Annotated in this window: 46 protein-coding genes, 1 tRNA gene and 1 pseudogene (1 of these 48 cut by a window edge); 14 read left to right on the top strand and 34 right to left on the bottom strand. The window is 71.4% G+C overall.

The features are described 5' to 3' along the window. The 6 genes in view from PV734_RS43810 to PV734_RS43785 are tightly spaced (each overlapping or abutting the next) and all read right to left on the bottom strand, a layout consistent with a single transcriptional unit that may run on beyond the window. Positions 1-266, bottom strand: partial view of an alpha/beta hydrolase gene (locus tag PV734_RS43810; protein ID WP_319098149.1) — the 5' end (the start) only. Its footprint begins 553 nt before the window's first position; the window shows 266 of its 819 coding nt (coding positions 1-266); the start codon lies at positions 264-266; its stop codon lies off the left edge, out of view. Next, on the bottom strand, positions 248-1,747 hold the full coding sequence (locus tag PV734_RS43805) for an amino acid adenylation domain-containing protein (RefSeq protein WP_319294844.1): 1,500 nt from the start codon (positions 1,745-1,747) through the stop codon (positions 248-250). The genes PV734_RS43810 and PV734_RS43805 overlap by 19 nt, the downstream gene beginning before the upstream one ends. After that, entirely contained in the window at positions 1,744-2,928 is a 1,185-nt protein-coding gene (locus tag PV734_RS43800; RefSeq protein ID WP_319098152.1) for an acyl-CoA dehydrogenase family protein, read from the bottom strand. Before PV734_RS43800 ends, PV734_RS43805 begins: the two co-directional genes overlap by 4 nt. Further along, positions 2,925-4,313, bottom strand: a complete 1,389-nt coding sequence (locus tag PV734_RS43795) for a TrpB-like pyridoxal phosphate-dependent enzyme (RefSeq protein WP_319098153.1) — start codon at positions 4,311-4,313, stop codon at positions 2,925-2,927. The genes PV734_RS43800 and PV734_RS43795 overlap by 4 nt, the downstream gene beginning before the upstream one ends. Further along, entirely contained in the window at positions 4,310-4,600 is a 291-nt protein-coding gene (locus tag PV734_RS43790; protein ID WP_319098154.1) for a phosphopantetheine-binding protein, read from the bottom strand. The genes PV734_RS43795 and PV734_RS43790 overlap by 4 nt, the downstream gene beginning before the upstream one ends. Further along, a complete protein-coding gene (locus PV734_RS43785) occupies positions 4,597-5,373 on the bottom strand; it encodes a thioesterase II family protein (protein WP_319098155.1) in 777 nt (258 codons plus the stop codon). The genes PV734_RS43790 and PV734_RS43785 overlap by 4 nt, the downstream gene beginning before the upstream one ends. A gap of 201 nt (positions 5,374-5,574) precedes the next feature. Between PV734_RS43785 and PV734_RS43780 the strand changes: the two are divergent. The 5 genes and pseudogenes from PV734_RS43780 to PV734_RS43760 all read left to right on the top strand — a co-directional run bounded on the left by PV734_RS43780 (position 5,575) and on the right by PV734_RS43760 (position 11,118). Then, a pseudogene (locus PV734_RS43780) lies at positions 5,575-6,999 on the top strand (aldehyde dehydrogenase family protein). 111 nt (positions 7,000-7,110) lie between these two features. Then, positions 7,111-8,121, top strand: a complete 1,011-nt coding sequence (locus tag PV734_RS43775; RefSeq protein WP_319294843.1) for a terpene synthase family protein — start codon at positions 7,111-7,113, stop codon at positions 8,119-8,121. A gap of 41 nt (positions 8,122-8,162) precedes the next feature. Further along, positions 8,163-9,059 carry an oxygenase MpaB family protein gene (locus PV734_RS43770; protein ID WP_319098162.1) on the top strand — a complete coding sequence of 299 codons (897 nt, stop codon included), beginning with the start codon at positions 8,163-8,165 and terminating at the stop codon, positions 9,057-9,059. Then, positions 9,059-10,090: a cysteine synthase family protein gene (locus PV734_RS43765; RefSeq protein ID WP_319098164.1), complete on the top strand. Its 1,032-nt coding sequence runs from the start codon at positions 9,059-9,061 to the stop codon at positions 10,088-10,090. The genes PV734_RS43770 and PV734_RS43765 overlap by 1 nt, the downstream gene beginning before the upstream one ends. Then, positions 10,087-11,118, top strand: coding sequence for an ornithine cyclodeaminase (locus PV734_RS43760; RefSeq protein WP_319294842.1), 1,032 nt, complete (start codon positions 10,087-10,089; stop codon positions 11,116-11,118). Before PV734_RS43765 ends, PV734_RS43760 begins: the two co-directional genes overlap by 4 nt. A 122-nt stretch (positions 11,119-11,240) precedes the next feature. On the opposite strand, the gene PV734_RS43755 is transcribed toward PV734_RS43760, so the two are convergent. Continuing rightward, positions 11,241-12,377 carry a CaiB/BaiF CoA-transferase family protein gene (locus PV734_RS43755; protein ID WP_319294841.1) on the bottom strand — a complete coding sequence of 379 codons (1,137 nt, stop codon included), beginning with the start codon at positions 12,375-12,377 and terminating at the stop codon, positions 11,241-11,243. 199 nt (positions 12,378-12,576) lie between these two features. On the opposite strand from PV734_RS43755, the gene PV734_RS43750 reads away from it, so the two are divergent. After that, positions 12,577-14,214 carry an AMP-binding protein gene (locus tag PV734_RS43750; RefSeq protein WP_319294840.1) on the top strand — a complete coding sequence of 546 codons (1,638 nt, stop codon included), beginning with the start codon at positions 12,577-12,579 and terminating at the stop codon, positions 14,212-14,214. Positions 14,215-14,230: 16 nt separating this feature from the next. Then, the gene (locus PV734_RS43745) at positions 14,231-15,262 is read left to right on the top strand and encodes an LLM class F420-dependent oxidoreductase (protein ID WP_319294839.1); all 1,032 of its coding nucleotides are present in this window, start codon (positions 14,231-14,233) and stop codon (positions 15,260-15,262) included. Between the two features lie 88 nt (positions 15,263-15,350). Here the strand turns inward: PV734_RS43745 and PV734_RS43740 are convergent, their stop codons facing one another. From PV734_RS43740 to PV734_RS43730, 3 genes are all read right to left on the bottom strand, one after another. After that, positions 15,351-17,417, bottom strand: coding sequence for a BTAD domain-containing putative transcriptional regulator (locus PV734_RS43740; protein WP_319294837.1), 2,067 nt, complete (start codon positions 17,415-17,417; stop codon positions 15,351-15,353). Positions 17,418-17,508: 91 nt separating this feature from the next. Continuing rightward, complete coding sequence (locus tag PV734_RS43735; RefSeq protein ID WP_319098171.1) at positions 17,509-17,682, bottom strand: hypothetical protein; 174 nt, start codon at positions 17,680-17,682, stop codon at positions 17,509-17,511. A gap of 60 nt (positions 17,683-17,742) precedes the next feature. Further along, positions 17,743-18,111, bottom strand: coding sequence for a hypothetical protein (locus PV734_RS43730; protein WP_319098172.1), 369 nt, complete (start codon positions 18,109-18,111; stop codon positions 17,743-17,745). 156 nt (positions 18,112-18,267) lie between these two features. On the opposite strand from PV734_RS43730, the gene PV734_RS43725 reads away from it, so the two are divergent. Next, a complete protein-coding gene (locus PV734_RS43725; protein WP_319098173.1) occupies positions 18,268-19,263 on the top strand; it encodes a helix-turn-helix transcriptional regulator in 996 nt (331 codons plus the stop codon). Positions 19,264-19,352: 89 nt separating this feature from the next. Here PV734_RS43725 and PV734_RS43720 read toward each other — a convergent pair whose 3' ends face one another. From PV734_RS43720 to PV734_RS43645, 16 genes are all read right to left on the bottom strand, one after another. Further along, positions 19,353-20,654 carry an MraY family glycosyltransferase gene (locus tag PV734_RS43720; RefSeq protein ID WP_319098175.1) on the bottom strand — a complete coding sequence of 434 codons (1,302 nt, stop codon included), beginning with the start codon at positions 20,652-20,654 and terminating at the stop codon, positions 19,353-19,355. 126 nt (positions 20,655-20,780) lie between these two features. Further along, complete coding sequence (glyA, locus tag PV734_RS43715; protein ID WP_319098176.1) at positions 20,781-22,034, bottom strand: serine hydroxymethyltransferase; 1,254 nt, start codon at positions 22,032-22,034, stop codon at positions 20,781-20,783. 140 nt (positions 22,035-22,174) lie between these two features. Then, the gene (locus PV734_RS43710) at positions 22,175-22,855 is read right to left on the bottom strand and encodes a protein-tyrosine-phosphatase (protein WP_319098177.1); all 681 of its coding nucleotides are present in this window, start codon (positions 22,853-22,855) and stop codon (positions 22,175-22,177) included. Further along, the gene (locus PV734_RS43705) at positions 22,852-23,499 is read right to left on the bottom strand and encodes an L-threonylcarbamoyladenylate synthase (RefSeq protein WP_319098178.1); all 648 of its coding nucleotides are present in this window, start codon (positions 23,497-23,499) and stop codon (positions 22,852-22,854) included. The genes PV734_RS43710 and PV734_RS43705 overlap by 4 nt, the downstream gene beginning before the upstream one ends. A gap of 53 nt (positions 23,500-23,552) precedes the next feature. After that, on the bottom strand, positions 23,553-24,392 hold the full coding sequence (gene prmC, locus PV734_RS43700; RefSeq protein WP_319098235.1) for a peptide chain release factor N(5)-glutamine methyltransferase: 840 nt from the start codon (positions 24,390-24,392) through the stop codon (positions 23,553-23,555). A gap of 110 nt (positions 24,393-24,502) precedes the next feature. Next, positions 24,503-25,579 (bottom strand): peptide chain release factor 1, encoded by a 1,077-nt coding sequence (gene prfA, locus PV734_RS43695; protein WP_319098179.1) that lies wholly within the window; start codon positions 25,577-25,579, stop codon positions 24,503-24,505. Between the two features lie 111 nt (positions 25,580-25,690). Continuing rightward, positions 25,691-25,915, bottom strand: coding sequence for a 50S ribosomal protein L31 (rpmE, locus tag PV734_RS43690; RefSeq protein ID WP_006381676.1), 225 nt, complete (start codon positions 25,913-25,915; stop codon positions 25,691-25,693). A 202-nt stretch (positions 25,916-26,117) separates the two neighbouring features. Then, positions 26,118-27,224, bottom strand: coding sequence for an LCP family protein (locus PV734_RS43685; protein WP_319098180.1), 1,107 nt, complete (start codon positions 27,222-27,224; stop codon positions 26,118-26,120). A 208-nt stretch (positions 27,225-27,432) separates the two neighbouring features. Beyond that, positions 27,433-29,244, bottom strand: coding sequence for a trypsin-like serine protease (locus tag PV734_RS43680; RefSeq protein ID WP_319294836.1), 1,812 nt, complete (start codon positions 29,242-29,244; stop codon positions 27,433-27,435). Positions 29,245-29,401: 157 nt separating this feature from the next. Continuing rightward, positions 29,402-31,492, bottom strand: coding sequence for a transcription termination factor Rho (gene rho / locus PV734_RS43675; RefSeq protein ID WP_319294835.1), 2,091 nt, complete (start codon positions 31,490-31,492; stop codon positions 29,402-29,404). A 511-nt stretch (positions 31,493-32,003) separates the two neighbouring features. After that, positions 32,004-32,933 (bottom strand): homoserine kinase, encoded by a 930-nt coding sequence (gene thrB / locus PV734_RS43670; protein ID WP_319098183.1) that lies wholly within the window; start codon positions 32,931-32,933, stop codon positions 32,004-32,006. Between the two features lie 302 nt (positions 32,934-33,235). After that, a complete protein-coding gene (thrC, locus tag PV734_RS43665; protein ID WP_006381663.1) occupies positions 33,236-34,294 on the bottom strand; it encodes a threonine synthase in 1,059 nt (352 codons plus the stop codon). 6 nt (positions 34,295-34,300) lie between these two features. Then, a complete protein-coding gene (locus PV734_RS43660; protein ID WP_319098184.1) occupies positions 34,301-35,593 on the bottom strand; it encodes a homoserine dehydrogenase in 1,293 nt (430 codons plus the stop codon). A gap of 179 nt (positions 35,594-35,772) precedes the next feature. Further along, positions 35,773-37,164: a diaminopimelate decarboxylase gene (gene lysA, locus PV734_RS43655; RefSeq protein WP_319098186.1), complete on the bottom strand. Its 1,392-nt coding sequence runs from the start codon at positions 37,162-37,164 to the stop codon at positions 35,773-35,775. A 34-nt stretch (positions 37,165-37,198) separates the two neighbouring features. Then, positions 37,199-38,248 (bottom strand): ArgS-related anticodon-binding protein NrtL, encoded by a 1,050-nt coding sequence (gene nrtL / locus PV734_RS43650; RefSeq protein ID WP_319098187.1) that lies wholly within the window; start codon positions 38,246-38,248, stop codon positions 37,199-37,201. A 129-nt stretch (positions 38,249-38,377) separates the two neighbouring features. Then, positions 38,378-38,938, bottom strand: coding sequence for a response regulator (locus PV734_RS43645; protein ID WP_415924376.1), 561 nt, complete (start codon positions 38,936-38,938; stop codon positions 38,378-38,380). A gap of 111 nt (positions 38,939-39,049) precedes the next feature. On the opposite strand from PV734_RS43645, the gene PV734_RS43640 reads away from it, so the two are divergent. Beyond that, a tRNA-Arg gene (locus PV734_RS43640) sits at positions 39,050-39,121 on the top strand. 255 nt (positions 39,122-39,376) lie between these two features. On the opposite strand, the gene PV734_RS43635 is transcribed toward PV734_RS43640, so the two are convergent. Next, positions 39,377-39,631, bottom strand: a complete 255-nt coding sequence (locus PV734_RS43635) for a hypothetical protein (RefSeq protein WP_319294833.1) — start codon at positions 39,629-39,631, stop codon at positions 39,377-39,379. A 335-nt stretch (positions 39,632-39,966) separates the two neighbouring features. On the opposite strand from PV734_RS43635, the gene PV734_RS43630 reads away from it, so the two are divergent. The 3 genes from PV734_RS43630 to PV734_RS43620 all read left to right on the top strand — a co-directional run bounded on the left by PV734_RS43630 (position 39,967) and on the right by PV734_RS43620 (position 42,504). Next, positions 39,967-40,230, top strand: a complete 264-nt coding sequence (locus tag PV734_RS43630; protein WP_319294832.1) for a CopG family transcriptional regulator — start codon at positions 39,967-39,969, stop codon at positions 40,228-40,230. Then, entirely contained in the window at positions 40,227-40,640 is a 414-nt protein-coding gene (locus PV734_RS43625) for a PIN domain-containing protein (protein WP_319294831.1), read from the top strand. The genes PV734_RS43630 and PV734_RS43625 overlap by 4 nt, the downstream gene beginning before the upstream one ends. 295 nt (positions 40,641-40,935) lie before the next feature. Then, positions 40,936-42,504: an SDR family oxidoreductase gene (locus PV734_RS43620; protein ID WP_415924375.1), complete on the top strand. Its 1,569-nt coding sequence runs from the start codon at positions 40,936-40,938 to the stop codon at positions 42,502-42,504. Between the two features lie 108 nt (positions 42,505-42,612). On the opposite strand, the gene PV734_RS43615 is transcribed toward PV734_RS43620, so the two are convergent. After that, positions 42,613-44,169 (bottom strand): serine/threonine-protein kinase, encoded by a 1,557-nt coding sequence (locus PV734_RS43615; protein ID WP_319294830.1) that lies wholly within the window; start codon positions 44,167-44,169, stop codon positions 42,613-42,615. A 131-nt stretch (positions 44,170-44,300) separates the two neighbouring features. On the opposite strand from PV734_RS43615, the gene PV734_RS43610 reads away from it, so the two are divergent. Next, complete coding sequence (locus tag PV734_RS43610) at positions 44,301-45,038, top strand: Mut7-C RNAse domain-containing protein (protein WP_319098191.1); 738 nt, start codon at positions 44,301-44,303, stop codon at positions 45,036-45,038. A gap of 278 nt (positions 45,039-45,316) precedes the next feature. Beyond that, the gene (locus PV734_RS43605; RefSeq protein ID WP_415924374.1) at positions 45,317-46,360 is read left to right on the top strand and encodes a lysylphosphatidylglycerol synthase transmembrane domain-containing protein; all 1,044 of its coding nucleotides are present in this window, start codon (positions 45,317-45,319) and stop codon (positions 46,358-46,360) included. Positions 46,361-46,820: 460 nt separating this feature from the next. Here the strand turns inward: PV734_RS43605 and PV734_RS43600 are convergent, their stop codons facing one another. The 6 genes from PV734_RS43600 to PV734_RS43575 all read right to left on the bottom strand — a co-directional run. After that, positions 46,821-47,948, bottom strand: a complete 1,128-nt coding sequence (locus tag PV734_RS43600) for a class I SAM-dependent methyltransferase (protein WP_319294829.1) — start codon at positions 47,946-47,948, stop codon at positions 46,821-46,823. After that, on the bottom strand, positions 47,945-49,156 hold the full coding sequence (locus tag PV734_RS43595) for a glycosyltransferase (RefSeq protein WP_319294828.1): 1,212 nt from the start codon (positions 49,154-49,156) through the stop codon (positions 47,945-47,947). Before PV734_RS43595 ends, PV734_RS43600 begins: the two co-directional genes overlap by 4 nt. After that, positions 49,153-49,980, bottom strand: a complete 828-nt coding sequence (locus PV734_RS43590; RefSeq protein ID WP_319098195.1) for an alpha/beta hydrolase — start codon at positions 49,978-49,980, stop codon at positions 49,153-49,155. The genes PV734_RS43595 and PV734_RS43590 overlap by 4 nt, the downstream gene beginning before the upstream one ends. Before the next feature lie 2 nt (positions 49,981-49,982). Next, positions 49,983-50,312 carry an acyl carrier protein gene (locus tag PV734_RS43585; protein ID WP_319098196.1) on the bottom strand — a complete coding sequence of 110 codons (330 nt, stop codon included), beginning with the start codon at positions 50,310-50,312 and terminating at the stop codon, positions 49,983-49,985. Next, on the bottom strand, positions 50,309-55,546 hold the full coding sequence (locus PV734_RS43580; protein ID WP_319294827.1) for a polyketide synthase: 5,238 nt from the start codon (positions 55,544-55,546) through the stop codon (positions 50,309-50,311). Before PV734_RS43580 ends, PV734_RS43585 begins: the two co-directional genes overlap by 4 nt. A 5-nt stretch (positions 55,547-55,551) precedes the next feature. Continuing rightward, the coding region (locus tag PV734_RS43575) for an SDR family NAD(P)-dependent oxidoreductase (RefSeq protein WP_319294826.1) at positions 55,552-57,671 on the bottom strand (2,120 nt) is incomplete at its 5' end.

Here is a 57,671-nt window from a genome sequence, read left to right as displayed (position 1 = left end):
TCGTAGCGCAGTCCGGCGTGGTCGTTGACGAACCAGCGGCGCCCGCTCTCGGGCATGACCACGATCAGCCTGCTGCCGTCCAGGTGCTCGCCGAGCCGGGTGCGCTCCAGCCAGGTGCCGCGCCCTCCGCCGTAACCGTGCAACAGGTAGAGGACCGGGTGGGCGGGGCCGGCCTCCCCGTAGTCCGCGGGCAGCAGGACGGTGGCGCGCTTGGTTCGGCCGAGGACGGCGCTGGGGACGTCCAGGGTCAGGACTGTGCCGGGCACGGCGCCTCCCCGGCAGCGAGCGCCCGACGGTCGGCCTTGCCGGTCGAGGTGCGCGGGAGGGCCTCCAGGAGATGGAAGGCGGACGGCACCATGTAGTTGGGCAGGGTCTTCAGGCAGTGCCGGCGCAGGTCGGCCGGGTCGGGGCGGACCCCGGCGGCGGGCACGAGGTGGACCTCCAGGGTGGTGGCGTCGGAGCCGCCGGACGGGTCCGGTACGGCGACGCACACAGCCTCGTGGACCTCGGGCAGTTCCAGCAGCCGGGCCTCGATCTCCTCGGGCTCGATGCGGTAGCCGCGGACCTTCACCATGTGGTCGCGGCGGCCGAGGAAGACGTACCCGTGGCCTGCCTCGTGGCGGACCAGGTCGCCGGTGCGGTGGATGCCCGGGGAGTCCTGCGGCAGGCCCCAGTAGCCGAGCATCACCGAGTCACCGGCGATGCACAGCTCGCCCTCCGCGCCCGGCACATCGGGGACCGGCCCGCCGGCCGCGTCCAGCAGCACGGCCTTGGCGTAGGGGCAGGGCAGGCCGATGGGCGGCGGGGCGGTGCGGCCGGGGGCGAGGTCCTCGTCGGTGACGCGGTGGAAGGTGCACACGTTCGTCTCGGTGGGCCCGTACAGGTTGTACAGCTCCGCACGGGGCAGGGCCGCGCGCAGCCGCCGCAGGTGCTTGAGCGGGAACCTCTCGCCCGCGAACAGCACTCGGCGCAGCGGCCCGGACTCCAGCAGCTCGCGGTTCTTCGCGTCGAGCATGCGGATCAGAGCGCCCGGCACGGAGTACCAGACGGTGATCCCCTCCTCCGCGACCAGCCGGTTGAGGGCGACGCCGAGCCCGCGCCGGTTCTCCGGCACGAGTACGAGACAGGCCCCGGCGCGTACGGTGGCGAACAGGTCGAAGACGGAGAGGTCGAAATGGAGCGGGGCGTGCGAGGCCACCCGGTCATCCCCGCCGAGCCCCACCTCGGCCGCCGCCCAGTCGACGAACGCCAGGGCGTTGCGGTGCGACAGCATCACGCCCTTGGGGTTGCCGGTGGAGCCGGAGGTGTACAGGACGTAGGCGAGGTCGTCGGGGCCGGGCCGGACGGGCGGCACCGGCTCGTGCCCGGTGTCCGTCGCGAGGACGACCGGGTACGGCTCCTCACCCTCCAGCAGCTCACGCCGCCCCTCGTCGGTCACCAGGGCGGTGACCCGGCAGTCGCCGAGGATGTACGCCGCCCTGGCCGGCGGCGCCGCCGGATCCACCGGCACGTACGCCGCCCCCAGCCGCAGCACCGCGTGCACGGCTACGACGGTCTCGGCGGACTTGGCCAGCCACAGCCCGACGCGGTCGCCGGGGCCGACACCGGCCGCACGCAGCGCCCCCGCCAGGGAACCGGCGGCCCGGTCGAGTTCGGCATACGACAGGGTCCGCCCGTGGTCGCGAAGCGCGGGCGCGGCGGGCCGCTCGGCGGCGGCGCGCGTGAGCAGGTCGGCAAGGGTCGTCACGGTGTGTGTCTCCCGTCCGCGGTGTGCCGCGCCCGGACGGTGAGGCCGAACTTGTCGGCCATCACCTTGCGCTGCATGTCGGAGGTCCCGGAGGAGATCCGGGTGCCGAGGGCGTCCCGGAGGTTGCGTTCGGCGTCGGTGCCGGTGGTGTAACCGAGGCCGCCGAAGAGCTGGACGGCGTCCAGGAAGGTCTGCACGGCGGACTCGCTGGTCTCCAGCTGGGCGGCCTCGGCGAACACCGAGGCGGTGATGCCCTGGCCGAGGTCCCAGGCGGCCCGGTAGGTGAGCAGCTTGGCGGCCTCCAGCCGGACCTGCATGCCGACGACGCTGTGCGCGACGGAGGGATGGCGGCCGATGATGCTGCCGAACTGCTCACGGCTGCGGGCGTAGTGGCCGCACTCGTCGATCTGCCGCTGCATGGTGCCGAGCAGCGGGGCGAGGATGAGAGACCGTTCCCAGGCCATGGCGGTGGCCAGGATCTTCGAGCCCTGCTTCTCCGCGCCCAGCCGGTTGGCGACGGGGACACGGCAGTCGCGCAGGACGACCTCGCCCCACGGCGCGGTGCGCAGCCCCATCTTCTCGAAGCCTGTCTCGACGGTGAGTCCGGGGGTGTCGCGGTCGACGAGGAAGGCGGTGACGCCGGTGAAGCCGAGCTCGGGGTTGACAGTCGCGTAGACGATGAACACGTCGGCGACGGGTGCGTTGGTGACGAACCGCTTGGTGCCGTCAAGGACGTAGTGGTCGCCCTCGCGGCGGGCCGTCGCGGACAGCGACAGCGCGTCGGAGCCGGAGCCGGCCTCGGTGATGGCGTGCGCGCCGATGCTGCTGCCGTCGACGAGGGCGGGCAGATAACGGCGCTTGTGCTCCTCGCTGCCGAAGTGCAGCAACGGCAGCTCCATCGCCCACACATGGGCTCCTACGGCGATCAGCAGCCCGTTGTCCCGGCAGCCCCGCCCCAGCCCCTCCAGGGCCAGGGCGCAGGTCAGCGGATCCAGGCCGAGGCCGCCGGACTCCGCGGGGACGGGCAGCGCGAACACCCCGGCGTCCGCGCAGCGCTGCCAGTCGCCCGGCTGGAGGGAGCAGGTGCGTTCCCGCTCCGCCAGGTCCGCGCCGAGCGTGGTGCCGAGCGCGCGCAGCCGCTCGGCCAGCGCGCTCTGCTCGTCGGTGGGGCTGAGGATCATGACACCGCACCGACGGGTTCGACGTCCGGGAGGTCCGCCAAGGAGGCGTCGATGGCCTCGTCGGAGACGACGTGGTCGGCCAGCTCGCCCGCCAGGTACTGCTGGTAGGCGGCCATGTCGAGCAAGCCGTGGCCGCTGACGTTGAGCAGGATGACCTTCTCGGTGCGCTCCTCGCGAGCCTTGACCGCCTCGTCGACGGCAGCCCGGACGGCGTGCGCGGACTCGGGGGCGGGCACCAGGCCCTCGGCGCGGGCGAACAGCACGCCCGCCTCGAAGACGTCGTTCTGACCGTAGGCGACGGCCTCCATCAGGCCCTGGTCGTACAGCGCGCTGACCAGCGGAGCGGCGCCGTGGTAGCGCAGCCCGCCGGCGTGCACGTCCGGGGCGACGAAGGTATGGCCGAGGGTGTACATCTTCGTCATCGGGGTGGTTCCGGAGACGTCGTTGTAGTCCCAGGCGTACCGGCCGCGGGTGAGCTTGGGGCAGGCCTCGGGCTCGACCGCGACCAGGCGGGTGGCGGCGCCGGTGCGCAGCCGCTCCCGGTGGAAGGGGAAGGCGAGCCCGGCGAAGTTGCTGCCGGCGCCCATGGAGGCGACGACGACGTCCGGGAACTCGCCGACGGCTTCGAGCTGTTTGAGCGCCTCCTCGCCGATGACCGTCTGGTGCAGCAGGACGTGGTTCTCCCCGCTGCCCACGCAGAACCGGCCGCCCGAGACGGACTTCGCGTACTCCAGTGCCTCGGCGTTGGCGATGGACACACTGCCCGCGCTCCCGGGCTTCTCGGCGAGGATCCGCCGCCCGGTCTCGGTCAGCCCGCCGGGGCTCGGTACGACCCGGGCGCCGTGCAGCTCCATCAGGACCCGGCGGTAGGGCTTCTGGTCGTGGCTGACCCGGACCATGAACACGGTGCACTCAAGGTCCATGGCCCGGCAGGCCTGAGCCAGGGCGCTGCCCCACTGCCCGGCGCCCGTGCCGGTGGTGAGGTGCGCGACACCGGACTTCTTGTAGTAATAAGCCTGCGCCAGGGCCGTGTTGAGCTTGTGGCTGCCGACCCCGTTGGCGCCCTCGTACTTGTAGTAGATGCGGGCCGGGGTGTCGAGCTCGCGCTCCAGGGCGCGGGCGCGGATCAGCGGGGTGGGCCGCCAGCGCTGGTACTCGGCCCGGACTTCGGCGGGGATCTCCACGAAGCGCTCGCGGCCCACGCTGGTCCGGTACATCGACAGCGGGATGTTGGGGGCGAGCCCTGCTCCGCCGCCGCCCGGTTCGGTGCGCGGGCGGGCCCGGCGAACGTCGGCCGTGGGCACGTCCAGGTCGGCCAGGATGTTGTACCAGTGGGTGGGGACGTCGTCCTCGTGCAGCAGAACCTGGTTGCGGGTCACCTTCATACGGCGCCGTCCCGTACGGCGGCGGTCTGCATTTTGCGGCTGATCAGCGTGATGAGGTCGCCGACGTTCTCCAGGTCCGCCTCCATGATGTCCTCGTCCTCGATATGGCCGCCGAATTCCGCCTCGACCGCCATCAGTAGTTGCAGCAGATTGAGCGAGTCGAGGCGGATCGTCGGCGAGTAGAGCGAGATGTCATCACGTATTTCCGCCGGGCTCAGCCGCAGATCGAGTACGTCGACCATGATTTCTCGGACGCGGCGGGCGATTTCTTCGTTGTGACCGATCATTTCCAGTTTCCTCCCAGCCGTTCGGCGATGTCGGCCAGAAGCACGTCTTCGTGGTCCGACAGATAGAAATGCCCTCCGGGAAAGACACGGGACGAGAACTCGGCGGAGGTGAGCTCCCGCCAGGCGAGCGCGTCGTCCGGGTCGACGCTGGGATCGGCGTCACCGACGTAGGCGGTGACCGGAGCGGTCAGCGTGCGGCCCGCCGCGGGCCGGTAGGTCTCTATGAGCCGCAGATCCGCACGCATCGCAGGCAGCACCAGCGGACGGAGTTCAGGGTCCGCCAGCACCACCCGGTCCATCGCGCCGAGTTCACCGAACCACTCCACCATCTCGTCGTCGTCCCTGAGATGTACGTCCGTGTGGGTCCTCGGGCGCCGCGGGGAGGCCGCGCCGGACACGAACACCCGCTGCGGCCTGGCCCGGTAGCGGTGTTCCAGACGCAGCGCCACCTCGTAGGCGACAGCGGCGCCCATGCTGTGCCCAAAGAGGGCGAAGGGCCGGTCAAGCAGCGGGACCAGGGCCGCGGCGACGCCGTCGGCGAGCGACTCCATGTCCTGGAGGCACTCCTCCGCCAGCCGGTCCTGACGGCCCGGGTACTGCACGGCGACCGTCTCGACGCCCGCCAGGGGGGCCTGGGCCCAGCCGTGGAACGCGCCGGCGTTGCCGCCCGCGTGCGGCAGGCAGAAAAGCCGCAGAGAGGGTGACTCCAGCGGTCGGTATCTCTTGATCCAGGCGCTGTCGCCATGCGGTGGGCGAATGTGAGTCAGGGTCACTGATGGCCTCTCCATCGGAAGACGAACACGACCGGCCAATTACGGTTCGACACCCTAGTCACAAAATTCTTCGGACGGCCGCCGAGTCACGTCCGGGGGCAGTTGTCCATTCAGGTTGCCTCCAGTCGTCTGTACGCCGGTTGGGCGAGGGTTTGACTTACCTGATGCACCACCCGACGCCTGAAGGGTTTTTCACCGGACATGGATTCATTGCCACTTGGCTCGGTTTATCTGGACGGCCGTTGGGCCGCTCCGGAAACCGGGGAGACGCTCCCCGTCGAGAATCCGGCCACCGAGACGGAGTTCGCCCGGGTGCCGGCGTGCGGCGCGGCGGACGTACGGCGGGCCGTGGCGGCGGCGCGGGCGGCGGGACCGGTCTGGGCCGCCACGGACCGCGCCGCCCGCGCGCAGGTGCTGCTGTCGCTTCGCGACGGGCTCGCCGAGCACCACTAGGACATGGCGCGGCTGATCACCCGCGAGATGGGCTCGCCCCTCTCCTTCTCCCGCAAGGTGCAGGCGGGACTTCCCCTGAAGGTCCTGGAGGGCTTCGCCGAGGCCCTGAAGGCCGACCCGGGCGAGGAACGGATCGGCCACTCCCTGGTGCTGCGCGAGCCGGCCGGGGTGGTGGCCGCGATCACGCCGTGGAACTACCCCCTGCACCAGGTGATCGCCAAGGTGGGCGCGGCGCTGGCCGCAGGCTGCACGGTGGTGCTGAAGCCGAGCGAACTGTCCCCGTTGTCGGCGTACTTGCTCACCACGCTGATGGACGGCCTGGGCCTCCCCCCGGGCGTCTTCAACCTCGTCCCCGGCCGGGGCACGGAGGCGGGCCGCGCGCTGGCGTCGGCCGACGGCGTGGACGTGGTGTCCTTCACGGGCTCGCTACGGGCGGGCCGGGAGGTAGGCGCGGCGGCGGGCGCGGGCATCAAACGGATCTGCCTGGAGCTGGGCGGCAAGTCGGCGACGCTGGTCCTCCCGGACGCGGACCTCCCCACGGCCGTCACGGACGCGGTCCACGCGGCCCTGCACAACGCGGGCCAGACCTGTTCGGCCCGCAGCAGACTGCTGGTCCCGCGCGCTTGTCTGTCGGAAGCGACGGACGTCATCCGCGCCGCGCTGTCGGCCTACGTCCCGACCGACCCGACGGACCCGGCGTGCCGCCTGGGCCCCCTGGTCTCACGGACCCAGCGCGACAGGGTCCAGGAGTACATACGGGCGGCGGAGACGGCGGGCGCCCGACGCATCTCGGAGACGCCGCCCGAACTCCCGCCCCTCGGCCACTACATGGCCCCCACGGCCTGGGCGGACGTACCGCCGGACGCCCCCCTGGCCCAGGAGGAGATCTTCGGCCCGGTCCTGACCGTCCTCCCCTACGACGACGAACGGCAAGCGATCGACCTGGCCAACGCCACACCGTACGGCCTGGCGGCGACAGTCTGGTCGTCGGACCAGGCCCACGCCGAGCAGGTGGCCCGCCACCTCAGAGCAGGCCAGATCGACATCAACGACGCCCGCTTCAACCCCTCGGCCCCCTTCGGCGGCTACGGCGCGTCCGGGGTGGGCCGAGAACTGGGCGCGGAGGGCATCCGCGAGTTCGAGCAGACGAAGTCGCTCCAACTACCGGCCTGAGCAAGCAGAGAGCCGCAGCTACCGGCCAGATCCCGCCGAAGGACGAAGCCGAGGCGGGCGTATCACCCACCGACCCCAACCTCACGACGGTGCCCCATGACAACCCTCCGCATGCCACCCCTCCGTTCCGACTTCTCCGCCCGCATCAGCCCTTTCACCGACCGCGTCGAAGACAGCACGCGCGCGTTCGTGGCCCGCTTCGACCTCGTCCCCGACCAGCCCTCCCAGGACCACCACGCCCGCTCCCTCCTCGGCACCCTCATGTCCCGCGCCTATCCGGACTCCGCCGAGAAGGAACTCGCCCTGGTCACCGACTGGATCAGCTGCATGCTCGTCCTGGACGATCAGTTCGACGAAACAGCCCTCGGCCAGGACCCCGACCGCCTCCGGCGCGTCTGCGACGAAGTCCTCAGCTGGCTCCCACCCGACGGCACCGTCCCCACCCACCCCCCGGCCCCCGAAGCCGCCTCCCTCAGCCGCGTCTTCCGCCCGGCCTACGCCGACCTGTGGAGCCGTACCGCCTCCTGCACCTCGGACACCTGGCGCACCCGTTTCGCCACCCACATCGGCGCCTTCTTCGACACCTGCGTCTGGGAGGCCCGCAACCGCCTCACCGGCCGCGTGCCGAGCCTCGCCGAGTACGTCGATCACCGCGGCCGCGCCCTGATGCCGTACCTCGACCTCATCGAGGTGACCACGCACTACGAGGTCCCCGAGGAGATTTACGGCCTGCCTGAGTTCACCGAGATGAACCAGGCCCTCTCCGACGCCGACCTGTGGACCAACGACCTCTTCTCCTGCGAGAAGGAGGCCCTCCTCGGCGACCCGCACAACCTGGTCCTGGTCCACCGGCACGAGCACGGCTGCGACCTCCAGACCTCCGTCGACGCGGTCGGCGCGATGACCCAGGAGCGCTTCGACCGCTTCGCCGAACTGACCCGCTCCTTCCCCCGCCCCGCCCTCGCCGCCGACCTCTCCCCGGCCGAGCTCACGGCCCTGCGCCGGCACGTCGAGGGCCTGCGCAGCTGGCTCAGCGGCCAACTCCAGTGGCGCTACGAGACCGGCCGGTTCGATCCGACGCGGCCCGCGGTGGTCTCGGCCACCGGCTCGACCCCACTGTGACGGGCTCGCCCATGCAGACCACCAGCGATCGAGGAACGCGCATGCGAGACCGGTTCGCGACCCTGAAACACCTCCGGACACTCGACCCCAAGGCCGACCACCAGACGATCCACCGCATATCCAGCGACCGCGAATTCCCCTGGGACTACGGCCGCGGCCTGGAAGTGGCGATCTGGCGCACCTGCTGCGTCCCCCGGATATCCCAAACCCTCGACGGCAGCAGCGAGTTCGCGCAGCGTGCCCAGAAGCGCTACGACGACACCCGCATTCTGCTCGGGGAAATGGTCCGCGGCGGATACGACTCCGAACGCGGCCGGCAGGCCCTGCGCCAGATCAATCTCGCCCACCGCCGTTTCGACATCGACAACGCCGACATGCTCTATGTGCTGTCCACGTTCGTCTTCGAACCTGTCCGCTGGATCGACCGCTGGGCGTGGCGCCGGGTCAGCGAGACCGAGCGGCTGGCGGCGTTCTACTTCTACACGGAGATCGGGCGCCGGATGAACATCCGCGACCTGCCCACCGACGTCGACGCCTTCGAGGAGTTCAACCGCGAGTACGAGCGGGAGCACTTCCGCCCGGCGCCCAGCAACCATCGCGTCGGCTCCCACATCCTGAGGCTCTACGCCTCCTGGTACCCGCGCCCGGTCAGCGATGTCGTCGCCGCCACTCTCCCATGCCGCCTGGACACCGCGGCCCGCGAGGCCCTCGGCATGCCCGAACCGCCCCGCTGGGCCCGCGCCCTGAACTCCGTAGGACTGAAGGGACACGCGGCGGCCGAGCGGGTCGCGCCCGCGTCGATGGCCCGGCTGATGACCCGCCCGACGGCCCGGACCTATCCGGGCTACCCACGCGGCTACCGCATCGCCGACATCGGCCCGGAGCACGCCAGAGCAGACCACCAAGAGCAGGTCATAGCGGCAGGGAACGATCACTGATGACATCGCTCGACGCGCTGGCGGCGCCCCTTCAGCCCCGTATCGGCGGCACCCCCCTGGTCCCGGTTCGCGTGCCCCTCGTGATCGGGTCGGTGCGCCTGTGGCTGAAGCTGGAGTGGAACAACCCGTTCGGCTCGATCAAGGCCCGTACCGCGGAGTCCCTGCTCAACTCCCTGGAGGAGAGCGGCCGGATGGGACCGGGCAGCCGGGTCGTGGAGTCGACCTCCGGCAATCTCGGCATCGCGCTCGCCGGTCTGTGCGCCTCGCGCGGCTACGCCTGCACCCTGGTCGTCGAACCGAGCACCCCGCACCGCAGCGTGGACCGGATGCGCGAGCTCGGCGCCGACGTGGTCGTGGTGGCGGACGTGCCCGGCGGCCGCACCCTCGACGCCCGGCTGCGGGCGGTCGAGGAGCTGCTCCGGCAGGACCCCGACGCCGTGTGGACGGACCAGTACCGCAACCCCGCCAACCCCGGCGTGCACGAAAGCCGGACCGGCGCCGAACTGCTGCGGGAGGCGCCGGGCGGGGCGTTCGACGCAGTCGCCGTGGCGGTCTCCACCGGCGGCACGCTGGCCGGGATCGCCCAGTTCTTCCGGGACCGGCTGCCCGCGGCCCGGGTCATCGCCGTGGACGCCGTGGGCTCCGCGGCCCTCGGCGGCCCGCCCGCGGACCGGCCGTACAAGCTCGCCGGGTTCGGCTCGGGCCGCGCCTCCGACTTCGTCCTGCCCCACCACTTCGACGACGTCGCCCGGGTCCGCGACGAAGACGCGGCCGCGGCCTGCGTGCAGGTCCGGCAGGCCATCGGACTCTCGCTGGGCGGCAGCGCCGGAGCCGCCGTGCTGGCCGCCGTGGTCCGTGCCGCGCAGGACCCGGCGCTGCGCGAGATCGCCTGCGTGTGCCCGGACAGCGGCGAGAAGTACCCCCTCGACGAGACAGCGGCGCGGGCCGGATCGACTGCGGCACCGGAGATCACCGCCGCCCTCGCGGCCCTCGCCCACGCCACCCGCGGACAGGAGACAGCCATCCCATGACCGACTCCCCCATGCCCTCCCTCACCTACCTCAGCAGTACGGACGTGACCGGCATCTGTGCCGGCCTGCCGGTCGTCGACATCGTCGAGGACACCCTGCGTGCCGTGCACGCCCGGACCGCCGGGCTCACGCCGGAGGCCGCGCTGCGTTGGGCCACGCCCACCGGCGCGGCCGCGCGCAGCCTGATCCTGCCCGGCTGGTCCGGCGACGCCTACGGTTGCAAGATCATCAACGCCTCGCTGGGCAACCACCGCTTCGGCCTGCCCCGCGCCGCGGGCCTGGTCGTCCTCAACGACCCGGAGACCGCCCGGCCCGCCTGGGTGATGGAGGGCGGCCTGATCAGCGCCCTGCGCACGGCGGGCGTGTCCCTGGCCGCCGTCCGCGCGCTGCGGGACCCCGACAGCGTCACCGAGGCCGCCTTCATCGGCTGCGGCCGCCAGGCGGAGGTCCACCTGGACCTCCTCCTGCGGACCTGCGCGAAGCTGTCCGAGGTCGTCCTCTACGACCATGAAGCCGGCCGCGCGCGTCGACTCGCCGCCGCTCTCGGCACATCGGCCCCTCATCTCACCGTCTCCGTAGCGGCCGACGCCCGCGACGCGGCGGGCCGGGCCCGGCTGGTGGTGGCGGTGACGACGGCCACGACGCCGTACGTCGAACTGGACTGGCTCTCCGCGGGCTCGATCTTCGTCAACGTCTCCCTCGACGACGCCGCCGAGAGCCTGCTGCTGGGATGTGACGCGCTCTTCGTCGACGACTGGCAGCTGGTCGCCGAGGACGAGCACCGGCTGCTCGGCAAGCTCGCCCGGGCCGGGCGGGTCAGCGGTCCGGGCGAACCAGCCCCGGAGGGCGGCCGAAGCGTCGACGCCACCCTCCCGGCGCTGGTCTCGGGCGAGTTCACCCGCCCGCTCGCCGCCACGGACCGAGTGGTGGTCAACCCGTTCGGCATGGGCGTGCACGACATCGCCGTGGCCGCGGCGGTCCGCGACCGGGCGGTCGAGCAGGGCCTTGGCCTGACGTTGCCGCATTGACGCGGAAGGGCTGGTACCCCGAGCAGGGGTACCAGCCCTTCCGTGGCCTGAGCGGAGCCCTGGCGAAGTCAGCCGCGGTTCGGCAACGTCTCAGGGGGCGCGGCGCTGTATCGATATGCGGCTCAGCCCTCAAGCACCTCCGCGGTGTGCTCCCCGTGTGCCGGCGCCGCGCCGCGCAGCGAGTCCAGACCCGCGCCGAAGCGCACCGGGAACCGCACCTGGCGGCGCGGCCGGTCGGCGGCGGAGCCCGGCAACGTGCCCACGAGTTCCCGCTCGACGGTGTGCGGGTCAGCCAGCATCTCCTCGGCGGACTCGTAGACCGGCGCCCAGGGGATGTCGAGACCGGCCAGGACCGAGGTCCACCAGGCGAAGTCCCGCTGTGCGAACACCTCGGCGAGCACCTTGGCGACCTCGTGCTTCGCCCGGGTGCGGGCGGGCCGCCGGTCGTAGGAGCCGTCGTCCAGGACGGGGAACTCCGGTGCCAGGGCCTGCCGGAAGGCCACCCAGAACTTGTCCTCGAAGGTGGCGAGCGCGATCCGGCGCCCGTCGGCCGTCGTGAACAGGTCGTTGTCCCCGGTGACCAGCGGGCTGTCCACCGGCTCGGCCCGTTCCAGCAACGGCAGCGCGAACGGCCCGCTCCAGGCCGCGGCGGCCTCGTGCAGCGACACGTCGAGATGCTGGCCCTCACCGGACTCCCGCGCGGCGAAGACGGCCACGAGGGTGGCGTACGCGGCGTACATCGCGCCCGCCAGATCCGCTACCCGCACGCCCGCCCGGTCCACGCGGCCGGTCGTGCGATGCGGTACGGCGAAGTACCCGGACAGGGCGAGAAAGTTGAGGTCGTGGCCGGGCCGTCGCGCGTACGGCCCGCTCTGCCCGAAGCCGGAGACGGAGCAGAGCACGATCCGCGGATTGGCCTCACGCAGCCGGTCGTAGCCGAGCCCCATCGCGTCCAGCACGCCCGGCCGGTAGCTCTCCACGACGACCTCGCTGTCGGCGACCAGCCGCAGCAGGTCCGCGCGCCCCTCCTCGGTGCGCAGATCGAGTATCACCGACCGCTTGTTGCGGTTGAGCGCGGCGAAGGCGTCCGGGTCCACGAGCCGTCCGTAGTCGCCGAGTCGGGGGTCCTCGATCTTGATGACGTCCGCGCCCAGATCTGCCATCATCAGCGTCGCGAATCCCCCGGGCAGCAGCCGGGACAGATCCAGGACCCGCAGGCCCGACAATCCGGGCCAGGCACCCGCCGGATTCCACATCATAAAGAACTCCCCAGCATTTCCCAGTGGTTGACGGCAATCTGCACGGTAAGTACCCGTGTGAACACGCAACTGGAGAGATCCTGGATTTCCTGCTGCCGCTTTCCCGCGGGGCCCCGGCGAGGGCCGGATGCTTTTCGAGAGTGTCTGCCGTCCCCTCGGCCGGATGCGGCCGCCCGCCCTCTCCCGAAGGAGCCCGTTCATGCCCTCCGCACCTGATGTGTCGTCCTGGCCCGCGGACCGGTCGGTTCCGCTCTTCGACCGGTCCGTCGGTGCGCTGCTGCGGGACGCGGCCGCGGCGCACGGGGACACCGTCGCCCTGGTGGGCGTGCCCGACGGCGGACGCCCCCGCCAGGAATGGACGTACCGCGAACTCCTCGCCGAGGCCGAGTCGGTGGCGGCCGGCCTGCTCCAGCGTGTCGGACGAGGCGACAAGGTCGCCATCTGGGCACCGAACGTGGCCCGTTGGCCGGTGTTCGCCTACGCCGCGGCGCTGGCCGGCACGACCCTCGTGACGCTGAACCCGGCGCTGCGCGCGGACGGTCTGGAGCACGCCCTGCGGGTCTCCGGCGCCTCGCTCCTGCTGCACGCCGAGCACGAAAGGGACCGCGACATGGCCGCCGTCGTCCACGAGGTCACCCCGCGCCTGCCGGCCCTGCGCCATGTCGTCCCGCTCTCGGCGTGGGACTCGCTCCGGGCGAGCGGCCCTCTGCCGACGGACGAGGAAGTCCGCGCGGTTCCGGCCCAGTTGCAGTTCACCTCGGGCACGACGGGGACGCCGAAGGCGGTCCTGCTCTCCCACCGCGCGGTGGTCAACGTGGCCCGGCTGACCTTCGAGGGGCTCGGCGTCCCGCAGGGCGTCACCGTGGTCTCCCCGTTGCCGATGTTCCACACCGCGGGCTGTGTCATCTCCAGCCTGGGACCGCTGTGGAGCGGCGGCACGTTCGTCCTCATGGAGCGCTTCCACCCGCTGGCCGTTCTGGAGGTGCTGCGGGAGTCGCCGGGCGCGCTGCTCACCAGCGTGCCGACGGTGCTGACCTCGCTGTGCGAGGTGGCCGCGGCCGCGCGGGGCCCGCGCCCGGTGCTCTCCGCGGTGCTCACCGGTGCCGCCCCGGTGCGTGCCCAACTCATTCTGGAGACCGAGGAGTTGTTCTCCACCACCGTCTTCAACCTGTACGGGCAGACCGAGACGGCCTCCGTGCTGACCCTGACCCGCCCGGAGGACTCCGCCGAGCTGAAGACGACCACGGTGGGCCGTCCGCTGCCGCACGCCGAGGTGCGCGTGGTGGACCCGGCGACCGGCCGGGTGCAGCCGTTCGGCGTCCAGGGCGAGATCTGCGCCCGCGGCTACCAGCAGATGCTCGCCTATCACGGCGACGAGGAGGCCACAGCCCGCAAGGTCGACGCGGACGGCTGGCTGCACACGGGGGACCTCGGCTCGATGGGCGCGGACGGCACCCTGCGGGTCGCGGGGCGCCTCGACGACCTGATCATCCGCGGCGGCGAGAACATCTCCCCGGCCGCCATCGAGGAGATGCTGTGCACCCTGCCGGAGGTCCGGGACGCCGTCGTCGTCGGCGTCCCGGACGACAAGTACGGCGAGGTGGTGGCCGCCGTCCTCCAGCCCGCCGCCGGGAGCGCCGGGCCCGCGGCCGTCACGCTGCTCGCCGAGTGCGCGCGACGGCTGCCCCCGAACATGGTGCCCGCCGCCCTGTACCTCGCCGAGGACCTGCCGCTGACCTCCTCGGGGAAGATCCAGCGCTTCCGGGTTCGTGAACTGCTCCTGGCGGGCCTGCTGCGCGACCTGACGGACCGCCCGGTCGCCACGGCGCGGGCCTGAGACCCAGGACGACACCATGAAGATCTCGACGCAGCTGCGCTACGAGGGGGACATCGTCCAGGCGTCCCGTGACGTCACCGCGCTCGAACGGGCCGGCCTGGATCTGATCTGGGTGCCCGAGGCGTACGGCTTCGACGCGCCCAGCTTCATGGGCGCGATCGCCGCCCGCACCGACCGGGTGGAGATCGGCTCGGGCATCCTGTCGGTCTACACCCGCACCCCGGCCCTGCTCGCCATGACGGCCGCCGGTGTTGACGCTCTGTCCGGGGGGCGCGCCCACCTGGGCCTCGGCGCTTCCGGCCCGCAGGTCGTGGAAGGCATGCACGGAGTGCCGTACCGCACGCCGGTCGCCCGCACCCGGGAGACCATCGAGGTGATGCGGGCCTTCTGGCGGCGCGAGCAGCCGGTGACGTACGACGGCTCCACGCTCCGGCTCCCCCTGCCCGGCGGACCGGGAACGCCGATGCGGCTACTGACCCCGCCGGTGCGGCCGGAGGTGCCGGTGTGGGTGGCCGCCCTCGGCCCGCGCAACGTACGCATGACGGCCCAGACGGCCGACGGCTGGTTGCCGATGTTCTTCGCGCCGGAGTGGAGCGACCGCGTCTTCGGCGAGGCGCTCAAGGCCGGCACCGCCGCCCGCGACCCCGGCCGCGCCCCGCTGATGATCTCCGCGGGCGGCCTGCTCGCCGTCGGCCCCGACGCGGCCCGCCACCGCGACCGGGCCCGCCGCCAACTGGCCTTCTTCATAGGCGGAATGGGGTCCCCGGGCCGCAACTTCTACTACGACCTGATCTCCCGCTACGGCTTCCCCCGCGAGGCCGAGACCATCCAGTCCCTGTTCCTCCGCGGCGACCGCAAGGCAGCGGCAGCCGCAGTACCCGACGCCCTGCTGGAGGCCACCACACTCTGCGGCCCCAAGTCCTACGTCAAGGACCGCGTCGCCGCCTACCGCGAGGCCGGGGTGACCCACCTGGAGGTCACTCCGGTCACCGAGGAGGGCCAGACCGAGACGGACCTGATCAGCCAGCTGAAGGAGCTGACCACCTGACCCACGTCACACCATCCCGCCCGGCACAGGGTGGCAAGCCGGAGCGCCCTGCGCCTCCTGCCGCGAGCGCCCCGGCCGCCGCCTCGTCTCACGCCGCCCTGCCTCGTACCCCCACCTCTCGGCGCAGGGCGGCGAGGCGGGTGAGGGGCAGAAAGGCGTACTCGCCGCCGGAGCGGGCCGGGCCCTCCAGGATCTGGCGGTCGACCAGGGTTTCCAGGAGGTCCTCCGCCTCGCGCGGGGAGCAGCCGAGGAGGCGGGACGTGGCGGCGATGGTGAACGAGCCCGCGGTGCCGACGAGGACGGACAGGGCGTCGCCCAGCCCGCTGCCGGGCTCCGGCAGGGCACGGGCGATCCGCTCGGCCACGTGCAGGTCGCCCATGACCAGCTCGTCGAGACGTCGGCGCGGGTCCTCCAGGCGCTCCGCCAGCCGGGACAGCGGCCAGTGCGGCCGGACCGCGAGCCGCATCCCGGCGACGCGCACGGCCATCGGCAGCCCGCCGCACAGCGCGGCGATACGGTCGGCCGCCCCGCGCTCCGCGTCCACTCGGCCCTCTCCGAGCACGGACGACAGCAGGGCGGCCGCCTGGTCGGCGTCGAACGGCGTGATACGGAAGTGCCGTGCGCCCTCCAGACCGGACAGCGGCTCCCTGCTGCACACGAGCAGCGCGCTGCTGTTCCCGCCCGGCGCGAACGGGCGCACCGCCTGCTCCCCGGTCCCGAGGTCGAGGACGACGAGGAGCTGCCGCTTGGCCAGCAGCCCCCGGTACAGGGCGGCACGGGCGGGCAGCGGCTCGGGCACGGCCTCGGCCGGCACGCCCAGCGCGGTGAGGAAGCGGCCCAGCAGCAGCCGTACCTCCTCGGGCGCACCCGTGTGCAGTTCGCCGTGGAGAACGCCGTCGCGGAAGGTGGGCCGGGAGGAGGCCGCCACCCGGGCGGCCAGGGTGGACTTGCCCACGCCGACGGGCCCGTACAGCGCGGCGACGGGGGCGGCGCCGAAGGCGACCTGCGGGCCGCGCCCGGTCAGGTGATGCAGGATCCGCTGCTGTTCGGGACGGTCGACGTAGTCGCGGATGCCGCGCGGCATCTGGAACGGGCGCACCGGCTCCCCCGCGGTGCGTCGCGCGGCCGGACGCGGAACGGCCTCCTCGTCCGTGCACAGAATGCCCGACTGCGCGCGGCGTAGGTCGTCGCCCGCGCCGATGCCGCTGTCGTTGCGCAGCCGCCGGTCGACGGCGGCGAACAGCTCCAGCGCGGCGGCGCGTTGACCCGATCCGGCCAGCGCGCTGACGAGCCGGGCGTGCACTCCTTCATGGAGGGGGTTGTCCCGGGCAACGGGCCCCAGGTGATCGATGACGCCCTCGTAGGGCCCCCGTGGCAGGACGAGGTCGGCGAGCCGCAGGGCGGACGTCACGCGCTGGTGTCGGGCCTCCACCGCGACGGGGTGGTCCATGAGCCCGGGTCCCATACCCTGCAGCACGGGTCCGCGCCACAGGGTGAGGGCCTCTTCGAGCAGAGCGGCCTCTCTCTCGGGCCGTTCCGCCTCCCGCTCCTGCGCGGCCAGCGCGGCGGATCTGCGGAACCGCAGCAGATCGAGCTGTTCCGCCTCGGGGACGAGCAGTTCGTAACCGCTGGAGCGGCGCATCAGCGAGGCGGGCGGGGCCTCGTCGCCGGTGTGCGTCTCCAGCAGCTGGCGTATTCGGTAGACGTAGGTGTGGATCAGCTGCCCGAAGGAGTCGGGTATGTCGTCGCCCCACAGGATGTCGGTGATCTCGTCGCGGTCGACGGTCTGGTTCACCCGCAGGGCCAGCAGCCCCAGCAGTCTCTGCTGCTTGGGGGTGCCCGCGGTCACCTCGGCCGTCCCGCGCCGCACCGCGAGCCTGCCGAGGATCTGGAGGGCGAGGGGCTCGTCGGCGGCGTAGGCCGCCTGGCCGGACTCGGCGGGCGCCGGGTCCGGGAAGAGCACGGGCTCGTCGAGAACCTCGGCCAGCCGCTGGAGCGAGCTGGCCCGGGGCGCCCGGACCCTGCCCTGCTCTATCTCTCTGAGCGTGCGCAGACTGAGTCCCGATCTCTCGGCGACCGCCCGCTGACTGACTCCCCGCCGCACGCGCGCGGTCCGGACGATGGTGGCGATATCTCGGTGCACGATCAGCGACATGCCCTTCCAGGCCCTTTCCTGTTTCTGCGAGTAAGCCGAGTGCTGCGCGGGCAGCCAACCACGGCTGAGCGGAATATGAGATTCCTTCAGTTCAGTCCCAGACCATGGAATCGGGCGCCTCGCTCGAAAGGACCGTCTGGGTCACTTCGGAAACGACGGCACCGGCCGATACGGGCTCATCGGCGGCGGAGGCGGTGGCGCCCAGACCAATGAGGGGGAAGAGGACGGCGAAAACGGTGACGGCACGGCAAATGGAGCGGTTCATGGAAATACCCCCGTGAAGTTCCGGCGTTTTTCCGGAAGTCGTGCATTTACTGACGTGCCTTCACTCTTGCTTGTCGCCAGGGCCATCTGAAGGGTTTGCTCCTGGACGGAAGCGTCCCCGTCCGGTTCCGTCCAGGAGGCCGTCGTAGTACTGCGGGACGAGCACGCCACCGCAGGAGACCAGCCGGCGGCCGTCAAGCGGTCCGCGCTCGACCGCCTGGCTGGCCAGGCGGAACGCACTGCTCTCGGCGTCTCGCAGACGACGTGTGGCCAGGAAGAGGCCGAGGGTGAGGACGCCTCCGGCCACGGAGTGGACACTGACGTGCTCCAGCCCGTCGGCGGGCTCGCTCGCGGCGAGGAACCACTCGGCAAGCCCCTCGGGAACTCCGAGTGATCGAGCGGTGGACAGTTGGACATGAATGAGATGCACGAAGCGACCATTTCGGCTGTCCGACCCGCCGGACAACACCCCGGAGCTCGCCGCAAGCGGCCGTCGCCCAAAGCGGCCAGCATTTATCGGCTACCGCGAGACGGGGTCCCCATGACATGATCACCAAGGAAATGCCCCCCACGAAGGAGTTTACCAATGCTGGAACTGCTGGGCCTCGACAAGAAGGCCGAAGCAGTGTACAGGTGCATGCTTGCCAATCCGGAGGCGGGAATCGCATCCCTCGGCGGGCTGACCGGCCTGTCTGAGCAAGAAATCCGCGCAACCCTGGACCAGTTGAACGAACTGGCGCTGGTCCGCCCGCAGAATGCGGAATCAGAAAATCCGCATGCGGTTTCCCCGGATCTCGGCCTGGAGATCCTGCTGGCGAGACAGCAAGCGGAATTGGCGATTCATCAGTCCAGAGTCGAGGAGTCCAGAGCCGCGGCGGCCGAGCTCATGGCCCAGTACGCCGACATGCGCTTCCAGGCCGCCGCCAACGGCAACCGGCTGACCGATGTCCACGCCGTGCGGGAACAGCTCGCGTCCATGACACGCAAAGTCCGCAACGAAGTGCTGTGCTTCGCCCCGAACGGCGCCCACTCCGAGGAGAGCCTGCGCGCGGCCAAGCCCCTCGATGGGCAACTACTCGACCGGGGGGTGAAGATGCGCACGGTCTACCTGGACAGCGTCCGCAACAGCCCGCACACCCAGGCGTACGCCCATTGGCTTGCGGAACGCGGCGGAGAGGTCCGTACGGCCCCCGCCCTCCCCGTCCGCATGATCATCACCGACCGCAGCTGCGCGGTCATCTCCACCTCCACGGAGAGCTCCGGCGACGGCGCCGTGGTCATCACCGGCGAGGGCACCCTGGCCGCGCTCTGCGCCCTCTTCGAGGGCGTGTGGCTCACCTCGACCGCGCTGAGCGCCCCGCCTGAGCCCGACGACCGGGGCCTCACCCCGCAGGAGAGCCAGGTCCTGGAGTTCCTCTACCAGGGCCTGACCGACGAGACGATCGCCAAGCGGCTCGGCGTCTCCCAGCGCACCGCACGCCGGATCGCCAACACCCTGATGACCCGCCTGAACGCCCGCAGCCGCTTCCAGGCCGGCGCCATGGCCGTCCAGAACGGCTGGCTCCCCGCCCAGCCCGCCTGACGGACAGCAGCTCACGGGGATCAGCCGCAGGTGGCACCGGCAAAGTCCCCAACGCCATCGCGCGGAACTTCCAGCGGAGCGCCGGCGGTTCAGCCCGCCTCGGACTCCGGCTGCCCCCGGTCCGGCACCAGCACCTGGTCCCCGCCGCCGATCGCCGTGGCCCCGTGGCACTCGCGCAGCACGCCACTCACCGGCTCACCGGCCTCGGGCGTACGCCTGACCGGCCGGCGCCGGTAGCGGGGCGGCACGAAGCGCTCCGCCCAGCGCGGGGTGCGCGGCGCGAAGCGCGGAAGCAGCAGGAGTACGAGTCCGATCGCGCTCAGGACCACCACGCTGAGGACGATCCACATGGACGCGTTGTTGACCGAGTAGGACAGGGCGCCGAAACCGATGAGCGCCGACCAGAAGTACATGATCAGGACGGCCCTGCTGTGCGAGTGCCCGACTTCCAGGAGCCGGTGGTGCAGATGCCCCCGGTCGGCCGCGAACGGCGACTGTCCGCGCCAGGTGCGCCGCACGATGGCCAGCACCAGGTCGGCGGCCGGGATCGCGATGATGGTGAGCGGCATCAGCAGCGGGATGTAGACCGGCACCATCTGGTGCACGGTGTTGCGCTCGGACCCCGAGAACAGGTTCATCGCGTCCGGGTCCATCTGCCCGGTGATGGAGATCGCGCCGGCGGCCAGCACCAGCCCGATGAGCATCGACCCGGAGTCACCCATGAAGATCCGCGCGGGGTGCATGTTGTGCGGCAGGAAACCGAGGCACATGCCCATCAGGATCACGGCGAAGAGGGTGGCCGGGGCGGCGGCCTCGATGCCGTACGAGACCCAGATCCGGTAGGCGTAGAGGAAGAACGCCGCCGACGCGATGCACACCATGCCGGCCGCGAGGCCGTCCAGGCCGTCGACGAAGTTCACCGCGTTGATGGTGATCACGACCAGCGCGACCGTCAGCAGGGTGCCCTGCCACTGGGTCAGCGCGACGTTGCCCACGGACGGGATCGGCAGCCACAGGATCGTCAGACCCTGCATGACCATGACGCCGGCGGCGATCATCTGCCCGCCGAGCTTGATCAGGGCGTCGATCTCGAACTTGTCGTCCAGAACACCGATCAGCCAGATCAGCGCGGCGCCCGAGAGCAACGCCCTCGGCTCGTTCGACTTGCTGAAGACCTCGTGCAGGTTGGTGAGGTGGTCGGCGACCAGCAGTCCGGCGCACAGCCCGAAGAACATCGCGATCCCGCCGAGCCGCGGAGTGGGTTCCCGGTGCACGTCACGGGCCCTGATCTCCGGCATCGCTCCGGCCACGATCGCGAACTTCCGTACCGGCCCTGTCAGCAGATACGTCACCGCGGCCGTGATGCAGAGCGTCAGCAGGTATTCACGCACGGGCTTCCCCACAGGTCTCGCTGGTCATCCAGGCCCCACACCCTAGCGAGGGACGCATAAGGATGGGGACTTCCGGGTAGCGAAGATGGTTGCACGTAAGGCTGTGCACGTGTTGACGCCTACCCCTCACCGCCCGGGATACGGCGGAAATCTACCGGCCAGCTCCCGCACTTCTTCACGCGCCCCACCACTCCCGGCAGCCCCACGGAGCACACCCGCGAACAGCACCGCGATCCGCGCCATCTCGGCCTCCCCCATCCCCTGCGTGGTCAGCGCCGCCGTCCCGAGCCGCAGCCCGCGTGCCTCCCCGTGGGGCAGCGCACAGCAGTCCAGAACCACTCCTGCGGCGGAAAGCAGCCCCCGCGCGGCATGTCCGTCCACACCCAGGGGCGCCGGATCGACCGTGACGAGATGCGTGTCGGTCCCGCCCGTGGTGACGACCAGCCCCTCGGCGGCCAGGCCCGCCGCCAGCACCCGCGCGTTGGCGACCACCTGATGGGCGTACGCGGTGAAGGCCGGGGTCGCCGCCTCGCCGAAGGCGACCGCCTTGGCGGCGATCGTGTGCATCTGCGCGCCCCCCTGGGTGAACGGGAAAACCGCCCGGTCGACCCGTTCTGCCAGCTCCGCGCCGCACAGCAGCAGCCCGCCGCGCGGCCCGCGCAGCACCTTGTGGGTGGTCGCGCAGACGACATCGGCGTACGGCACGGGACTGGGCGCCGCTCCCCCGGCGACGAGCCCGATGGGATGGGCGGCATCCGCGATGAGGTAGGCGCCCGCCTCGTCGGCGATCTCACGGAAGGCGGCGTAGTCGATGTGCCGGGGGTAGGCGATGGACCCGCAGACGATGGCCTTGGGGCGATGCGTCCGGGCGAGGGCGCGCACCTGCTCGTAGTCGATGAGGCCGCTCTCCGCGTCCACCCCGTAGGGGACGAAGTCGAACCAGCGCCCGGAGAAGTTGGCGGGCGACCCGTGGGTGAGATGGCCGCCGTGGGGCAGGCCGAGGGCGAGGACGGTGTCGCCGGGGCGCAGCAGGGCGGCGTAGGCGGCCAGAACGGCCGAAGACCCGGAGTGGGACTGGACGTTGGCGTGTTCGGCGCCGAACAGGGCCCTGGCCCGCCGCACGGCGACGCGCTCGGCGACGTCGACGATCTCGCAGCCGCCGTGGTGCCGGGCGCCCGGATACCCCTCCGCGTACTTGTTGGCGAGCGGCGAGCCGAGCGCGGCCAGCACGGCGGGCGAGGTGAAGTTCTCGGCGGCGGTCAGCTGCAGCGTCGTCGCCTGCCGCTCGGCCTCCCCGAGCAGCAGTTCGGCGAGCTCGGGGTCCTGGCGCCGCAGCACGTCAACAGCGCCATCGCTCTCAAGGGCAGGTACGACCGACATGGCGGACTCCGGACGTCGACGGTGACGTGAGTCCAGGGTAGGCCCGAGCGCCCCTTAGGGGCGCGGGGAACTGCACGACAAGCCACGACGGGCCCGCAGCCGCAGACCAACCCCCCGAGGCACCCCCTCAGGCGCGCACCTCACGCCTTCGCGGCGACCCCGGTCAACGCCGTCACCACCGGATCCAGCGCGAGCTGTATCTCGTCCCCGATCGACCGGAAGAAGGTCAAAGGGGCGCCGTACGGGTCGTACACCTCGTCCGCCTCGGCCGTGGGCGCGAGAAGCCACCCGCGTAGAGCCGCCGCAGCGCGGACCAGGGCGCGGGCCCGTTCGATCATGCCGTCGTCGAGCGGTGGCAGCGTGGCCGGGTCGATCGCCTTCACCAGGCGGGTGAACTCCTTCAGGGTGAAGGTGCGCAGGCCCGCCGAGTGCCCCATGGAGATGACCTGCGCGCGGTGGTCCCGCGTGGCCGTGAGCACCAGGTCCGCCCGGATCACGTGCTCGTCGAGCAGCTCGCGCCCGGTGAACCCGGAGGGGTCGGCGCCGAACTCGGTGAGGACCGCCTCGGCGTTGGCCTCCATGGGCGCGCCCTCGTGGCCCCACGTACCGGCGCTCTCCACGATGAGGCCGCCGAACAGCGGGTCGCCGAGCCGGTCCGCCAGGGCATGACGGGTCAGCCGCTCGGTGATCGGTGAGCGGCATACGTTGCCGGTGCTGACATGGAGGATGCGGAAGGCGTCCCGCGAGGCCCCGTTCCACTGCTGAGCCCCCGTGACCCCCTGACGCGTGCCTATGCCACGCCCCGCGTCAGGGGCTGTCAATTCGCCACCTCGAGGTCGGGGACCACCTTGCGCAGCTCCTCGGCCGACAGCGCGCCCGCACGGAGCAGGACCGGTACCTTTCCCGTGACGTCGACGATCGACGAGGGGACGATTCCGGGCGTGGGCCCGCCGTCCAGGTAGACGGAGACGGAGTCGCCGAGCATCTCCTGGGCGGCGTCACAGTCCTCGGGGGACGGGTGGCCGGTCAGGTTGGCGGAGGAGACGGCCATGGGGCCGACCTCGGTCAGCAGCTCGATGGCGACGGGGTGCAGCGGCATGCGTACGGCGACCGTGCCCCGGGTGTCGCCCAGGTCCCACTGCAGGGACGGCTGGTGCTTGGCGACGAGGGTGAGGGCGCCCGGCCAGAAGGCGTCGACGAGTTCCCAGGCCATCTCGGAGAAGTCCGTGACGAGGCCGTGCAGGGTGTTCGGGGAACCGATCAGCACGGGCGTGGGCATGCCACGGCCGCGGCCCTTGGCCTCCAGCAGGTCGTTGACGGCCTCGGCGGAGAACGCGTCGGCACCGATGCCGTAGACCGTGTCGGTCGGGAGGACCACCAGCTCGCCGCGTCGGACGGCGGACGCGGCCTCGCGCAGACCGGTCGTGCGGTCGGTCGCGTCGTTGGTGTCGTATCGCCGAGCCATTTAGCGGGCCTCCTCGTACACGTACTGCTGGGGGTAGGAAGTGTGGGTGATGCTCACGGCGTGGCCCTGCGGGCGGTCGCGAAGCGCGGGCGGTTGTTGAGGTCCGGGTGGTCGGCCGCGTCGGCCCAGCCGCGTTCCTCGGTGAAGATCCACGGCACCTGGCCGCCCTGGGTGTCCGCGTGTTCGACGACGACGACGCCGCCGGGGCGCAGCAGCCGGTGTGCGGTGCGTTCCAGGCCCCGGATGAGGTCGAGGCCGTCCTCGCCCGAGAACAGGGCGAGTTCGGGATCGTGGTCCCGGGCCTCGGGGGCGACGTACTCCCACTCCGTGAGCGGGATGTACGGCGGGTTGGAGATGACCAGGTCGACCTGGCCGTCGAGGTCCTGGAAGGCGTCCAGGGCGTCGCCCTGCCGCAGGTCGACCCTGGACCCCTCCATGTTCTTGCGGGTCCACGCCAGCGCGTCCTCGGACAGCTCCACGGCGTGTACGCGCGAGCGCGGGACCTCCTGGGCGAGGGCCAGCGCGATGGCGCCGGATCCGGTGCACAGGTCGACGATCAGCGGCTCGACGACGTCCATCGCGCGGACGGCGTCTATGGCCCAGCCGACGACCGACTCGGTCTCGGGGCGGGGGACGAACACGCCCGGCCCGACCTGGAGTTCCAGGTAGCGGAAGAAAGCCCGCCCGGTGATGTGCTGGAGCGGCTCGCGGGCCTCGCGGCGGGCGATGACCTCCCAGTAGCGGGCGTCGAAGTCGATGTCCTTGACGGTGTGCAGGGTGCCCCGCTTCACGCCGTGCACGAACGCGGCGAGTTCCTCCGCGTCGTTGCGCGGCGAGGGCACGCCCGCGTCGGCGAGCCGCTGGGTGGCCTGAGCCACCTCCGCGAGCAGCAAGCTGCGGGGGCTCGGGGGCCGTCCCCCAATGTTCTGCTGCACGCTGGTCCTCCGGTACTCGTGACTCGTACGGGGCCGTACTGGGCTGGTACTGGGCTCGTACGGGGGTGTTACGCCGCCGCGAGCTTCGCGGCGGAGTCCGCGTCGACACAGGCCTGGATGACGGCGTCGAGGTCGCCGTCCAGCACCTGGTCGAGGTTGTAGGCCTTGAAGCCGACGCGGTGGTCCGAGAGGCGATTCTCCGGGAAGTTGTACGTACGGATCTTCTCGGAGCGGTCGACGGTGCGGACCTGGCTGCGGCGGGCGTCGGCGGCCTCCTTCTCCGCTTCCTCCACGGCTGCCGCGAGGAGCCTGGAGCGCAGGATACGCATCGCCTGCTCCTTGTTCTGCAGCTGGCTCTTCTCGTTCTGGCAGGAGGCGACGACTCCGGTGGGAACGTGCGTGATGCGCACCGCCGAGTCGGTCGTGTTGACGGACTGACCGCCGGGACCCGAGGAGCGGTACACGTCGATACGGAGGTCGCTCGGGTTGATCTCCACGTCGACCTCCTCCGCCTCGGGGGTGACGAGGACACCGGCCGCGGAGGTGTGGATACGGCCCGCGGACTCGGTCGCCGGCACGCGCTGCACGCGGTGCACCCCGCCCTCGTACTTCAGACGGGCCCAGACGCCCTGGCCGGGCTCGGTGGCGCCGTTGCCGCCCTTGGTCTTCACAGCGACCTGGACGTCCTTGTAGCCGCCCTGATCGGACTCGGTGGCGTCGATGATCTCGGTCTTCCAGCCGACGCGCTCGGCGTAGCGGAGGTACATGCGCAGGAGGTCCCCGGCGAACAGGGCGGACTCGTCGCCGCCGGCGCCGGCCTTGACCTCCAGGATGACGTCCTTGTCGTCGTTGGGGTCACGCGGAACGAGCAGCAGGCGGAGCTTCTCGGTGAGCTCCTCGCGCTGCTTCTCCAGTTCCTTGACCTCGGCGGCGAAGTCGGGGTCGTCGAGGGCGAACTCCTTCGCCGTCCCGATGTCGTCCCCGGTCTGCTTCCAGGAGCGGTACGTCCCGACGATCGGGGTCAGCTCGGCGTAGCGCTTGTTGAGCTTGCGCGCGTTGGCCTGGTCGGCGTGGACCGACGGGTCGGCGAGCTTCTTCTCCAGGTCGGCGTGCTCGGTGAGCAGATCCTCGACGGCCTCGAACATGGGGGCTCCTGAAAACGTCTGTACGTGTCGTACGTGGGGGAAGTCGGGCGACCAAAAACGCCGGTCCAGGTACGCCCCGGAGGGCGAACGTGGACCGGCGCTGGTGCCTCGCTACTTCTTGGAGCCGGCAGCGGCCTTGCCGAAGCGGGCCTCGAAGCGGGCCACACGGCCACCGGTGTCGAGGATCTTCTGCTTGCCCGTGTAGAACGGGTGGCACTCGGAGCAGACCTCGGCGCGGATGTTGCCGCTCGTGATCGTGCTGCGGGTGGTGAACGACGCGCCACAGGTGCAGCTGACCTGCGTCTCGACGTACTCGGGGTGGACTTCGCGCTTCAAGGGGTTCTCCTAGTTTCGGGAGGGCTCCGGGTCGCCTCCGCGGGATGCGGGTGCGTGAACCGGGGCCGACGTACCAGTCTGCCAGGACTGGGCGCATCCCCCAAAACGAGGGGTGGGGGTTGGATATTCCCTGCGGGTCCGTCGGGCTTCTCGCGCAGTTCCCCGCGCCCCTGGAAACGGGGGCTTCGCCCCCTGTTTCCAGCTAGCTCACCACGCCCGCCGCGTCGCCCTTCGCCGTGCCCTTGGTGGCGGCCGCCGGGATGGGGCGGTCCGCCTTCAGGGCCTTCCAGACCAGCTGGGCCTTGGCGTCGTCCACTATGACCCTGTTGGGGTTCGCCGGGTCGTACTCCACCGGCATGGTGATCATGCTCATGTGGGCGGAGCTGATGCTCTTGAGGCCCGACGCGAAGGAGGTCAGGGTGCGTACGGAGCCCAGGTCGGAGTCGGTCGTGACGGCCTTGGTGGCGGTGTCCGCGAGGTCGAAGAGCTTCTTGGGGTTCGTCAGGACGCCGACGTCCTTGATCTGGTCGACCAGTGCCTTGATGAACGCCTGCTGGAGCTGGATGCGGCCGAGGTCCGAGCCGTCGCCGACGCCGTGGCGGGTACGGACCAGGCCGAGCGCCTGTGAGCCGTTGAGGCGGTGCGTGCCGGCCTTCAGGTTCAGGTGGCTGTCGGAGTCCCTGATGTCCTTCGTCGTGGTCACCTCGACGCCGCCGAGCTCGTCCACGAGCTTCTGGAAGCCGGTGAAGTCGACCTCGACGTAGTGGTCCATACGGATCCCGGAGAGCGACTCGACGGTCTTCACCGCGCAGGCGGCGCCCCCCGTGGAGTACGCGGAGTTGAACATCACGCCGGAGGCCGCGTCGTGGGTGACGCCCTTGGCGTCCGTGCACTCGGGGCGGTCGACGAGGGTGTCCCGGGGTATGGAGACCACACTGGCCTTCTTGTGGCCCTCGTAGACGTGGACGATCATCGCGGTGTCCGAGCGGGCGCTGCCGTCGTCCGTACCGCCGCCGAGCTTCCTGTTGGCGCCGGAGCGGGTGTCGGAGCCCAGGACCAGGATGTCCTCGGAGCCGTTGTCGACGTTGGTGGGGCGGTCGGTGCCGAGGACCTGGTTGATGTCGACGCTCTTGATGTTGCCGTTGAGCTTGAAGTACACGTAGCCGAGGCCGGTGCCGCCGAGCACGACGATGGCCGCGGCGACCCAGGCGGTGATCAGGAGCGCCCTGGAGTGCTTGCCGCGGGGCTTGCGGCGGCTGCCCCTCTGCACCGGCTTCACCGGATCTGACGGATTGCTCTCGGCGGACATGCGCTTCCCTCGGTCTCGACCGGTCGGTTACCCCCTGCTTTCAGGGCCAGTCCCTTTTCCGTCGTAACTCGCTCAGTCAGACGGTCATTACGGAAAAAGGGTTGCACAACGCGCTGTGCCCTTCGCGTGTCGCGAAGGGCACAGCGCGTGACCGAACGGGCGGGATCTTCCTCGCGAATCGCCCAGAAGACCCCTTTCACCTGCGGGTTCAGCTGATGATGTCCCACTGCTTGTAGTCGGTTCCGACGGACTTCGGTGTGCCGAAGATCTCGCTCGTACCCTTGCCGGTGCCCGGGTAGAGGTACATCGTCCCGGCGGGCGTACGGGCCAGGAAGTCGGCCTTTCCGTCGCCGGTCACGTCGCCGGGGGTGACCAGGGTGTTGAAGCCGCCCCAGGTGCGCACCTTGACCCGGGCCGCGAAGGCCTGGGAGCCGGCCTTGCCGTTGCCCTTGAGGAGGTAGCCGACCGAGCCGGTCTTGGTGCGGGCGAGCAGGTCGGCCTTGCCGTCGCCGTTGAAGTCGCCGTGGCCGACGATCGAGTTGTACTGGTTCCAGCCGGAGGACACCTTCGACGGGGCCCCGAAGGTGCCGTTGCCGTTGCCCGGGTAGATCCACAGGACGCCCGCGGAGTCGACCGAGAGGACGTCGGGCTTGTAGTCGCCGGTGACGTCGCCCGGGGTGATGATCCGGGTGCGGCTCTTCCAGTTGGTGAAGATCTGCTTCGTGTCCCAGGCGCCGCCGCTGCCGTCGGACGTGGGCACGTAGTGCATCCAGTAGACCGCGCCCGAGGCGCTGTCACGGATCACCAGGTCCTGGTAGTCGTCCCGGTTCAGGTCGGTCTGCAGCACGACGTTGACGCCGTCCCAGTTGCCCCAGGGCTCGCTGGCGCCGAAGCTGGTGCCCTTGGAGTCCTTCTCGTAGGCGACCTTCGTGGAGGCGCGGCGCAGCCACAGGTCGGCCATGTGGTCACCGCTGAGGTTCGCGTCCTCGACCCGCGGGTACACGGCGCCGACGTACGAGGTGACCTTCGAGAAGACGCTGTAGGCGCCCTTCTCCACGCAGTCCGTCACACCCCACGAGACGACGCCGACGACCTTGCCCGCGACCACGAGGGGCCCGCCGGAGTCGCCGTTGCAGGTCGTGGTGGTACCGGTGTCGCTGCCGGTGGCGGGCTGGCCCGCACAGACCATGTGCCCCTTGACGAAGTCACTGCCGTACGCGCCCGTGCAGGTGGCGTCGGACTGGATCGGCAGCGTGGCCGTCTTCAGGGTCGCGGAGATGTCCTGGGTGGTGGAGCTGGTGCGGCCCCAGCCGTAGACCTTGGCGTTGGTGAGCGCCTTGTAGGAGACGGTGTCACCGGCGGTCGTCATCCGGATCGGCGCGGCCGTCACGGGCCGGTCGAGCGTCAGGACGGCGATGTCGTTGTCGAACGTCGTCGAGTTGTAGGACGGGTTGTTCCACTGGCGCCAGACACCAGCCTCGGCCCCGTCCGTGTTCCCGTCGGCGTCAGGCAGGGACGCCGTGCCGGTGATGATGCTCCCGTTGGCCTTCCAGTTGTAGCCCTTGACGCAATGCGCGGCGGTGAGGATCTTCGTCGGCGCGATGACGGCGCCGCCGCAGAAGAATCCGATGTCATCGCCGGTCGCGGTGGTGCCCTTGTCGTCGTAGTACCAGAGCTGGGCCATATACGGCGCCGCAGAGATAGTGGTCGTCGAACCACCGATGATCTTCGCGTCCTTGGTGCCACCGACGGTGCCGGCGGTCAGCGCCGACTTCTTCGTGGTGACGCCCGGGGTGTCGTCGCCCGCGACGGCGCCCGCGATGCGCTGCTCCAACTCGGCGGTGCTCGGTACCGCGCTGCGGCTCAGGTCCGCGGTCGGCCGCGGCAGGGCCGTGGCAGCGTTCGCGGACGACATCATCAGCGCACCGGTGACCGCGGCGGCGAGGCTGACGGCGACCACGGGAACGGCGATCCGCACACGTCGTCTGTGGCGGCCCTCACCGGACAGGGATATACCCACTCAAGTCCCCCCTAGGGATCGTTAGTTCGGGCACACCACGAGAATCGGCCCGAAGAGCGCGATCGTACACCTGTCTCATACACCAAAAAGGGCCACCCCCTTAACAAGGGGTGGCCCTTTTTGAACAGCTGGAACTACTCGAACCGTCTACCGAGCGTCAGTCGTTGCTGTTGCCGTTGCCCGGCGTCGTCTTCTGGATCTGGAGCAGGAACTCGGCGTTCGACTTCGTCTGCTTCATTTTGTCGAGAAGCAGCTCGATCGCCTGCTGCTGGTCGAGCGCGTGCAGCACCCTGCGCAGCTTCCAGGTGACGGCGAGCTCGTCGCTGCCGAGCAGGATCTCTTCCTTACGGGTACCGGACGCGTCGACGTCCACCGCCGGGAAGATGCGCTTGTCGGCGAGCTTCCGGTCGAGCTTGAGCTCGGCGTTGCCGGTGCCCTTGAACTCCTCGAAGATGACCTCGTCCATGCGGGACCCGGTGTCCACCAGCGCGGTGGCGAGGATGGTCAGCGAGCCGCCGTCCTCGATGTTGCGGGCCGCACCGAAGAAGCGCTTCGGCGGGTACAGGGCGGTCGAGTCGACACCACCGGACAGGATGCGGCCGGAGGCCGGGGCGGCGAGGTTGTACGCACGGCCCAGACGAGTGATCGAGTCGAGCAGTACGACGACGTCGTGGCCCAGTTCCACCAGGCGCTTGGCGCGCTCGATGGCCAGCTCGGCGACCGTGGTGTGGTCCTCGGCCGGACGGTCGAAGGTCGAGGAGATGACCTCGCCCTTCACCGACCGCTGCATGTCGGTGACCTCTTCCGGACGCTCGTCGACCAGGACGACCATCAGGTGGCACTCGGGGTTGTTCGTGGTGATCGCGTTGGCGATCGCCTGCATGATCATGGTCTTGCCGGTCTTCGGCGGGGCCACGATCAGACCGCGCTGGCCCTTACCGATCGGCGCGACGAGGTCGATGATGCGGGTGGTGAGGATGCCCGGGTCGGTCTCCAGACGGAGGCGGTCCTGGGGGTAGAGCGGGGTCAGCTTGTTGAACTCAGGCCGCCCGCGCCCGGATTCGGCCGCCATACCGTTGGCCGAGTCGAGCCGCACCAGCGCGTTGAACTTCTCGCGGCGCTCGCCGTCCTTGGGCTGACGCACGGCACCGGTGACGTGGTCGCCCTTGCGCAGGCCGTTCTTGCGGACCTGGGCGAGGGAGACGTACACGTCGTTGGGACCCGGCAGGTAGCCCGACGTACGGATGAAGGCGTAGTTGTCGAGGATGTCCAGGATGCCCGCGACGGGGATCAGGACGTCGTCGTCGGCGACCTGCGGCTCGTTCGGGCCGAACTCCTCGCGCCCACGACGGCCACGGCGGTCGCGGTAGCGCCCGCGACGGCCACGGCGTCCGCCGTCGAAGTCGTCGTCGTCCTGCGGTCCGTTGTCCCTGGGGCCGTTGTCGCGGGGCCCACTGTCGCGCTGGTCGCGCTGCTGCCGGTCCTGCCGCTCCTGGCGGTCCTGACGGCCGCCGGCCTGCTGCTGGCCCTGCTGGGCCGCGCGCTGCTGCGTACCGCCGGCCTGCTGCTCGTCGGCCTTGGCGCCACGGCGGTCGCGGTCCCGGCCGCGGTCACCGCGGTCGCTGCGCTCCCGGCGGCCCTGGCGGCCCTGTCGGCCGTCGCCGTCCCCGGTGTCGGCCTGCGCGGCCGGAGTCTCGGACCTCGACTCGCTCTGCGCGTCGGCGACGACCGTCTCGGGGCTGCCCGCCTCGGCGGTGGCGCGGCGCCGGCGGCGCTCGGCCGGGGCGTCGTCGCCCCCGTCGCGGGAGGGTCCTCCCGCGGGCTGGCCGGGGATCTCGATCTGCTGCTGGGCCACGGCCTTCTCGGCGGGCGCCTCGACGACCTGTACGGCCGACTTCTTCTCGGCGGCGGGCGCGGTGTCATCACCCGTGCGGGCCTTGGAGGTGGCGCGACGCCTGGGCTTGGTCTCGGCGGCGTCCCCGGCGGGGGCGGCTGCGGCCTTGGGGGTCCCGCCCCCGGCCTGCGCTTCCTTGATGACCTCGATCAGCTGGCTCTTGCGCATCCGCGCGGTGCCCTTGATCCCGAGGCCGGATGCGACCTGCTGCAGTTCGGCCAGCACCATGCCGTCGAGGCCGGTACCGCGGCGCCGCCGGGAGCCGGCACCCGTGGCAGGCGCGGAGGCGTCCGTGGAGGGCGCCGCAGCGGTCTCCTCGACACGTGCGCCCATCAGATCGGTGGTGTCGCTCACGAAGGGTCCTTCCCTGGAGCGGACGTCGGCCTGTCTGGCACGGCGACCGGTTTTGCTGTCCGGCTTCGGTCCTTCATGAGTGGACCGTGCCGGGGCGGTGGTCCGCCGAAGCGGCGGAAGAGGTTCTGGTGATGGCGCTTCCCAAAACCGTGACACTGGCTGGCGGTGTCAGGCGGCTTGGTCGCACCGGTTCCGAAGCGTGCCCTGATTGCCGCTCAGCGCCTGCACACGACGAATCGAACGCCGCATGAAACACAGAGTGGCTTGGGGGGCTCCCGGAAGAATGTCTGTCCCGGACGGGGACAGAAAGCACCTCGCCATGGTGGGGTCGGGTGCAGACTTGAGGTTAACACTACCGGATCCAACAAACATTCCCCCTCTCCAAATCCGGCAACCGTATGTAGTTGAAAGTCACAGCGTCGCATGTCACAGCGTTGGAAATCGCGGCCTCGACGGCCGCGGCGTCTAACGCCGCAAGTGCCCTGGTGCGCGCCCCGTTGATGTCTTCGCCCTAGCTCTCTCCGGGTGCCGCGAGCGGCAGAACGCTCGCGCCCCGGGCGTCGAGGCCGAGCCGGTTGGCGGCCCAGCCGTCGCCCGCCAGTTGGGAGACCTTGTCGGCGGTCGCCTCGTCGGCCAGAGCCAGGACCGTGGGCCCGGCACCGGAGATCACCGCGGGGATGCCGTCGGCCCGCAGCCGCTCCACCAGCGCCGTGCTCTCCGGCATGGCGGGGGCGCGGTAGTCCTGGTGCAGCCGGTCCTCGGTGGCAGGCAGCAGAAGCTCGGGACGCCTGGTCAGAGCCTCGACGAGCAGGGCGGCGCGCCCCGCGTTGGTCGCGGCGTCGACGTGCGGGACGGTGCGCGGCAGGAGGCCTCGCGCGGTCTCCGTGAGCACCGCCTTCCCGGGGACGAACACCACCGGAACGACCGCGCCGGCGGGCTCCATCCTGATCGCCCGGGCGGCTCCGGCCTCCATCCAGGAGAGCGTGAACCCGCCGAGGAGACAGGCGGCCACGTTGTCCGGGTGTCCCTCGATCTCGGTGGCGAGTTCGAGCAGCGCCTCGTCGTCGAGCCGGCTGTCGCCGCCTATGGTGACGGCCCGCGCGGCGACGATGCCGGCGCAGATGGCGGCCGAGGAGGATCCGAGTCCCCGTCCGTGCGGGATCCGGTTGGCGCACACGATCTCCAGGCCCCGGGGCTGTCCGCCCAGCAGGTCGAAGGCGGTGCGCAGGGAACGTACGAGCAGGTGGTTCTCGTCGCGCGGGAGGGTCTCGCTGCCCTCACCCGCGATGTCGATGTGCAGCCCGGAGTCGGCCACCCGGACGACCACGTCGTCGTACAACGCCAGCGACAGGCCGAGGGCGTCGAAGCCCGGACCGAGATTGGCGCTGGTGGCGGGGACGCGCACCCGGACGGCGGCGGCACGGAACGCTGGACCGGCCATCGCTCGATGACTCTCCTTGAGCTGCGATTTCGTCGAAGACGTTCGATTCGACACTTCGATACGACACTGGGAAACGACTGGTGGAGGAACGGCTGACGACCTACGGGGAGACCCTCGGGCCGCTGAGGCAACGCGGCGCCGCGCCATACGCGGGGGCATATGCGGCGGGCGGGTTCACCCCAGCTTATCGAAGGAAGGTTCTGTGGCGACATAGGGCGCACAGGAGGCGCACGATGCGTGTCGTAAGCCCCCTGTGCACCCGCCGTGGGGAGTACCCCACTTCCGGCGTTTCAGTACCCGGTCTACGCGAGTCCGAGTCGCTCGGCGGCGGTCGCGGCGTCCACCGGGACGACGACCGGCTTCGGTGCGCCCTCGGTGGCCCAGCCCGGGTCCTTCAGGCCGTTGCCGGTGACCGTGCAGACGATGGTCTGGCCCGGGTCGACCTTGCCCTGCTCCGCCGCCTTCAGCAGACCGGCGACGGACGCGGCGGACGCCGGCTCGACGAAAACGCCCTCCTGCGCGGCCAACAGCCGGTAGGCGCGCAGGATCTCACGGTCCGTCACCTCGTCGATGAAACCACCGGACTCGTCGCGCGCGGCCAGCGCCTGCTTCCAGGAGGCCGGGTTGCCGATACGGATCGCGGTGGCGAGCGTCGAGGGGTCCTTGACGATCTCGCCGCGCACGATCGGGGCACTACCGGCCGCCTGGAACCCCCACATGCGCGGGGTGCGCCGGGCGATGCCGTCGGCGGCGTACTCGGTGTAGCCCTTCCAGTACGCGGTGATGTTGCCCGCGTTGCCGACCGGCAGGACATGGATGTCGGGCGCGTCACCGAGCATGTCGACGATCTCGAAGGCGGCCGTCTTCTGCCCCTCGATACGCACCGGGTTGACCGAATTCACCAGCGCCACGGGGTAGTTGTCGCTCAGCGAGCGGGCGAGGGTGAGGCAGTCGTCGAAGTTGCCGTCGACCTGGAGGATCTTGGCGCCGTGGACCAGCGCCTGCCCCATCTTGCCGAGGGCGATCTTCCCCTGGGGCACGAGAACGGCCGAGACCATGCCCGCGCGCACGGCGTAGGCGGCGGCGGAGGCAGACGTGTTGCCCGTGGAGGCACAGATGACCGCCTTGGCGCCCTCCTCCTTGGCCCGGGTGATGGCCATGGTCATACCGCGGTCCTTGAAGGACCCGGTCGGGTTGGCGCCCTCCACCTTGAGGTGGACCTCGCAGCCCGTGCGCTCGGAGAGCACCTGCGCGGGGACGAGGGGCGTGCCGCCCTCCCGGAGCGTCACGACCGGTGTGCTGGCGGAGACGGGCAGCCGGTCCCGGTACTCCTCGATGATTCCGCGCCACTGGTGGGTCATTGCTGGTTACTCTCCTTCAACCCGCATGATGCTTGCGACACCCCGCACGGTGTCGAGCTTGCGCAACGCCTCGACGGTTCCGCCCAGGGCGGCGTCGGACGCACGATGGGTGACGACGACAAGGGAGGCCTCGCCGTCCTTGCCCGTCTGCCGAACCGTATCGATGGAGACACCGTGCTCGGCGAACACGGTGGCCACCTGGGCGAGAACACCCGGTTTGTCGGCGACGTCGAGGCTGATGTGATAGCGGGTGACCACATCGCCCATGCCCGAGACGGGCAGCGCGGCATACGCCGACTCGCCGGGCCCCGTGGTCCCGCTGAGCCGGTTGCGGCACACGGCGACGAGGTCACCGAGCACAGCGGAGGCCGTCGGCGCACCGCCGGCTCCGGGCCCGTAGAACATCAGCTGACCGGAGGCGTCGGACTCGACGAACACGGCGTTGTAGGCGCCGCGCACGGAGGCGAGCGGGTGCGTCAGCGGGATCATGGCCGGATGCACGCGCGCGGTGACGGACTGGCCGTCCCCGGCCCGCTCGCAGATGGCGAGCAGTTTGATGGTGCAGCCCATGTTCCTGGCGGAGGCGAAGTCGGAGGCGGTGACCTCGGTCATGCCCTCGCGGTAGACGTCGTCGAGACGCACGCGCGTGTGGAAGGCGATTCCGGCGAGGATGGCGGCCTTGGCGGCGGCGTCGAAGCCCTCGACGTCGGCGGTGGGGTCGGCTTCCGCGTACCCGAGGGCGGTGGCCTCATCGAGGGCTTCCTGATATCCGGCGCCCGTGGAGTCCATCTTGTCGAGGATGAAGTTGGTGGTGCCGTTGACGATCCCGAGGACCCGGTTCACCTTGTCGCCGGCGAGGGACTCGCGCAGCGGCCGGATGAGCGGGATGGCACCGGCGACGGCGGCCTCGTAGTACAGGTCCGCGTCGTGCTCCTCGGCGGCGGCGTGGAGGGCGGCGCCGTCCTGGGCGAGAAGGGCCTTGTTGGCGGAGACGACGGACGCGCCGTGCTCGAAGGCGGCGGTGATGAGGGAGCGAGCGGGCTCGATGCCGCCGATGACCTCGACGACGACGTCGATGTCGCCGCGTTTGACGAGGGCGGTGGCGTCGGTGGTGACGAGGGCGGGGTCGATGCCCTCACGGACCTTGGAGGGCCGCCGTACGGCCACGCCCGCGAGTTCGACGGGAGCGCCGATCCTGGCGGCGAGATCGTCGGCGTGCGTCGTCATGATGCGCGCCACCTCTGAGCCGACGACCCCACAGCCCAGCAGCGCCACCTTCAGCGGACGCGTACGCATCATCCGACCTCGTTTCCTCATACCGTCTACGGTTCATAAGTCTCACTCACCGGACTGAAGTTTCTGTCCATCGTCCGGATCGTGAGATGTCTATTTCGTTTTCCGAGCGGCGGAAGACAGAAGATCTTCCGCCGCGTCCTCGAATTCTGCTCCAGGGGTTCCGCTCCTGAGAGATTCTGCCGTCACCCCACGTCGAGCCGGAGCAGATCCTCCTCGGTCTCCCTACGGACGATCACCCGGGCCTCCCCCTCACGCACGGCGACGACCGGCGGGCGCAGGGCGTGGTTGTAGTTGCTGGCCATGGACCGGCAGTACGCGCCGGTCGCCGGCACCGCGATCAGGTCGCCCGGTGCCAGGTCGGCGGGCAGGAAGGCGTCCTTGACGACGATGTCCCCGCTCTCGCAGTGCTTGCCGACGACCCGCACCAGCATGGGCGCGGCCTCGGAGGTCCGGGAGACGAGAGCGACGCTGTACTCGGCGTCGTACAACGCGGTCCGGATGTTGTCGGACATCCCGCCGTCGACGGAGACGTATGTGCGCAGCCCGTCGAGGGGCTTGATGGTGCCGACCTCGTAGAGGGTGAAGGCGGTGGGCCCGACGATGGCGCGCCCCGGCTCGACGGAGATCCGCGGAGTGCGCAGCTTGGCGGACTCGCACTCCCGGGTGACGATCTCGTGGAGCGCCTTGGCGATCTCGTGCGGCTCGCGCGGGTCGTCGTCGCTGGTGTAGGCGATACCGAGCCCACCGCCGAGGTCGATCTCGGGCAGCTCGACGCCGTGCTCGTCACGGATGTCCTTGAGCAGCCCGACGACGCGATGCGCGGCGACCTCGAACCCGGACATGTCGAAGATCTGCGACCCGATGTGCGAGTGGATTCCGATCAGCTCCAGTCCGTCGAGCTGCAGAGCCCGCCGCACGGCCTCGGCGGCCTGCCCGCCGGCCAGCGGAATACCGAACTTCTGGTCCTCGTGGGCGGTGGCGATGAACTCGTGCGTATGGGCTTCCACGCCGACGGTGATACGGATCTGCACGCGCTGCCGCTTACCGAGGGACTGCGCGATGTGCGCGACGCGGACGATCTCCTGGAAGGAGTCGAGCACGATCCGCCCGACACCGGCACGAATGGCGGTCTCGATCTCGTCCACGGACTTGTTGTTGCCGTGGAAGGCGATGCGGTCGGCGGGCATCCCGGCGGAGAGCGCGGTGGTGAGTTCGCCCCCGGAACAGACGTCGAGGTTGAGTCCTTCGTCGTGCAGCCAGCGCACGACGGCCCGGGAGAGAAACGCCTTGCCGGCGTAGAAGACGTCGGCGTCGGCCCCGAAGGCGGTACGCCACGCGCGGGCGCGCTCACGGAAGTCGACTTCGTCGATGAGATAGGCCGGGGTGCCGAACTCCTCGGCGAGCCTCGTGACCTCGACCCCGCCGACGCTGACGACGCCGTCGGCCGTACGGGTGACGGTCGACGCCCAGACCTTCGGGTCCAGGTGGTTGAGGTCGGCGGGCGGCGCGGAGGGATGTCCCTCGGGCAGCACATCGGCGTGACGGGGCCCGGCGGGGTGTGCGGAACGGCTCATGACTGCGTGCTTCCTCAGAGGTGTCAGAGGTGGTTCAAAGATATTCGGGTGCGTCGATACCGAGCAGGGACAGGCCGCCGGCCAGCACCGTCCCGGCGGCTTCGGCGAGCGCGAGCCGGGCTCGGTGGGCGGCCGAGGGTTTCTCGTCGCCGAGCGGCAGCACGGTGGGGAGGAAGGCGAGCGTGGCATCGGCAAGGGTGACGAGATGCCGGGCGAGCCGGTCCGGGGCGCGATGGGTGGCGGCGCCGAGGAGCAGACGGGGGTGGTCGGCGAGGGCGAGGTGAAGGGCGGCCGGTACGTCGTCCAGGTCACCGGCGTACGCGGCGAAGCCGAGGTCGGCGGCGTTCCGGCCGAGGGCACGGGTACGGGCGTAGGCGTAACGCACCCGGAAGAGGGGGTTGCTCTCCCGCTGGACCAGATGCTCGGCGCCGACCCGGACCCGATCGTGCGGGGCGGGATGGAGAAGGGCCCAGCGGGCGGCGTCGGGGCCCAGGGGGGCGGGGTCGCCGGGGGCGGGGGGAAGGTTGCGGAGGTCGAGAATCCCTAGGCCAGGGCCGCCGCTGCCACCAAGGTCCCCGCCATCGCCGTGGGTGAGGGTGCCTTGGGTACTGGTGTCGCGGTGAAGCCGGACGCGGGCGCCTTGGGAGGCGACGATCCGGGCGACCGCGTCGGCGACGACTTCGGCTCGGGGTTCGTACGCGAGGGGCAGCCGTACCGACAGCAGCTGCCCTGCGAGGGCGTCACCGTGTCCGTAGCGCGGCCCCTGGCTGAGGATCTCCCGTACGAGGGCTGCGGGGGCGGCACTGTCGAGGCTGATGTTGAGGAATCCGGGCCCGGTGATCTCGACGCCACGGACGCCGGGTGCGGCGCTGATCCGCTCGCACAGGACTTCGGCGACGTAGCGGGGAGTGCGGCCGGCGGGCCTGGCCAGCTGCAGCGCGATGTTCGTGGCGTAGTCCCCGGAGCCGCCGGGTCCGGGCGCCGCGACGACGGCGCGTGCGGGGACGGCGACGGTCAGCTCTCCCGCGTCGACAGCACGACGCACCGCACACAGCACGGTACGAGAGAGCTCGACGGGGGTCACGGGACCAGCGTATGGGAGGAGGGGGGTGGGTAGGCGACTGGGTTTGGGGTGCGTCCGGCATGTGGACAGAGGAGGGAAGGAGAGGGAAGGGAAGGCGTGGGACGACCGGAGGGGCGGCGAGTACCGGTCTCAGCCGCCGACACCCCGGCCGGCTCGCTCGGCCTCTCCGGGGGCGCCGAGGGGGTCAAGGGGTCCGAGGGGCGGCACGGCCGCGGGCCCGCGGGAAGGTCCGAGGGCGCTTTCGAGGGAGGCGCCGTCCCGCCCGCGTTCGGCCAACTGCTGTACGAGGGTGATGAGTTCGGAGGGGTCGAAGGGCTTGGCGAGAAACGCGTCGACGCCGACCTCCAGCCCCGCCTCGACCTCGTACTCCGTACAGGCGCTGATGATGGCGAGGGGCAGGCCGCGGGTACGGGGATCGGCACGCAGCCGGGCGGCGGTGCGCAGACCGTCGAGCCGAGGCATCGCGACGTCGAGGGTGACGACATCGGGGCAGACCTGATGAACGACATCCAGACACTCGGCACCATCAGCCGCGGTCACGACCTCGAAACCCTCCAGTTCGAGGTTGACCCTGATCAGCTGCCGGATGACCTTGTTGTCGTCCACAACAAGCACCCGGCCGGACACGCCCGGCACAAGTCGAGGGTAGGTCGAGACCGGCCACCGCGTCCGGCTTTTACCTACTTCCACTGCCCCCGAACGAGCACCGGCCCGGCCCACGCCCGGCTCCCAAAACCCGTTCCTGATCACCCCGAACGAGCTGGTAGGGTTCTACCCGTCAGAGCGCAACGCGCCAGACACGCCCCCGTAGCTCAGGGGATAGAGCAACGGCCTCCGGAGCCGTGTGCGCAGGTTCGAATCCTGCCGGGGGCACCTTGAATGAGGTGCCTAAAGACCCCGCCATCAGCGCAGTAGCTGAGGACGGGGTCTTCGCGTGTGTGCAGGCGGATGCCGCTGAAAGCAGCTGTTTGTCAGTGATCACGTAATGGTGACGTAATGATCTTGAGGGTCTTCCGGCAGGTCAGCGACCGTTTCCCGAAGCCCTGAGCGTAGCTTTCCGACACAGCCGCTGAAGCCCCGGATCGCTCCGGGGCTTCAGTGTGTGCGTGAGTGGTGCGTGGGCCGCCTTCAGCCTTCGGCTTCGGGCCCCTCCCCCAGCCCCTTCAGGATCCGGTCGTTCATCTCCTGCTCCTGGCCGTCGATGCACTTCGCGTAGATCTTCAGCAGGACATCGACCGAGTGACCAGCTCGGGCCGCCACCTTCGGGGCAGGTACGCCGGAGTTGAGCCACCGGGAGACACCCGCATGCCACAGGTCGTACGGCCGACGCAGAGGAGACCTGGCCCGGTACGAGTGCCAACTCCCGCGCCTGCTTCCATTCACGCGGGTAAGACGACGCGGCCACGACGTTGCCCCGCTCGCTCGCGAAGAGCCGACCGCCCTTCGCCGTGCCGAACTCCTTCAGGTGCTCACGGAACGGCACCACCAGCGAAGGCGGTATCGGCACGATGCGGACCTCACCTTGTGCACGTTGGCTGCGACCCCGCCGATCGCGCGCCTCGCACGAGTCGCTCCACTCCTTGCCCGTGGTCGGACGCGTCTCGCCGACGTACGTCACGGCTGAGATTCCCCCGTTGCGCGGGAGTGGCTGACCAGCACCGCGGCGACTCTCGTGCAAGCCCATCGAACAGGGGAGGATGCTCGGTAGGATAGGTAGCATGAGTGAGCCTACCGGTAAGTACTCGATCACCATGCCTCGAGATGTCGCCGAAGCCGCCAAGGCCCGCAGTGGCCCCTCCGGACTGTCCGCCTACGTCGCCGCAGCCGTAGCCCGCCAGATCGAGCGGGACAACCTCAACGAACTCATCACGGTGGCGGAGGCCGAACACGGCCCCATTGGCGATGAAGAGATCCAGGCTCTGCGCGACCAACTCCACCAAGCCCGGAAGCATCAGACCCAGGGCGGGGCGAACGCCGCGTGACCCCCTCCCCCGCCACCCCAGGCGGCACCCTGGTCCTCGACAGCGAAGGGCTGGCCAAGGCCGTCCTGCGCGACCGTACGGTCACCGGCTGGCTCGCCCTCGCCCGGGCCGACGACCTGCGGGTGATCACATCCGCAGCCACCCTCGTGGAAGTGATTCACCCACGGATCAATCGCCCAGCCCTGGAATGGACCCTGTCCCGCCTCGTCATCGAACCGGTAACCGAGCCCATCGCCCGTCACGCCGCCGCCCTCCTCGTCGATGCCCGTCTGCACGGCCACAAGTACGCCATCGACGCGATGCTCGGCGCCACGGCGCTGGCAGCCCCCGCCCCCGTCACCGTCCTCACCTCTGGCCCCGAGGACCTCACTTCGCTCTGCCGCGGGCGCGTCACCGTCATCAAGATCTGAGGGCACACCGCCCGCCCGATCAAACACGAGGCCCACACCTACATGCAGCCGGGCCGACCTCGAGCCATCGGCCCTCGGAAGCCGGATGCCCGGCACGAGCACATGCCCCAGCCGTCAGGGCAAGAAGCTGTGAGACCTGCCCGCGCGCTCCGGAACGCCTCCCAACTCGATCAAACGGCGCACCACACACCTTTCCGCACCTCACTCTCCCCAGGGTGCCGCGACGGGCGTGGCCGCCCCGTTGCCGTCATGATCGGACGACGGGGTGGTGGTGTCGGAGCGAGCTCGTGGAGGTGTGATCGTGAGCACGGGTGAGGTGCGGACCACCCTGGTCACCGGGGCGTCCGGTTATGTCGGTGGGCGGCTGGTGCCGGAGTTGTTGGAGGCGGGGTATCGGGTGCGGTGTCTGGCCCGTTCGCCGGACAAGCTTCGTGACCATCCCTGGGCGGCGGATGTCGAGACGGTTCGCGGGGATGTCACCGACCCCGAGTCGGTCGCCGCCGCCATGGGTGGCATCGATGTCGCCTACTACCTGGTGCACGCCCTCGGGTCCGGGTCCGGGTTCGAGGGGACCGATCGCCGGGCCGCGCGGGTCTTCGCCGAGGAGGCTCGGGTCGCCGGGGTGCGGCGGATCGTCTATCTCGGGGGGCTCACCCCGCAGGGGGTGCCCGAGGACTCGTTGTCCCCGCATCTGCGTTCCCGGGCCGAGGTGGGGCGGATCTTCCTCGACGCGCCGGTGCCGGCGACCGTGCTGCGGGCCGCGGTCGTCATCGGCTCGGGGTCGGCCTCCTTCGAGATGCTGCGGTACCTCACCGAGCGGTTGCCGGTGATGGTCACCCCGAGCTGGGTGCACACCCGTACCCAGCCCATCGGGGTGCGGGACGTGCTGCGCTACCTCGTCGGCTCGGCGGCCATGCCGGACGACGTCAACCGGGCGTTCGACATCGGCGGGCCGGACGTTCTGACGTACCGGGAGATGATGTGCCGTTACGCCGTCGTCGCGGGACTGCGCCGGCGACTCATCGTGCCGGTTCCGGTCCTGACCCCGAGGCTGTCCAGCCACTGGGTCGGTCTCGTCACCCCGGTGCCCGCCGCCCTGGCCCGGCCGCTCACGGAGTCGCTGCGCCACGAGGTCGTCTGCCGCGAACACGACATCGTACGGTTCGTTCCGGACCTTCCTGGTCGGCCGCTGCCCTTCGACGAGGCACTGGCACTCGCGCTGCGGAGGGTGCGGGAGGCGCAGGTCGCCACCCGGTGGTCGTCGGCCGCCCTGCCGGGGGCGCCCAGTGATCCGCTGCCCACGGACCCCGACTGGGCGGGCGGCAGCCTCTACCAGGACGAGCGGCAGCTGTCGGTCGACGTGTCGGGGCAGGACCTGTGGAAGGTGATCGAGGGCATCGGGGGCGACAACGGCTGGTACTCCTTTCCGCTGGCCTGGGCGGTACGGGGCTGGCTGGACCGGTTCGCCGGGGGTGTGGGCCTGCGCCGTGGGCGACGCGACGCCGAGCGACTGCGGGTCGGTGACTCGCTGGACTTCTGGCGGGTCGAGGCGATCGAGCCCGGGCGGCTGCTGCGGCTGCGGGCCGAGATGCGGCTGCCCGGCCTCGCCTGGCTGGAGATGTACGTGGAGACGGAGGGCGAGGGCGGCACCCGTTATCGTCAGCGGGCCCTGTTCCACCCGCGTGGTCTGCTGGGCCACGTCTACTGGTGGTCCGTGTCCCCCTTCCACGCGGTCGTCTTCGGCGGCATGGCCCGCAACATCACCCGGGCGGCCGGCAACGAGGGGCACCGCCGACCGGGCCCGGCGCGGTTCCTCAGGTCGGCGTCCCGCGCTCGGCGAGGCCGCTCTCGTAGGCGGGGTTGATCCTGACTCGTAGGTCCTGGGCGGCCCCGGTGGTTGATCTCCGACTCGGCCACGCCCTCGTCCGGCAAGCCGGCCGGCCGGCCGTTGGTAAGCGGCTCGGCGCGTAGCTCACTTCCGGGGCCGGAAGTGCGCCCCGGTCGACTCCTCCCCGGTGATCGTGGCCACGCAGCGCAGGACGCGCAGACCGTCGGCGTACTCGGTCTGCGTGGGCGGGAGTACGTCGATGGTCCAGCGGTCCGGGGCGATCCTGACCGCGTCGCCCTGTCTGGACGCCGCGAGGACCGAGCGGGAGCAGAGTTCGCGGACGTCCGGGTGATTCTCCAGTTCCCGCTGGTTGTTGGTCATCCCGGTCGACGGGAGCGGGGCTATCGCGAAGGTCTCCCACGGGTGGGACACCAGGCAGTCGGAGCGGTTCACGCTGACGATGCCGACGTTGACGACCATGCCGCCCCAGCATTCGGCGGTCGTGGTGCAGCGGCCGTGCAGGCCGGCGACCTCGGCCGCGGGGCAGTTCTCGGTCGTCGTCGGTACGCCGAAACCGGCGATCGTGGCTTTCGACGCCCCGCCCGAAGCGGAGGCGGAAACGGAGGAGGTGGAGGTGGAGGGGCCGGTGGTGGGCGCGTTCGTCGTCGACGGGGGCAGGTACTGGTACGCCAGCGTCCCGCCCGTACCGACGAGGACCACGGCCACGGCCGCGACGGACAGCCGTACACGCACCGTTCTGCCGCGCGGGGAGGCGGCCGAAGCCTGGACGGTGGTCGGCGAAGCGGAGGGCGGAGCCGAGGGCGGAACAGCGCCGGGGACGGGGATCGGCACGTAAGTGGCGCCCGTCGGGTCCGCCGGGCCTGTCAGGTCCACGGCGGCCAGTGCGTCCCGGAGCGCCGCCGCGCTCGGCAGCCGGTCGGCCGGGTCGGGGGCCATCGCGTGCCGCAGGACCTCGGTGAAGCTTGGGTGCACTCCGGGGAGGTCCGGCAGGGGCCAGGTGTGCCGGACGATGACCTCCGCGATGCCGAGGCTGCCCTCCGCCGGGAAGTGCGGGGCTCTGCCGTGCACCAGGGCGTAGATCGTGGCGGCGAGGGAGTACACGTCCCCGGCGGGTGTGGGTTCGGCCAGCCGGAAAGCCTCCGGCGGGGCGTACGCGGGGGTCAACGCCTCGCGGGTGACCGACAGTTCCTGGCCCTGCCGGGGCATCGCGGCCAGCCCGAAGTCGGCGAGGCCGACATTCCCGTACCGGTCGATCATGATGTTGCCCGGTTTGATGTCGCGGTGCAGTACGCCGGCGGCGTGGGCCGCCGCCAGCGCGTCGGCGATGCGTACGCCGATGTCCCGCGCCTCGGCGACCGGGAGCGGGCCCTGCCGCTGGAGGCGGTCGCCGAGCGAACCGCCGGGGCACAGTTCCAGGACCATGTAGGGGCGGCCGTTGTCGAGCACCCCGGCGTCGTGGACGGCCACCACGTGCGGGTGGCCGGACAGTTGGCCTGCCGCGGTGACCTCGCGCAGGAAGCGCTGGCGGTCGCGGTCGGTGGCGAGGACGCGGCTGTCCATCTTGAGGGCGACCTCGCGACCCACGGCCAGTTGGCGGGCCCGGTACACGGTGGCGAACCCGCCCTGGCCGAGCACCTCGACGACCTCGTAACCGGGCACGCCCGTACGTTCGAACTGCATGCTGCCGTGCTCCCCCACCCGCGAGGCCGACCGTCCCGGTCGGGGTGTCGGGCCGGGGCGTTGAGAGCGCAGACAGTAGTGCACCGGAAACCGGCGGGCGTTCCCGGCCGGGGCGATGACATGCTGACCGCGTGAGCAGACCGGAGATCGTCATCAGTTTCGCCTCTGAGCTGCGGCTCTTCGTCCCGTCCGAGAGACGTGCCGGGCCGACGGCCGTGGTCACCGACGGATCGTCCTCGCTGGGACACGTGGTGGAGTCGCTCGGCGTACCCCTCACCGAGGCCGGGCGGCTGTCGGTCGACGGCCGGGAGGTGCCGGTGTCGCATGTGCCGGGGGCGGGCGAGACGGTGGAGGTCGGTGCCGTCGTCAGACCGCAGTCGGTGCCGGGGGCGCCGCTGCGGTTCCTGCTGGACGTGCATCTGGGCACGCTCGCCCGGCGGTTGCGGCTCCTGGGCGTCGACGCGGCGTACGAGAGCGAGGACATCGGCGACCCGGCGCTGGCCGCGTTGTCGGCGGCCGAGCGACGCGTGCTGCTCTCCCGGGACCGGGGTCTGCTGCGGCGCCGGGAGCTGTGGGCGGGGGCGTACGTCTACAGCGACCGCCCGGACGACCAGCTCCGGGACGTACTCGGCCGCTTCGCGCCCGTGCTCGCCCCCTGGACCCGGTGCACCGCCTGCAACGGGCGGCTGTCGCGGGCCGACAAGCAGACGGTCGGCGACCGGCTGGAGGACGGGACCCGGCGGACGTACGACGTCTTCGCGCAGTGTGCGGACTGTGAACGGCTGTACTGGCGGGGCGCGCACCACGCGCGCCTGGAGGCGGTCGTCGAGGGCGCGCTGAGCGAGTTCGGCCCGCACCGCGTCCCTTGAGCAACCTGTGAGGGAGGGTGCGGGAACCGACGGCGGCGCGAGGGCGTTGAACAGACGCGGTGCGAAGGACGTATTGACAGTTGGCGACAAGGGGAGACTCTGACAGAACTCTTCAGACATCATCTGTGTCGCCCGTCCGCCCTCACCCCTTCTCTTCCTGGACACCACCCCGTCACGCGGACTGGGAACGCTCTTGTTGTCCCCCCTTGCCTCGCTCTTCATTTCCCCCCGTCCGCCCCCGCAGCGCGTGGGCGCAACGTGGAAGGACGACGCGCGCTGTGTCCTCATTTCCGATAGTGCCCATAGCTCCGCCCGCTCCGACGGTCCAGTCACCTCCCCAGGGCATCTCGGACTGTCCCTCACCGGCCTCCCGTGCCCGCCGTTTCCCCGGCGCGCGGTACGCCCGCCGGGTGCTCTGTCTGCTGCCGCTCCTGCTCATCGGGATCTGGGCAGCGGACAACTGGCCGGTCCTGCACGACGGGGCTCTGCGGCTCACCACGGCCGACCCGGGCTGGCTGGCGATCGGGGCCGCGTTCACGTTCCTGTGCTGGGTGTCCGCGGCGTTCGCCCGGCAGGGCGCGATCCCGGAGCGGCTGCCGCCCGGGCTGCTGCTGGCCTCGCAGTTCGCCGCCGGAGCCGCCAACAACGTCCTCCCGGCCGGTCTCGGCGCCCACGCGGTCACCTTGCGCTTCCTGACCGGCCGTGGCATCCCGCTGACCCGGGCCACCGCGTCGCTCGCCCTGTATTCGCTGGTCAAACCGGTGGCGAAGCTTCTGCTGATCCTCGCGCTCCTGGCGACCTTCCCGACCTCGTTGGCCACCGCCGACGTCCTCCCCGACCAGGGGACACTGGTGCCCATCGTCGTGGGCGTGGCCGCCACGGTGGCCGTCGTGACCCTGGTTCTGGCCTTCGTACGTCCGTTGCGGCGCCCCCTGCTCGACGGTCTGCGCACCGCCCTGACCGACGCGCGGCGGCTGCACACCCGGCCCGTCCGGGTCGCCGCGCTGTGGGGCGGCGCCGCGGGCTTCTCCCTGTGCCAGGCCGCGGTGCTGGCCTCTGTCGGGGCCTCGCTCGGGCTGCCGATCGCCTGGCCCGACGTGGTCTTCGCCTACCTCGCCGCGAGCGCCGCTGTCGGCGCCGTGCCCGCGCCGGCCGGGATCGGTCCCGTCGACGCGGCCCTGGTGTTCACGCTGGCCGCGATGGGCGCGCCGATGTCCCTGGCCGCCGCGACCGTCGTCGGCTTCCGCGTCCTGACGGTCTGGCTGCCGCTGCTGCCGGGTGCCCTCGTGCTGTCGCTGCTGGTGCGCGCCAAGGTGCTGTGACGCGCCGCTGGTTCGGCGATCGGGTGGAGTGATGCGGCGGGGTGATCCGCAGGGGCGCCGTGGCGGATGCGGTGCCGTACGCCGTGCTCGCTCGGGCCCGCCGCGCGAGGCAGGCGCCGGGCGACCTCGCGCTCCGGCGCCCACACGCGCCAGGGCCCGGCAGCAGGCACCCCGTGAGGTGATCCCCTCGCCCCGGTCCGCCCCGTCTGGCCGCGTTAGGCGACACCGGACCCCCTCACGCTTCGACGCCCCCACGCGCCAGGACCCGGCAGCAAACACCCCGGGTGGTGATCCCGGCACACCGGTGTCGCCCCGGCTCGGCGCGCGAGGCCGACACCGGGCCCCTCACGCTTCGACGCCCGCACACGCCAGGACACGGCGGCACGCGCTCCCCGCACCACCGGCCTCACCCCGGTCCGCCGGGGAAGGCCGCTGGTGTGGTGCGCCCCGGTGGAGCACGTCAGTCTCGGCGGGCCACCAGGCGGTACGCGTTGGAGACGCCCATGCGGTGGGAGAGCGGTCGGACGGCGAAGCGGTCCAGCAGGGTGCCCAGGATCAGTGCCGGGACGCCGGCCAGCAGCAGGGCTCCGCGCAGGGTGCGGCGCAGGGCGTTCGGGGGCTGTGGCAGCCACGGGAGGTTGTCGCGCGGGGCGGCGTTGTCCAGGGCCAGCCAGACGGCGGCGAGCAGGTCGACGGGGTCGTGCGGCTCGGCGTGCTGCTCCAGGACCACCGTGAAGCCCAGGCCGGCGAGCCGCTGCCGGAGGTTGTCGACGGGGACGAAGTGCAGGTGCTGGGGCTGGAGCCAGGGCAGCCACCAGCGGCCGAGCAGCCGGGCGTAGCGGCTGTCGGGGTCGGGGACCTCGATCACCAGGTGTCCGCCGGGTCGGATGGCCTGCCGGGCGGCCTCCAGTTCGAGCGGGGGCTCGGTGCTGTGCTCCAGGTAGTGGAACATGCTGACGACGTCGTAGTGGGCGGCCAGTTCGGGGGCCAGCTCGGTGAAACTGCCCCGGTAACCGTGCTCGACGCGCCCCGCCCGCTCGGCGAGTTCGGCCCCGTCGGTGAAGTCCAGCCCGTCGAAGGTCGTGCCCGGGTGGACGACCCGGGCCGACTCGCAGAAGTGGCCGTGACCGGTGCCGACGTCGAGCCAGTTCTTCGGCGCGTCGTCAAAGGGGAGCAGCGCACGGGCCCGCTGCTCGTACATCTTCGTGCGGCCGGCGAAGGTGTTGCCGAGCTGCTTCTCGCCGAGCCCGTCGTAGAAGTCGCGGTAGTAGAACTCCAGCCCGGCGGAGCTGAGTCGGGGGTTCTGGAAGGTGTGCCGGCAGTCCTCGCAGCGGTCGAGCACGAACCGTCCGGGCTTGTGCTGGAGCAGGTCGGTGGTCCGCAGCCGGGTCGTGAGCCGGGCCGAGCCGCACCAGGGGCAACTGGTGCGCGGGGGTTCGAAGAACCGGTCGAGGCCGTGGGCCAGGTCGGTCTGGTAGGTGGGCCGGAGGGCCGCCACCTGCTCGGTACGGCTCGGAACAGCCGGCGCGTCCGGTGCTGCCTGTGCTGCCGCTTCCGGTGTGCTGGTGCCGTGCTCGTCGTCAGTCATACCGTCTCCTTGGCGGGCGCGCCGGTGGCGAGTTGCTCAAGATGGGTGGCCGCCGCCGAGGCACCCCCGGCGGCCCGGAACGCGGTACGGATCCGGCTCGCCGCGAGGCGGTGACCGGGCTCGTGCAGTACGGCGTCGATCGCGGCGCCCAGTTTCGGCGCGGTGACCCGCCCGAACCGCACCCGGATGCCCGCCCCGGCCGTCACGACCTGGCCGGCGACCACGGGCTGGTCGTCCCGGATGGGCGCGACGACGAGCGGTACCCCGTGCCAGAGCGCCTCGCACACGGTGTTGTGCCCGGCGTGGCACACGACGGCGTCAACCCGTTCGAGGAGCGGGAGTTGGGGCACGGAGGGCACGATCAGGACATCCTTGTCGTCCTCTCCCGCTCCGTCCGGGGCGTCTCCGAGGACGCCCGCCGGATCGACGATCACCGTCTGCATCCGGTCCGACCGCTCCTGTGCCGCGATCTGACACTCAGTCAGGAAGCGTGCTCCGACATCGGTGTTGGCGGTGCCGAGGGTGACGAGGACGGTTGCGCGGGCGGGGTCGAGCCAGTCCCAGGGGAAGCCGGACGGGGCGGGCCGGTCGGCGACGGACGGGCCGACGTACCGGATCTGGTCGCCCGTGCGGGCGTCGGGGCCGACGAACTCCGGTGTGCTGAAGGCGAGTACGAGGTGCGGGGAGAAGCGCGGGTCGGCGGTGCCGGCGGGATCGCCGACGCGGTCCCGGAGGCCGGCGAGCAGTTCGTCCAGCCACTCGGCGACCTTGGGCATGCCGGACAGTACGTCGGTGAACTCGGCGGAGGTGGTGGCCGAGGTGGCCCACGGCAGTCCCAGCCGCTCGGCGACGAGGCCACCGGCGAGGGCCTGTTGGTCGGCGACGACCACGTCCGGCCCGAACTCCCCCACGGCGGCGGCGACTCCGGGGGCCATCTCCTCGGTGAGCGGGGCGAGGAAGTGTTCCCAGAGGAACTTCAGCGCCTCGGGCCCCCGCATGTCCGGCGGCCGTACGCCGTCACCGGAGCCGGGGACGGGCCCCGCGCACGGGAAGACGGTGACGTCCTCGCCCGCGAGCTTCCGCACGAGTCCCGGATCGGCGCAGACCCAGGCCGACTCATGGCCGCGCGAGGCGAGTTCGGCGGCGACCCCGACAGCCGGGTTGATGTGCCCCACGAGCGGCGGCACGACGAAGAGGAACCGGCTCACCGGGCTTCCGCCCCGGCCAGGGGAACCGGGGCCGCCGCACCGAGGATCAGCGACAGGATGTGCCCACCGACCGTCCCGGACGCCTCGACGAGCACGGAGTGTTCGTGCCCCGGTACGACGACGGTCCGGCAGTCGGGCAGCACCGACTCCAGCCAGGGCGCGAGTTCGGCGAGGTCCGAGTCACCCCCGTACACACCGAGCACCGGGCAGCGTACGGAACTGGTCTCGTCGTCGGTCAGGACACGGCTGGCGGGGATGTCCTGGGCGAGGGTCGTCTCGCGGGCCAGCCGGGCGGCGCCCTTGGCGAGACGGGCGGTGTTCTGGCCGCGGTTGGCGGTGATCCAGGCGATGGCGTCGGCCTCGTTGTGGGCGAGTTCGTGCATGACCCGGCCGAGGATGCCGTCGAGTTTGCCCGCCCAGGCCGCGGTCGCCGGTTCCGACTCGATGAGGGAGACGCTGGCGGCCCGCTCCGGGTGGCGGGCGGCGTATCCGAACGCGACTGTCCCGCCGTAGGAGTTGCCGACGAGATGGACCGGGCCGGTCACCTCCAGACGGTCGAGGAGGGCCTCCAGGTCGTCGATGCTGTCGTCGAGGGTGTAGCCGGTGTCGGGGCGGCTGGAGCGGCCGTGGCCGCGCAGGTCGTACATGACGACGTCGATGCCGGAGGCGGCGAACGCCGGTGCCACGGTGAAGTAGTAGCTGGCCAGACTGTCGGTGAGCAGGCCGTGGACGAGGACGGCGGTCGCGGCGACCGGCCGTCCGCCGCGCGGTCCGATGCGCTGGGCGTGCAGCCTGAGGCCACCGCCGATGTCGACGTGTCCCATGGTCAGCCCGCCTCCGCCGCTTTGAGACTGGCGACGACGTGCTCGACGAGCCGGCCGACGGTGAGCTCGATGATCTCGTCGAAGTCCATGTCGGCCAGGAACTCGGCGAAGTTGACCCGGTTGCCGTACTTCTCCTCCAGCATCCCCGCCAGAGTCACCAGGTCGATGCTCTCCAGCTCCAGGTCGCGGTTGAAGGTGGTGCCCATCCGGATCTCGACGTCGTCGAGGCCGTACTCGTCGAGGAGGACCGCGAGCATCCCCCTGATGTCGGCGAGCACCGCCTCCTCACTGACGACAGCGGTTCTGGTCGTGTGCCCGTTGAGGCTGGTCATCGCTCCAACTCCCCTTGTTCTGCTGCGTCTTCTTCGGCCGGTCCGGTTGTCCAGGCCACGACGTACTCCCTGTCGGGCAGTCCGGGGGGATTGCCCGTCTGCTCGCAGTGCACGGTGTAGGCGGATGCGAGCCGGCCGGAGACGGTGAGCCGGTCACCCGCGTCCGTGGCCTCCCGCACCTCGAAGTCCCTCGGCCGGCCGCCGAATCCGGTGCCCTCCGCCTTCGCGACGGCCTCCTTGGCGGCCCAGAAACGGGTGAACCAGAGCGCCTCGGAATCGCCGCCGCCGTCCGACCTGGCCCGGAGCAGGGCGAGTTCGGCCGGGCCGAGGGCGGTGGCGAGGGTGGAGGCGTCGCGCTCGACGACCTCCTCGATGTCGATACCGGGCCCTTGCCCCGTGTCCGGACGGTCACCGGAGCCGGAACCCGGCCGCGACGGCCGTACGATCGCCACACCCGCCTCGGCCCGATGGGCGAGCGAGACGTCCAGCGCGGGCAGGGTCCGACCGTGCGCCCCGGTGACGTACGGCCGCCCGGTCGCGTCGTTGTGCACCCGGATCTCCGCCGGGAACACGTCCCCCTCGCCCTCCCGCTCCCAGAGCCACCGACGTACGGCGTCCTTGGCGGCGATCCGGCCGAGCAGCCACTGTCTGCGACCTCGCGGGGCATGCCGCTCGTACTGCGAACGTTCCTCCCCACCAAGGGAGTTGCGCATGATGAGGTCGCGCGAGGCAAGGTCGGGCCAGCGTTCATGGAGAAGCACCCAGCCGCCCGGCCGGGGCTGCGAGAGGGTGTTGCGTTCCGGGAAGCGTTCGACGGGCCTGGTCTGCGGGTCGTTGTCGAAGCGCCGGTCCTGCCAGCCGCTCAGCTCGGCCCAGACCTGGCCACCGACGGTCAGTTGGACGTCCGCTTCGAGGACGGTGTCGGTGAGCGAGGTGATCCTCACGAAACAGTCGACGTCGGTGCCGGGTTCGGGGTGCGGCCCGTAGAACCTCATCGTTCGCATCCCGACCGGGAACACGACCGTCCGCGAGGTGCGTGTCGCCATGATCCAGTACCCGAGGATCTGCCCGACGTTGTCGAGGAGCGAGCCTGGCGCGGGCGGGGTCGTGATGACTCCCCTCACGTGCGCCTCGCCCAGCGCGGTGAGTTCGGTGACCCCCTGGAACGCCGGGCCGTGGAACATCCAGCGCTCGGCGTAGAGCTGGGCGGCGGTGTGGTCGGGGATGCGTTCGGTGGCGGGGTTCGTGGCCCAGGGGGTGGGGAGGGTCGTCAACTCCGGGTATTCAGCGGCGAGTTCGACGGTGGCACGGGCGCGGGGGCCGAAGGAGACGGCGCGGTGGGTGGGGGTCGCGGGGACCGGGGTGACGGTCACGTCCACGTCGACGGGCGGGGTCGCCGTGAGCCACTGGTCGAAGCGGGCACCGTGCACGGCTATGGGTACCGGTGCGGGTGCTACGGGTGCGGCTCGGGTTCCGGGGTGCGGCTGCGTCGCCGCGCGCTGGGCCGCTTCCATCATGTGCTGCACGATCGTCGTCGCCGGGACCACCGGCCACCGGTCGGCCACGTCCGGCCAGCCGGGACGCTGCGGGAAGAAACAGTGGTCGAGGAGGTACGGCATGGTGTCCGGCGAGACGCGCACCGTGGTGCGCCAGGGCAGTGGGGCGGGCTGGGCGGTGGCGGGCGTGGCCCCTGCCGGACCGGCCGGGACAGCGCCTCCTGTGGACCCGCCCGACCGCCGAGAAGCGTCCCTGGTGGACCCGCCCGACCCCTGCACGGTGCCGCCCGGCCCTTGTACGGTGCCGCCCGCGTAGGCCGCGGCGGAGCCCGGTCGGCGCCGGCCCGCGCCGATCAGTTCGGCGGCGGTGTCGGCCGTCTCCCGTAGCAGGGCGCCGAGTTCGGCGGCTGCCGGGAAGCGGGCCGCGAGTGCGTCCAGGGGCGACGCAGGCCCGGCGCCGGGGAGCGCGGCGCCGCCGAGTGTCCGCACGACGCCCAACGCCTGGGCGGCACCCGCCTGTTGTGCCGCCACGGCGGCCGAGGCGACGACCCCCGACGGGCCTGCAGCTTGCGGCGCGGCGGCAGCCGGAACCCCGGTGACCGAAGGCGGCGCGGGGTTCCACACCTGCCCCGGCCTCGAACCCGGTTCCGAGACCGGTTCCGAACCCAGCTCCGCCCTCAGCCGCGTGAGGGTCCCCTCGTCGAGGGAGACGAGAGCACCACCCAGGTCGAGGCGGACGGGCGGGCGGGTGGATGGCCGGCCCCTCCGCACGGAGGCCGGCGTGTCGGCCGGTGCCGTGGAGCGGTCGGAGGGGCCGGCGGCGCGGGGTGTCGGGTCGCCGGTGGCGGTAGCGGTAGCGGTAGCGGTAGCGGGGGTACCTGCGATGTCGGCAGTGACGGCAATGGCCGTGGCAGTGGCAGTGGCAGTGGTTCGAGGAAGCGCCGGTGATGTGGCACGGCCTGACACCCACAACGCCGTTGCCACGCGCCGGAGTTGTGCCAGGCCGCCGCGATGCGGGGAGTTCGCGGCGACGACCAGGTGATCGCGCCCGGACAGCGTGTCGCCGATGAGGGAGCCGAGTTGACCGGTACCCACCTGGATGAAGGTCCGGTGTCCGGCCGCGTACATCGCCTCGACCAGCTGCCGGAAGCGCACCGGCTCCAGCAGATGCCGTACGAACAGCTCACGCACCGCCGACTCGCCCGCCGGGAAGGGCGCCGCTGTCGTCCCCGACCAGACGGGGACCGTCGGCGGCCGGAGCCGGAAGCTGCTCGCGGCCTGCTCGATGGGGGCGAGGTAGGGCGCCAACATCGGTGTGTGGAAGCCGGATTGGAAGGGCAGCACCTGACTGAGCACGCCTCGGGCACGCATTGCCCGGACGAACGCCTCGACCGCAGTGTCCGGGCCGCACACCATCGACTGGCCCGGCGCGTTGTCGTGCGAGAGCACGATCCCGGCGTCCGCCCAACCTTCTTCGGCGAGCGCCGCGAGTACCCGTTCGGCGGGCGCGCCGAGTGCTCCGAAGGCCAGCCCCGGCACACTGACCGTGTCGGGGTCGAAGGTCGCCATGAAGACGCCCACCTCGTCGCCGTCGTACAGACCGGCGGCCACCATCGCCGTCCACTCGCCGACGCTGTGCCCGGCCACCGCGTCCGGGACGACGCCCATACGGCGCAGCGCCCCGTCCAGCAACAGCCCGACCCCGACGACCCCGAACCCGTGCCGGCCCACGTCCCCGACCTCGGCCCGTGCACCGGCCGGCAGGACGTCGGTGAGACCGAAGTGGGCGGCGATGTCGTCGACGCGGGGCTCGAAGTCCCCTTCGAGGCCGGGGAAGACGAAGGCGAGGCTCCCCAACTCCCCCGCTCCGTCCGCCTGTAGCGGCTCGGGCCGGAACCAGACGTCGCTACGGCCCTGCCACGCCCGTCCCTTGGCGACGGCTCGGCGCGCCAGGGTGAGCCGCTTCGCCGTCGGATCGACGATGCCGAGCCGGGCGCGTCCGGCCCGGGGATCCGGACGGGTGGCGTCGAGGCCGGCGGCGAGTACGGAGGCGTCGTCCGTGTCGAGGAGGGCGGCGAGAGCCTCGGGGGTGTCGGCGGCGAGCAGCAGGACGCGCTCGGGCTCGGCGACAGAGGCCGTGGGCCCGGGGGAAGACGCGGGGGATGCGGTCACCGTCGTACGCGCCCCGGGCGCCTCCTCCAGCACCACATGGGCGTTGATGCCGCCGAACCCGAACGCGTTGACCGCCGCCCGTCGTACCGGCTGCTCGGCCGTGGTCTCCCAGGGCGCGGCCCGGTCCAGTGGGCGGAAACGGGTGGCCGCGAGGGCCGGGTTCGGGTCGTCGCAGTGGAGGGTGGGCAGGAGCATGCCGTGGTGGACGGCGAGGGCGGCCTTGACGAGGCCGGCGACACCGGCGGCGGGCATGGTGTGCCCGATCATCGACTTCACGGACCCGATCACCGCCGTACCGGCGCCACCCACGGTCCCCGCGTCGCACGGCCCGAACACCTCGGCCAGTGTGGCCAGTTCGGCGTTGTCACCGGCGGGGGTCGCCGTGCCGTGGGCTTCCAGGAGGCCGATGGAACCGGGCTGGGCGGGGTCGAGTCCGGCGGCCCGCCAGGCCTGGCGTACGGCGTGGGCCTGGCCGCCGGGGTCGGGGTTGACGAGCCCGGCGGCGCGGCCGTCGCTGGCCACGCCGGTGCCCCGGATGACGGCGTAGACCCGGTCTCCGTCGCGCTCGGCGTCCGCGAGGCGCTTGAGGACGACCACGCCGGTGCCCTCACCGATCAGGATGCCGTCGGCGCCCCGGTGGAAGGGGCGGATGCGCTGGCTCGGTGAGAGGGCGCGCAGTTGCGAGAAGACGCTCCACAGGGTGATGTCGTGGCAGTGGTGGACTCCGCCGGCCAGCATCACGTCGCAGCGCCCGGAGGCGAGTTCGTTCACCGCCTGGTCCACGGCCACCAGCGAGGAGGCGCAGGCCGCGTCCACGGTGTACGCGGGTCCGCGCAGGTCGAGGCGGTTGGCGACCCGGGAGGCGGCGAGGTTGGGGACGAGCCCGATCGCCGACTCGGGGCTGTCGGGACCGAGGCTGTCGGTGAACGCCGTACGGATGCTGTCGAGTTGGGCGGAGTCCAGGTCGGGCAGCAACTCGCCGAGTGTCCGCACGAGTTGACCGGCGGTGCGCACGCGCTGGTCGAGCCGGACGAGGCCGGGGGTGAGGTAGCCGCCCCGGCCCAGGATCACGCCGACGCGGTGCCGGTCGGGCAGCCAGTCGTCCAGCCCCCCGCGCTCCTTGCCTCTGCCCCCGCCTGCACTTCCAGCTCCACCTCCGCCTGCGCCTTCGCTTGCGTCGGCGAGGGCGGCTGCGGCCACGTTGAGCGCGATGAGCTGGTCGGGCTCGGTCCCGGAGACGGAGTTCGGCATGATCCCGAACCGGGTCACCTCCACCTCCGCCAGCCCGTCCACGAACCCGCCGCGCCGGCAGTACACCTGGTCGGCGACGGCACGGCCACCGGCGGAGCCGGGCCGGTAGTAGGCGTCGGCGTCCCAGCGTCCTTCCGGTACCTCGGTGATGGCGTCGGTGCCGGCGAGCAGGTTCCGCCAGTAGGTGTCGAGGTCGGCGGCGCCGGGCAGCAGCACGGACATGCCCACGATGGCCACCGGGGTCGCCGACGGGCGGAACCGTACCCCCTGTTCGCCCTGCTGACCCCGCTCGTCTGCCGCATGACGATCCGTCATGTCGCTTACCAGCCCGACGAGGTGTAGACGACGGCGCCCGCCGACTCCGCGCCCCAGGCAAGTTCGCGGAGCAGCGCCGCCGTGCCCTCCTCGGGATCGATGAGCCTGACCCCGCGCCGGGCGTACTCGCGCCCGAGTTCGGGAGTCACCATGCCGGTGTGGCCGCCGGTCGGTGCCCACGGCCCCCAGTGAACGGTCAGGGCCCGCTGCCCGGTTCGAGCCGCCCAGGCGGCGCCGAGGCTCTGCAGGGCGTCGTTGGCGGCGGCGTAGTCGACCTGGCCCCGGTTGCCGAGAACGGCGGAGATGCTGCCGAACAGGACGGCGAACGCGGGCCTGTTGGGGAGCTGTTCCAACGCCGCGAGCAGGGTCTCGGCGCCGGTGGTCTTGGTTCCGTACACGCGCTGGAAGGACTCGGTGGTCTTCTCGGCGATGAGCCGGTCCTCGATCACCCCGGCCGCGTAGACGACGCCGTCCAGGCGGCCGTGTTCGGCGTGGATCTCCTTCACGACCTGGAGGGCGGCGTCCTGTTCGCGGAAGTCGACGGAGTGGTAGCGGGCCTCGCTGCCGAGGGCCGCCAGTTCGTCGAGCGTGGCGGTGATCTCCCGCTGGGCGAGCAGGAGTTCGGCCTCACGGTTGAGCGCGGCCGGAGTCAGTCCGCCCCGGGCGGCGAGGGCCGCGCGCAGTTCGGTCCGGGTACCGGCAGCTGCCGTGGCCGCGCCCTCCGGGCCCTCCGGTGCGGGGGTCCGGCCGAGCAGCTCGATCCGGCAGCGGGAGGCGGACGCCAGCGCGGCGGCGAACTTCGCGGTGATGCCACGGGCCCCGCCGACCAGCAGCACCACGCTGTCGCGGTCCAGTCCGAGGGCGGCGGCCTCGGCGGCACCGTCCCCGGCGGGTCCGGCGCCGGTGCTGCCGAGTGCGCCCAGCGGGGTTTCGATCAGCTCGAGTCCGTGGCGTCCGGCGGCGGTTCGCAGGACGACCGGGGTGCGGTCCGGGGCGAGCAGCTCACCGAGCAGGGCGTCGGCGACAGCGGCGGCACCCGTGTCGTCGCCGACGAGGTCGATGACTCGTGCGTCCGTCTCCGGGTACTCCCGGGCGACCGTCCGGAAGAGCCCGTGCAGTCCGGCCGACCTCAACTCGGCGGCGCCCGTGCCGCCTTCCGTGGTCACCCGGACGGCGAACAGCCAGCGCGGGGCGAGCCCCAGGGCGGCCTTGAAGACGGGGAACGCCTCGGGCAGCACCGGCGGCCGGGACGAGGCGAGCGGGTCGAGGTACAGCACTCCGTCAACCGGCCCGACGGGTCCGTCCGCCCCCGTCAGCAGATGCTCGGGGTCGAGCACCACCGCGTCGGCGCCGTGTCCGGCGAGCCGCGCCACGACCTCCCGGGCCACCGCACCGGCGTCGTCGTCACCCAGGATCGCGAACCGCTTTCCGGTCAGTACGGCGGCGGGGTCGACGCTCCCGGCCCCGGCCCTGGCCCTGGCCTGGGTCCCGTCCCCGTCCTGCTGCTCCAGCAGCACAGGCCGCAACTGGAAGCGCTTGGGCGCCTCACCGGTGACCTCCGGGGAGGCGGACACGGGGGCCACCTCCGTCGGGAAGGACTGCGCTGCCGCGCCTGCCGCTCCCTGCTGCTCGACCTCGCCGGGGCCGGTGAGCCGCTGCGCCAGCCATGCCGTCACCGCAGCGGCCGTACGGGCCTTGGCCAGCTCCTCCAACTCCTCGTCCCCGAGCACAGCCAGATCACCAACACCCCCCACACCCAACCGCTGCGCCAACTCACCAGCGATCTCAGCCCGCTTGATCGAGTCGATACTCAAATCGGCTTCCAGATCAAGATCCGGCTCGATCATGTCCACCGGATACCCCGTGCGCTCACTGATGATCTCCAACACCACCCCCAACACCCCCGCCTCCGTGAACCCCCCAGCGGCGGAGACAGAAGCAGGAACAGCCCCGGGCACGGGCTGGAGTTGAGGCTGGGGCTCTACTGTCGCGAGCCGCGCCGCCAGCCATGCCGTCACCCCAGCCGCCGTACGGGCCTTGGCCAGCTCCTCCAACTCCTCGTCCCCGAGCACAGCCAGATCACCAACACCCCCCACACCCAACCGCTGCGCCAACTCACCAGCGA

It is taken from the genome of Streptomyces sp. AK08-02 (genome assembly GCF_033795085.1).
Taxonomy (GTDB): domain Bacteria; phylum Actinomycetota; class Actinomycetes; order Streptomycetales; family Streptomycetaceae; genus Streptomyces; species Streptomyces echiniscabiei.
This window is presented reverse-complemented; position numbering and strand designations above follow the sequence as displayed.

Bases quoted from the DNA above. Each gene is read 5' to 3' on its own strand.
- PV734_RS43800 (WP_319098152.1), bottom strand. From the start codon at position 2,928: ATGATCCTCAGCCCCACCGACGAGCAGAGCGCGCTGGCCGAGCGGCTG.
- PV734_RS43795 (WP_319098153.1), bottom strand. From the start codon at position 4,313: ATGAAGGTGACCCGCAACCAGGTTCTGCTGCACGAGGACGACGTCCCC.
- PV734_RS43790 (WP_319098154.1), bottom strand. From the start codon at position 4,600: ATGATCGGTCACAACGAAGAAATCGCCCGCCGCGTCCGAGAAATCATG.
- PV734_RS43775 (WP_319294843.1), top strand. From the start codon at position 7,111: ATGCCACCCCTCCGTTCCGACTTCTCCGCCCGCATCAGCCCTTTCACC.
- PV734_RS43770 (WP_319098162.1), top strand. From the start codon at position 8,163: ATGCGAGACCGGTTCGCGACCCTGAAACACCTCCGGACACTCGACCCC.
- PV734_RS43765 (WP_319098164.1), top strand. From the start codon at position 9,059: ATGACATCGCTCGACGCGCTGGCGGCGCCCCTTCAGCCCCGTATCGGC.
- PV734_RS43760 (WP_319294842.1), top strand. From the start codon at position 10,087: ATGACCGACTCCCCCATGCCCTCCCTCACCTACCTCAGCAGTACGGAC.
- PV734_RS43755 (WP_319294841.1), bottom strand. From the start codon at position 12,377: ATGATGTGGAATCCGGCGGGTGCCTGGCCCGGATTGTCGGGCCTGCGG.
- PV734_RS43750 (WP_319294840.1), top strand. From the start codon at position 12,577: ATGCCCTCCGCACCTGATGTGTCGTCCTGGCCCGCGGACCGGTCGGTT.
- PV734_RS43745 (WP_319294839.1), top strand. From the start codon at position 14,231: ATGAAGATCTCGACGCAGCTGCGCTACGAGGGGGACATCGTCCAGGCG.
- PV734_RS43740 (WP_319294837.1), bottom strand. From the start codon at position 17,417: ATGTCGCTGATCGTGCACCGAGATATCGCCACCATCGTCCGGACCGCG.
- PV734_RS43735 (WP_319098171.1), bottom strand. From the start codon at position 17,682: ATGAACCGCTCCATTTGCCGTGCCGTCACCGTTTTCGCCGTCCTCTTC.
- PV734_RS43725 (WP_319098173.1), top strand. From the start codon at position 18,268: ATGCTGGAACTGCTGGGCCTCGACAAGAAGGCCGAAGCAGTGTACAGG.
- glyA (WP_319098176.1), bottom strand. From the start codon at position 22,034: ATGTCGGTCGTACCTGCCCTTGAGAGCGATGGCGCTGTTGACGTGCTG.
- PV734_RS43705 (WP_319098178.1), bottom strand. From the start codon at position 23,499: ATGGCTCGGCGATACGACACCAACGACGCGACCGACCGCACGACCGGT.
- prfA (WP_319098179.1), bottom strand. From the start codon at position 25,579: ATGTTCGAGGCCGTCGAGGATCTGCTCACCGAGCACGCCGACCTGGAG.
- PV734_RS43685 (WP_319098180.1), bottom strand. From the start codon at position 27,224: ATGTCCGCCGAGAGCAATCCGTCAGATCCGGTGAAGCCGGTGCAGAGG.
- thrB (WP_319098183.1), bottom strand. From the start codon at position 32,933: ATGGCCGGTCCAGCGTTCCGTGCCGCCGCCGTCCGGGTGCGCGTCCCC.
- thrC (WP_006381663.1), bottom strand. From the start codon at position 34,294: ATGACCCACCAGTGGCGCGGAATCATCGAGGAGTACCGGGACCGGCTG.
- PV734_RS43660 (WP_319098184.1), bottom strand. From the start codon at position 35,593: ATGATGCGTACGCGTCCGCTGAAGGTGGCGCTGCTGGGCTGTGGGGTC.
- lysA (WP_319098186.1), bottom strand. From the start codon at position 37,164: ATGAGCCGTTCCGCACACCCCGCCGGGCCCCGTCACGCCGATGTGCTG.
- PV734_RS43630 (WP_319294832.1), top strand. From the start codon at position 39,967: ATGAGTGAGCCTACCGGTAAGTACTCGATCACCATGCCTCGAGATGTC.
- PV734_RS43615 (WP_319294830.1), bottom strand. From the start codon at position 44,169: ATGCAGTTCGAACGTACGGGCGTGCCCGGTTACGAGGTCGTCGAGGTG.
- PV734_RS43600 (WP_319294829.1), bottom strand. From the start codon at position 47,948: ATGACTGACGACGAGCACGGCACCAGCACACCGGAAGCGGCAGCACAG.
- PV734_RS43590 (WP_319098195.1), bottom strand. From the start codon at position 49,980: ATGGGACACGTCGACATCGGCGGTGGCCTCAGGCTGCACGCCCAGCGC.
- PV734_RS43585 (WP_319098196.1), bottom strand. From the start codon at position 50,312: ATGACCAGCCTCAACGGGCACACGACCAGAACCGCTGTCGTCAGTGAG.
- PV734_RS43580 (WP_319294827.1), bottom strand. From the start codon at position 55,546: ATGACGGATCGTCATGCGGCAGACGAGCGGGGTCAGCAGGGCGAACAG.